The sequence below is a fragment of the Saccharopolyspora rhizosphaerae genome, from assembly GCF_003931915.1.
GTDB lineage: Bacteria > Actinomycetota > Actinomycetes > Mycobacteriales > Pseudonocardiaceae > Saccharopolyspora > Saccharopolyspora rhizosphaerae.
The window spans coordinates 461,374-517,982 of record NZ_RSAA01000007.1 but is presented as its reverse complement, the minus strand read 5'-3'; the positions used below and the strand labels follow the sequence as shown (position 1 = coordinate 517,982).

Below are 56,609 nucleotides of genomic sequence, written 5' to 3'. Positions count from 1 at the left end.
GTACTCGGCTGCGGACCGGGAGAACATCCTCACCCAGCAGGAGACGCTGAACAAGGCGCTGGTGATGTCGAAGCTCCGGGCCGACCGCGAGCTCAAGGCCAGCGAAGCGCGGTTCAGGGAGGTGTTCACCTCCACCCCGATCGGCGTCGCGATCAGCGACCTCGAAGGCAAGTTCCTGCAAGTCAACCCGGCGTTCGGGCAGGTGCTCGGGTACCGCGCCGACGATCTGGCACCGATGACCATCGACCGGCTCTTCCACCCCGAGGACGCCGAGTACCTCAGCGCCTCCTACCGCGAGCTGATCGAGGGCGGCAGCGCGCGGCGGATCAACGACCGGAAGCGCCTGGTGCGCGCCGACGGCGAGGCCGCGTGGTGCTACCTGGGCGTGTCCGTGCTGCGCGGCGCCGACGGCGCGCCGAGCGGCGTGGTCACGATGGTCGAGGACATCACCGAGCTGCACCTGCTGCAGGACCGCTTCCAGCACCAGGCGCTGCACGACGCGCTGACCGGGCTGCCCAACCGCGGTTTCTTCCACACCCGGTTGGAGGCCGCGCTGGTCAACCTGCCCCGCGACGCCAGGCTGGCGCTCTACCAGCTGGGCCTGGACGGGTTCGAGCTGATCAACGACGGGCTCGGCTACCCCGTCGGCGACCAGCTGATCCGCACCGTCGCTCGTCGCCTGGAACACCTCGTCGAAGACGAGGAGGCGCTGGTCGCGCGCTTCGGCGGCACCGAGTTCGCGCTGCTGGTCTGGGAGCAGGACGGCACGCCGGGCGTCCCGGAGATGACGCAGCGGATCAACGAGCTGCTCGCCGAACCCGTCTACGTCGGCGACCGCGGCATCGCGGCCTCGGCCAGCATCGGGGTGGTGCAGCGGGGGGTGGCGGAGGCCGATGCGCCGAACATGCTGTGGGCCGCCGACGTCGCGCTGCGCCGGGCGGAGGCCGCGGGCAAGCGGCAGTGGGAGCTGTTCGACCCGGACCTGGCCCCGGAGGAGCGCGAGGAGAGCCAGCTCGCCGCGATCATGCCGGGCGGGTTGGAGCTGGGCGAGTTCGACGTCGTCTACCGCCCGCAGCGACGCCTCCCCGGCCGCGAGCTGTGCACCCTCGAAGCCGAGTTCCGCTGGGACACCGCGGAGTTCGGCGTGATCGAGCACGCCGACTGCGTGCGGCTGGCGGAGCGGTCCGGGGTCACGCTGCTGCTGCGCGACTGGCTGCTGCAGACCGCGTGGCAGCAGCTGGCGGAGTGGCACGCCGACGGGCACCGGGTGCGGTTGTCGGTGTCGCTGAGCCCGAACCAGGGACGCGACCCGGACCTGGCGGCCGTGGTGCACAAGGTCCTCGACAGCTCCGAGCTCGATCCGCGTTGGTTGCGGCTGTGCATGCCGATCGCCGCGATCAGCGAGGACGACGAAGCGCGGGAGAACCTCCGGCACTTGGCCTCGCGCGGGATCCAGGCCTCGCTGCACGACTTCACCGGCTCCCCGGGCGAGCTCCGGTTGCTCCGCGAGATGCCGGTGGACTCGGTGCGGCTCTCGCACGACATCGTCCGGATGGTGCACGAGGCCGAGACCCCGGACGTGCCCGAGATCCAGGCTCTCCGCGGGTTGATCCCGCTGATGAACGGCGTCGTCCTCGGCGTCGACCACGTCGGGTCCGAAGAACAGCTGGCGCTCTGGCGGGACATCGGGTGCGCTGTCGCCGCAGGCCCGCACCTGGGGAACCCGCTGCTGTCCTTCGACGTCCCGGACCACCTCGCCGCCGCGTGAGCTCCCGGGAACGCGAAGAAGGCTCCCGCTGCGGGAGTGCAGCGGGAGCCTTCGCGGAGTGGAGCGTCAGTTCTCGTAGACGGGTTGGGTCTGCGGGTTGAACTCCTGGTAGCGGACCTCCTTGGCGGAGTCCGTCCGTTCGTCGCGGAGGTCGAGGACGTCCAGGCCCTCCTGGATGCCGCTGGAGTAGATGTGGCCGTTGTAGTAGTACGCCGACCACGAGCCCGCCGTCTGCAGCTCGTTCGGGTTGAACGCCGATCGGTCGAAGTAGGCGATCTCCTGCGGCTTGGTGGAGTCGGTGAAGTCGAACACCGAGATCCCGCCCTGGTACCAGGCCTGGACCATGAAGTCACCACCGGCCACGGGGATCAGAGAACCGTTGTGCGCCACGCAGTTCTCGGTGTCGGCCTGGTGCCGCGGGATCTTGTAGTAGCTCTTGAACGCCAGCTTCGAGTCGGTGCCCGAACCGGTGAGGTCGTAGATGCCGTTGGCGCCCCGCGTGGGGCCGGTGGCCTCGTTGCAGGTCGCGGCACCGCCACCGCCGAGCTCGTCGGTGAAGACGACCTTGGTCCCCTCGTTGTTGAACGTGGCGCTGTGCCAGAACGCGAAGTTCGTGTCGTCCCGGACCTGGTCGATCACCCGCGGGTGCTCCCGGTCGGAGATGTCGAACAGCACGCCGTCACCCATGCACGCACCGGCCGCGAGGTCCTTCGACGGGAACACCGTGATGTCGTGGCAGCCCGAGGTCTCCCGGACACCGTCCGGCTGACCGGGGTTACCACCGTCCGGGAACAGCACCGGGGCGTTGACCACCTCGGGAGCCGCCGGGTTGGCCCGCGGGACCTTGATGATGGAGATCTTGTCGTGCGGCGGCTGGCAGTTCGGGAACTCCGCCTTCGGGCCGTACGAGGAGACGTAGAGGTAGACGTTCTCGTCGGTCTTGTCCGGCACGAGGGTGTGGGTGTGCGAGCCGCAGTCGGTCGCGATCGACGAGACGTAGCGAGGCTTGGTGGGATTGCTGATGTCGAAGACCTTCATGCCTTCCCAGGCGTTCGGGTCCGCGGAGTCGGTCGCCTCGCTGGTGCAGGTGTTGTTGGTGCGCGGGTAGTCGGTGGAGACGAACAGCAGGTTCCCCGACACCGACATGTCACCCTGACCGCCCGGGCACTGCACCTGGGTGACGATGCGGGGCTTCTTCGGGTTGGCGATGTTGTAGACGACGAAACCGTCGTAGTTGCCGACGTAGGCGATGTTCTTCTGGAACGCGATGTCCGTGCCGAAGGCCTCCACCGTGTTGAAGGGGGCCTGCTTGGGCAGGTTCGCCAGGTGCTCGATGTTGTCGCTCTTGTCGATCTCGGACCTCGGGCCCGCGACCGTCTGGGTGGAGTACTGCTCGGGGCCGTCGCTCGGTGGTGTCGCGGAGGTCGCCGGCGCGAGCGACAAGCCCAGCACCAGCGCTCCGATCGCCGCGCCCACGGCGCGCTTCCGAACGGTTGGCTTCGGGAACAAGACCGATCAACCCCCTGGTTCGACGTGGTCGCCGCCGCCTGATCGGCAGCCGTCGACAGCGGTTTCCAGCAACCGCACCATGCCAGTATCGTGTTGCCAGATTGAGCCCGGAACAGGCGTTTTTTCACGGTTTTCCCAGAAAGGGCGAAGATGGCGCGCATGTGGAGGCTGGGAACCCTGGTTCTGGTCACGGCCGTCGCGGCCGGGTGCGCAGGAGAACAGCCCGCACCCCCGGGTCCTCCGGTGGTGCTGCCGGGAGCGCCCGGGGACCAGCCGCAGGTGGTCGCCAGCGCCGAACCGGACCGGGGCGGCGCGAGCCAGGTGGAGGTCGACTACCTGCGCGGCATGATCGCCCACCACCAGCAGGCCGTGGAGATGACCGCGCTGACGGCCGAGCGCGCGCAGAACGCGAAGCTGCGCGCCCTTTCCGACCGCATCAGCGGCGCGCAGGCGCCGGAGATCGGGATGATGCAGGGCTGGCTGGACACCCGGGGCGTTGGGCACGGCGGGCAGGGCGGGCATCACCACGGTGTGATGCCGGGCATGGCCACGCCGGAGCAGCTCGCGCAGCTCGCAGCCGCACGCGGTGCCGACTACGACCGGCTGTTCCTGCAGTTGATGATCGCGCACCACGAGGGTGCGGTGACGATGGCGACGCAGCTGCTGACCACCGGGCGCGACGAGCAGGTCCACGAGATGGCTCAGGACGTCCTGGCCACGCAGCAGGACGAGATCGCCACCATGCGAGCGTTGCAGGAGGAGATCGGCTAGGAGCTGTTCACGAATCGCTGTGCTCGGCGGTGCGGGGTGGCGGAACCTGAACGCCTCCGTGGACTCCGTGCGCCGCTCCTGATGCAAGTCCGGTGCACGGCGTCCCGGCCCGCTCGCCACGAAGGCGCTCAGAACCCGCAGCGGGCAAGCGCCTCAGGTGGTGGAAGTGAACGCGGCCCCGCCGCACTTCTGGATCCGTTCCTACTTCTGCTCAGAACCTGCGTCGCGGGGCGGTGCGGGCCGCAAGCCCAGAGCGCACGCCTCCGTCTCCACGAAGCCGCTCGACACGTGCGGTGCGAGCCGAGCGCCAGCGGCTCCGCCGCATCGCTGAAGGGGGCTTCAGACCTTCAGGGCGGCTTGCACGATCGCGAGCGCTTCGTTCTTGGGGATCCCGAGTGCGTGAGTGATCTTCGCGTAGGTCTGCGCCGCCTCGGCGGCTCGCGCGGCCGCCTGGTCGCCGGCGTCGCTGACGAAAGTTCCCGCGCGTCCGCGTGTTTCGATCAGTCCCGCCCGTTCGAGTTCGCGGTACGCCTTCGCGGCGGTGTTCGCCGCGATCCCGAGCTCGGCGGCCAGGGCCCGCACGGTGGGCAGCTTCGTCCCCACCGCGAGCTCCCCTGAGGTGATCTGCTCCGCGATGCTGGACCGCACCTGCTCGAAGGGCGGCACATCGGAGTCCGGATCAACCTTGATCCGCATACGTTCACCGTCCCGGGTTCGCGCACGACGCCATGACCCACTCAGTATCGACCCGGGAAATCCCGTACGTCGGCCGGGGTCCCCACCAGGGTGACCGGATCACCCCGGTTTTCAGCCAACGGATTGCCGAGATTTCCGGGCGGAAGATCCCTCGAACCCCGTCCGAGGCAGCGCTCGTCGTCGACATCGGTGCCGAAGCCGGTTCCTCGGGAGGAGCGGACCACGGCGCTGTCAGGAGGCCGGGCAGCGCGGTTTTCGGTGTGGCGCCGGGAATTGTGGTCCTCCTGGTCGGTGAGTGACGGATCCTCCCGAAAACTCCTCACACGAACCGCGCTCATTCCGAGTCGGAGTCTCGACCAGGATGCTCGGTGAGCGGAACGCACGGCGGTGAACGGCCACCGGAATCCCACGGCTCTTCACTTTCACGTCCACGCGAGGAGGTGCTCCTCGAACCTGAAGCGGCTTGCGGGTGGAACGCCTGCAGGTTTGAGGTTCCCCCGGGAGCCAGCTCATCTGGCGATGAGCGCACGCGAAACCGCGGTGATCGGGGGACGGATCACCGAGATGATCCGGTCACGAGGCGCGGCGGTGGCAGAACGGCGGCCGCCTCCGAGGACGTGAACACCACCGTCACGACGCAGCGGAGCGCACTGGTGGGTCAGGAGCGGCGGAAGGTGTCGAGGAGGGTTCGGGCTGCTTGCGCCGGGGGGAGTTTGCCTTCGGCGACCCGGGATTCGACGTCGGGCAGGATCGACTGGACATCGGGGTCGTGGGTGAAGTCCGACATGAGCTGGTCCCGGACCATCGACCAGGTCCATTCGATCTGCTGACGGCTGCGCTTGGCGGCGAGCTCGCCGGTCTCGGTCAACGTTTCGCGGTGCCGGTTGACCTGCTCCCAGAGGGTGTCCAGCCCCAGGGACCGCAAGCCGCTGCAGGTCAGGACCGGCGGCGTCCAGGAGGCGCTGGCCGGGGTGAGCAGGCGCAGCGCGCTGCGGAGTTCGCGAGCCGCCTTCTTGGCCTCCACCTCGTGCTCACCGTCGGCCTTGTTGACGGCGATGATGTCGGCGAGCTCCAGGACGCCCTTCTTGATGCCCTGCAGCTGGTCGCCGGTGCGGGCCAGCGACAGCAGCAGGAAGCAGTCGACCATGCCGGCCACCGTCACCTCGGACTGGCCGACGCCGACGGTCTCGACCAGCACCACGTCGTAGCCCGCGGCTTCCATCAGCAGGATCGTCTCGCGAGTCGCGCGCGCGACGCCGCCGAGCGTGCCCGCTGCGGGCGAGGGCCGCACGAACGCCGACGGGTCGGAGGCCAGGCGGCCCATGCGGGTCTTGTCGCCGAGGATGCTGCCGCCACTGCGGGTCGAGGACGGGTCCACGGCCAGCACCGCGACCCGGTGGCCCTGCTCGGTGAGCATCGTGCCCAGCGATTCGATGAAGGTCGACTTGCCCACGCCGGGCACACCGGTGATGCCGACCCGGTGCGCCCCGCCGGTGTGCGGGAGCAGCTCGGTGAGCAGCTCCTGCGTCGACGAGCGGTGGTCGGCGCGGGTGGACTCCACGAGGGTGATGGCCTGCGCGAGCTTCGTGCGCGAGCCGTTGAGGACGCCCTCGGCGTAGTCGTGGACATCGATCTTGCGTGGCATCAGTGCTCGAGGCGGGTGCGGAGTTCGTCGAGGAGCCCGGTGGCGGCATCGGCGATCACGGTGCCGGGCGGGAAGATCGCCGAGGCGCCGGCCTGGCGCAGCGCGTCGAAGTCGGCGGGCGGGATGACGCCGCCGACGACGATCATGATGTCCTCGCGACCGACGGCCGCCAGCTCCTCGCGCAGGGCGGGCACCAGGGTGAGGTGACCGGCGGCGAGGCTGGAAACGCCCACGATGTGCACGTCGGCTTCGGCGGCCTGACGGGCGACCTCGGCGGGCGTCTGGAACAGCGGGCCCACGTCGACGTCGAAGCCGAGGTCGGCGAAGGCGGTGGCGATGACCTTCTGCCCGCGGTCGTGGCCGTCCTGGCCCATCTTGGCGACCAGGATGCGCGGCCGGCGGCCTTCGGCCTCGGCGAACTCCTCGACCTGCTGGCGCGCGGTCTCCAGCTGGTCGGATTCTCCCGATTCCTCCCGGTACACGCCGGTGATCGTACGGATCTGGCCGGAGTGGCGGCCGAAGACCTTCTCCAGCGCGTCCGAGATCTCCCCGACCGTGGCCTTGGCGCGGGCGGCGTCGACGGCCAGCGCGAGCAGGTTGTGGGCGAGGTCGTTCGGCCGCTCGTCGGACAGCGACGCCTCGGCCGCCGCGGTGAGCCGCCGCAGCGCGTCCTCGCAGGCCTCGGTGTCCCGCTCCTCGCGCAACCGGCGGAGCTTCTCCAGCTGCTGGTTGCGGACGTCGGCGTTGTCGACCTTGAGGACCTCGATCTGCTCGTCGCCGTCGTAGCGGTGCTTGTTGACGCCGATGAGCGGCTGGCGCCCGGAGTCGATGCGCGCCTGGGTGCGGGCGGCGGCTTCCTCGATGCGCAGCTTGGGGATGCTGGCGTCGATGGCCTGGGCCATGCCCCCGGCGTCCTCGACCTCGGTGATGTGGGCCCACGCGCGTTCGGCGAGGTCCTGGGTGAGCCGCTCCAGGTAGTAGCTGCCGCCCCACGGGTCGATGACGCGGGTGGTGCCCGATTCCTGCTGCAGCACCAGCTGGGTGTTGCGGGCGATGCGCGCGGAGAAGTCCGTCGGCAGGGCGAGGGCTTCGTCGAGCGCGTTGGTGTGCAGCGACTGGGTGTGGCCCTGCGTCGCGGCCATCGCCTCGACGCAGGTGCGGGCGACGTTGTTGTAGACGTCTTGCGCGGTCAGCGACCAGCCGGAGGTCTGGGAGTGCGTCCGCAGCGACAGCGACTTCGGGTTCTCCGGGCCGAACTGCTTGACCAACTTCGACCAGAGCAGCCGTGCGGCGCGGAGTTTGGCGACCTCCATCGCGAAGTTCATGCCGATGCCCCAGAAGAACGACAACCGGGGCGCGAAGGAGTCGATGTCCAGACCGGCCTGGCGTCCGGCGCGCAGGTACTCGACGCCGTCGGCGAGGGTGTAGGCCAGCTCGAGGTCGGCGGTGGCTCCGGCTTCCTGGATGTGGTACCCGGAGATCGAGATGGAGTTGAACTTCGGCATCTTCTGGCTGGTGTAGGCGAAGATGTCCGAGATGATCCGCATCGAGGGCTGCGGCGGGTAGATGTAGGTGTTGCGGACCATGAACTCCTTGAGGATGTCGTTCTGGATGGTCCCGGCCAGCTGCTCGGGTGCAACACCTTGTTCTTCGGCGGCGACGATGTAGAGCGCCATGACCGGCAGCACCGCGCCGTTCATGGTCATCGACACGCTCATCTTGTCCAGCGGGATGCCGTCGAAGAGCTGCCGCATGTCGAGGATCGAGTCGATCGCCACGCCCGCCATGCCCACGTCACCGCCGACGCGCGGGTGGTCGGAGTCGTAGCCGCGGTGGGTCGCCAGGTCGAAGGCCACCGACAGGCCCTTCTGCCCGGCGGCGAGGTTGCGCCGGTAGAAGGCGTTGGAGGCCTCCGCGGTGGAGAAGCCCGCGTACTGGCGCACCGTCCAGGGCTGGTTGACGTACATCGTCGGGTACGGGCCGCGCAGGAACGGCGGGAGGCCCGGGTAGGTGGACAGGAAGTCCAGACCGTCCACATCGGACTCGGTGTAGAGCGGCTTGACCTCGATGCCCTCCGGCGCCTCCCACGCCAGCGCGTCGGACTCCTTGCCCGTGGCCGACAGCACCTCCGAGCGCCAGCGGTCCTCGTCCGCCTGCGACGGGGTCTCCAGCGGGATGTCGGCGAAGTTCGGGATCTGGGTCATCAGCGGACTCCCAACTCGGCGTGCACGGCGTCGAGGACGGACAGCGCATCGCACCCGGCGTGGACGTGGCCGTCGACGTCGGCGTGGTCGCTCGGCTTCCCGGCCAGCAGAACGGTCGTGGCCCCCGCCTGCCGCAGGGCCTTCGCGGTTTCGGCGGCGCGCTCGGCGTAGACCGCGTCGCTGGAGCACAAGCACACCACCGGAGCGCCCGTGTAGGCGGCCAGCACCGCGTCGGTGGAGTCCGTCGCTCCGGCTTCGGCGCAGTCCAGCCCACCGGCGGCGAAGAGGTTGCGGGCGAAGGAGGCGCGCGCGTTGTGGGCCGCCAGCGGACCGAGCGTGGCGAGGAACACCGTCGGGCGCTCGCGGGTCTCGGCCAGCCGGGTGTCGGCGGAGTCGCGGAGCGCCTCGAAGTCCTCGGCGTAGCGGTGCACGGGCAGGCCACCGCCGGGCTGCTGCGGAGCGGGGGTGCGCTCCAGCGGAGCTTCGTCGAGGTCGGGGAACTCGCTGACCCCGGTGAGGGCGTCGCTGCGGTGGGCGATCGCGTCCCGGCGCTCCTGCCAGGTGGCGGCGAGCTCCTCGGCCACCAGACCGGACTCCAGCGCCGCGGGCAGTCCGCCCTCGGCTTCGATGCGCTGGAACCACGACCAAGCCGAGCGGGCGAGCTCGTCGGTGAGCGATTCGACGTACCAGGAGCCACCGGCGGGGTCGATGACCTGTGCGAGGTGGGACTCCTCCAGCAGCAGCGACTGGGTGTTGCGGGCGATGCGGCGGGCGAAGTCGTCGGGCAGGCCGATCGCGGCGTCGAAGGGCAGCGTGGTCACCGACTGAGCCCCGCCCACGCCCGCGGCGAAGGTGGCGATCGTGCCGCGCAGCATGTTCACCCACGGGTCGCGGCGGGTCAGCATCGCCTGCGAGGTCACCGCGTGCTGCACCTGCGCCCGGCGGGACTCGCTCACGCCGCAGGAGCGGGTGACCTGCTCCCACAGGCGGCGAGCGGCGCGGAGCTTGGCGATGGTGAGGAACTGGTCGGCGGTGGCGGCGTAGCGGAACTCCAGCTGCCCGGCGGCGGTGTCGAGGTCGATGCCGGCCTCGGTCAGCCACCGCAGGTAGGTCACTCCGGCGGCCAGCGAGCAGCCCAGCTCCTGGGCGTCGGAACCGCCCGCGTCGTGGAACGGCAGCGCGTCCACGGCCAGGGCCTTGAGGTGCGGGAACTCGGTGGTGCAGCGCCGCGCGAGGTGCACAGCGGGGTCGCGTTCACCGGCCTGGCCGGTGCGGGCCAGCACGCCGAGCGGGTCAGCGCCCAGGGTGCCGCGCAGCTCACCGGCGGGGACGCCCTGCTCGGCGGCCAGGTCCAGGTAGGCCTGCGCAGCGGCGGCGAAGTCGGCGCCCGCCTCCAGGCTCACGCCGATCATGTCCAGGTGGACGCCGTTGAGCGCGTCGGCCAGGTCGTCGATGGCGATGCCGGCCGGGCCCAGGCGCAGCCACAGCGAGGAGACGCCGTTGTGGAGGTCGGCCAGGACCTCGCGGTTGGTCTCGGCGGCGTCGGGGTGCTCGTGGCGCTGCCGCACGTCCCAGCCTTCGGTGACCCCGCCCTGCGGTCGGCTGCCGCGCACGAAGGGCGCCAGGCCGGGCAGTCCCGGGTCGACGGGTGCGGAGGAGTAGAGCGGGTGCACCCGGATCCCGTCGTGGGTCGTCGAGGCCAGCACGTCCTCGATCGGCCCTGGAGGTGGCTCCTCGCCCACCAAGCCGGATCGCTTCAGCACCTTGTGGACCTGGGTTTGCCACTGCTCGCGGCTCGGCTCTGGGAACTCCGCAGCGAGCGGGAGCTCCGGTCGGCCGCCGCTCGTCGTCGAGTGCGCCACCATGGGAAGGATGGTATTCCGCTGATGGGAAAGCGGAACAGATCAAGCCTGTGACGCGTGTCTCCGGTCGGTGAACGGCGTTCACCCGGGGCGTCCGACCTGCGGAACCGGAGTGGTCAGAGGTGTGTGCGCGAGCGCAGCTACGGCTGGGTTCCGCAGAGGAAGTACACCCAGCCGTTCTCGGGTGTGTAGTGGAGTTCGTACTGGGTTTCGATCTTGGGCCCGTCGTGCAGGTGGATGTGCTTGAGGAGGCGGCCTGCGACCGCTTCGTGGTCGCGCAGGTCCTGAACCCTGCCGTCCAGCGGTCCGCCGACGAAGCGCACGTTGCGGGTGGTCATGGTGCCCTCCTTCCGCCCGGTACCTGCGCTGACCCCCATGGTCGCTGATCACCACGGTCTTCCACCAGCGAGAACACCGGTGTGGAGGAAACCAGCGCACGGCGGCACCCCGGATGCCCCGCGCCGGGGGTGGCCAGGGACGATGGGGGGACGATGAAGCTCACCGACCAGCTCCCAGCGCTCACCGCCGGCGACCCCGATCCCGACGCCCAGTTCGAGGCGTTCGTCGCATGGACGACCTCGCTGGGCATCGAGCTCTACCCGGCGCAGGAGGAAGCGCTGGTGGAGGTCGTGACCGGCGCGAACGTGATCCTGTCCACGCCAACCGGGTCGGGCAAGAGCATGGTGGCCACCGGAGCGCACTTCGCGGCCCTGGCCACCGGCAAGCGCAGCTTCTACACCGCGCCGATCAAGGCGCTGGTCTCGGAGAAGTTCTTCAGCCTCGTCGACGTCTTCGGCGCCGAGAACGTCGGCATGATGACCGGCGACTCCAGCGTCAACGCCGACGCGCCCATCATCTGCTGCACCGCGGAGATCCTGGCCAACATCGCGCTGCGCGACGGCGCCGACGCCGACGTGGACCAGGTCGTGATGGACGAGTTCCACTTCTACGCCGAACCCGACCGCGGCTGGGCGTGGCAGGTGCCGCTGCTCGAGCTGCCGCGCGCCCAGTTCGTGCTCATGTCGGCCACGCTCGGTGACGTCTCGTTCTTCGAGGAGGACCTGACCCGCCGCACCGGCCGGGAGACCGCGGTGGTCAGCTCCGCCGAGCGGCCCATCCCGCTGAACTTCCGCTACGCCAAGACCCCGCTGCACGAGACCATCGAGGAGCTGCTGTCCGGCCAGCAGGCCCCGGTCTACGTCGTGTACTTCAACCAGGCCTCAGCGCTGGAGCAGGCGCAGGCGCTGATGAGCGTCAAGGTCGCCTCCCGCGAGCAGCGCGACGCCATCGCCGAGGCGATCGGCGACTTCCGCTTCACCGCCGGCTTCGGCAAGACCCTGTCCCGCCTGGTCCGGCACGGCATCGGTGTGCACCACGCGGGGATGCTGCCCAAGTACCGGCGGCTGGTCGAACAGCTCGCCCAGGCCGGGCTGCTCAAGGTCATCTGCGGCACCGACACGCTGGGCGTCGGCATCAACGTGCCGATCCGCACGGTGCTCATCACCGGGCTGACCAAGTACGACGGCGTGCGCACCCGCCACCTCAAGGCGCGGGAGTTCCACCAGATCGCGGGTCGGGCCGGCCGCGCCGGCTACGACACCGCCGGGTTCGTGGTCGTGCAAGCACCCGAGCACGAGATCGAGAACGAGCGGGCGCTGGCCAAGGCCGGTGACGACCCGAAGAAGAAGCGCAAGGTGGTGCGCAAGAAGGCGCCCGAGGGCTTCGTGTCGTGGAGCGAGAAGACCTTCGACAAGCTCGTGGACGCTGAGCCCGAGCCGCTGCGCTCCAGCTTCAAGGTCAGCCACTCGATGCTGCTCAACGTCATCAACCGGCCCCACGCCGACGCGTTCACGGCGATGCGGCACCTGCTCGAGGACAACCACGAGGACCGCGCCAGCCAGCGCAAGCACATCCTGCGGGCGATCGCGATCTACCGGGCGCTGCGGGCCGCCGACGTCATCGAGGAGCTCGACGCGCCGGACGAGCAGGGCCGCAGGGTGCGGGTCACGGTGGACCTGCAGTTCGACTTCGCGCTCAACCAGCCGCTGTCGCCGTTCGCGCTGGCCGCCATCGAACTGCTCGACTCCGAGTCGCCGACCTACGCGCTCGACGTGCTCAGCGTCATCGAGTCCACACTGGACGATCCGCGGCAGGTGCTGTCGCAGCAGCAGTTCAAGGCCCGCGGCGAGGCCGTCGCGCAGATGAAGGCCGACGGCATCGAGTACGACGAGCGCATGGAGCTGCTGGAGGAGATCACCCACCCCAAGCCGCTCGAAGAGCTCCTCGAAGCCGCCTACGAGACCTACCGCAAGGGCCACCCGTGGGTCGGTGAGCACGAGCTGTCGCCGAAGTCGGTGGCGCGCGACATGTACGAGCGGGCGATGAACTTCGTCGAGTTCGTCAACCACTACGGCCTCGCGCGCTCCGAAGGCCTCGTGCTGCGCTACCTCGCCGACGTCTACAAGGCGCTGCGGCACACGGTGCCCGACGACGCCAAGACCGAGGAGCTCACCGACATCATCGAGTGGCTCGGCGAGCTCGTCCGCCAGGTCGACTCCAGCCTCCTCGACGAGTGGGAGAAGCTGCGCCACCCCGGCGAGGAGCCCGCCGAGGCCGCCCCCGCCGAGCCCGAGCGCGTCACCCGCAACGAGCGCGCGTTCCGGGTGCAGGTGCGCAACGCGCTGTTCCGCCGCGTCGAACTCGCCGCGCTGGGGCGCTACGAACAGCTGGGCGAGCTCGACGGCGAGGACGGCTGGGACGCCGACGGGTGGGCCGACGCGCTGGACGACTACTTCGCCGAGCACGACGAGATCGGCATCGGCGCGGACGCGCGGGGCCCGCAGATGCTGATGATCACCGAGGAGTCCGACCGCTGGCTGGTCCGGCAGATCTTCGCCGACCCGGCCGGGGACCACGACTGGGGCATCAGCGCCGAGGTCGACCTGGCGGCCTCCGACGAGGCCGGCAGCGCGGTCGTGCGGGTCACCGACGTCGGCCAGCTCTGAAGCGCTGCGGGGCAGCCCGGTTCGCCATACGATCGGGCAAGATCCTCACGAGCGCTGGAGGGAACCGGTCATGCCGCAAACCGTCGTCGTCGGAGTGGACGGCTCGGAGGAGTCGGTGCACGCCCTCCGCTGGGCCGCCGACCACGTCCGCCAGGTGGGCGGAATCCTGCACGTGATCACCATCTGGCACCAGCCCGTGCAGTTCGGCTACCACCTGACCGACTCGGACGCGCAGTTGCAGAAGCAGGGGCAGCAGGCCTTGGACCGGGCGTTGGACCGGGTCAAGCCCGAATTCCCGAACGTCGACTTCCGGCCGAAGCTGCTGCGCGGCCACCCCGTCGACGAGTTCGTCAAGCTCTCCGAGCAGGCCGACCTGCTGGTCGTCGGCGGCAAGGGCCACGGCGCCTTCGCCGGCATGCTGCTCGGCTCGATCGCGGTGAAGATCGTGCACCACGCCCGCTGCCCGGTCACCGTGGTGCGCTGACGCGCGCCGCGACACCCCCGATCCGCGAGGCCTGCTCACCTCCGATGATCGCGGCCAGTACCCTTCGAGGTCCAACGGTGACTCGGAGGAGCGGGCCGCCAACGCGGTTGTCCGGACCGAACGGAGCGGTGGGTGGTGCAGCAGCAAACCGACGACCTCACGCTGTTCGAGCGCAGCGGGTGGGAGTGGCTGAACGAACCCGCGAACTGGTTGAGCTACGCGGGCGTGACGATCACCAGCGATGAGCGCACGGACTTCTGGCGGACCACCCACTACGGCTTCACCCGCGACACCGGGCACGCCCTGCTGCAACCGGTCGGCGCCCAGTTCCGGATGCGCACCCGCTTCTTCGGCGACTACCGCGAGCAGCACGACCAGGCCGGCCTGATGCTGCGCCTCGACGAGTCGAACTGGATCAAGACGGGCATCGAGTACGTCGACGGCGAGCAGTACCTCTCGGCGGTGGTCACCCGCGACTTCTCCGACTGGAGCGTGCTGCCGGTCTCGGCGGTGTGCGGCGAGGCCGAGTCGGTGACGATCGAGGTCGAGCGCTTCGAGGACGCGGTCCACATCCGCTACGCCGCCGAGGACGGCGAGCCCGTGCACACCCTGCGCACCGCCTACTTCCCGCCGGACGTCGCGGCCCACGCCGGCCCGATGTGCGCCTCCCCGGACGGCGCTGGCTTCCCCGTCCGCTTCGCCACCCTCACCCTCGAGGAGTGACGCCCTCCCACCCACACCCAGCACACCGCACCCACCCTGCTCACACCGGTGCGGGCCTCCCGGGTGCTCCGCCTGGGTAACGACACTTCGCGCGAAATGTGTCTCTTGGTCGAGCTGACCATCACTGCCGACGAGATCTCAGGCCGCACGGCGGCGCAGGCCAAGCAGTGCCCAGTGCGGCGGGGCCTGCACCATCGGGCAGACCCGTACCGCTCCCCGCCGTGCCCTAGTTCGAGGGCTGGTAGCTGTAGGACCCGCCAGGGCCCTCGCAGTAGACCGTGTGGCTATCGGCCCAGGTGCAGTCGGTGTGCGGCAGCAGGTAGTTGTAGGCCCCGGTGTCCTGGTTGCTGGAGTTGCCGTCCTCCCAGTCGGTGCCGCATTGGGCATCGCCGGTGTCGCCCATCTGGGAGCGCCAGGAGGCACCGGAGCACTTCGACTCCAAGTCACCTTCGCCGCTCGACGACTGTTCTTCGACCGTGGGTGGCTGTTGCGGCTGCTCGACACGGCCGCACTCGACCTTGGTCTGGTGGTCCATCTCCGCCGGGGTCAGGCCGCAGTTGTCGCCGGTGGGCCGGGTCTGCTCGACCGGAGCGGCAGGCGGCGCGGACGGCGGGGGCGGCGGAGGTTCGGGCAACTTCCATGGGTTGGGGAAGCCCTCAGTGGGTTGCCCGGATTCGTTCGGGGCCGACGGCGGCGAGGACTCGGCCGTGTCACAGGCCCCTACGGCCGGTGCGGCCCCCAGCATCGCGCATGACAGCACTACAGCAGCTCCACGCATACTCGCTCAACTCCCCCATCGGCCCGGCTCGGCGGCCGGTGCTTGCGACTGTTCCTCGCAACTATGCGGCGATGTGCGGTATGGAGGCACAGGCCAAGGTCCCGGTGTGCCGCTCCCGATGCCCGGGCCCTGGCCTACTCGCGCCTGCGAGGGGCTGATCAACCCGGGTTCGATCCGAGCTGGAGATGTTCCCCGAGCTGGGGTGTCCCCGGCCCCGGAGCTGCCGAAGCTGACAAGTTGGCTCGGCCGCGTATCCGGTGTCGGGCGGCAGGAAGCAAGTGCGTGCCCGGGACCTGGGTTTCCTGTACCTGCGAGGGGCCGTGAGCCTGTCTTGGGTGGGAAGGGGCTCGCTGGCCCGCTGCGGCGACATCGGCGCAGGTATCTCGCTGGCGGCGCCTGTGGTGCGAGATCGAGGCCAGCGACACTGGCGGCATCGCGCCCGAACCCTGCTGCGGCGCTGCTGCTCAGCGCGGCGAACGACTACGTCGCGCCGGGTGCGTTCCCGGTGGTGGGAGGTGGGGCCTCCGGGGCTTGGGCTAGCGTTCGGCGCATGGGTGTGGTGAAGTCCGCGTTGTTGTTCGTGCTGGCCGCGTTGACCGAGATCGGCGGGGCGTGGCTGGTGTGGCAAGGACTTCGCGAGCAGCGCGGCCTGCTGTGGATCGGCGCCGGAGTCATCTCGCTCGGGCTCTACGGCTTCGTCGCGACCTTCCAGCCCGACCCGCACTTCGGCCGCGTGCTCGCCGCCTACGGAGGGGTGTTCGTGGCGGGCTCGCTGCTGTGGGGCGTGGCCGTGGACGGGTTCCGGCCGGACCGCTGGGACGTCATCGGCGGCCTGATCTGCCTGGTCGGCGTAGCCGTCATCATGTACGCCCCCCGCACTGGCTGAGCCCTGGCGAGGTGCCCTCGTCGAACCTCGCGCGAAGTTCGACGAGGAACTTCGGGGGTCGAACCTCGCGCGAAGTTCGACGGGGGACTCCGGCCTGAAGGGCCTCGCGAAGTTCGAACGCGGCTGCGTGACGCTGGGGCAGCGCGGGCTAGCGCGGGGGCTCGGGACGGCGGCTCCGCTACGGGTGCCGATACCGCCGCGGGTCCTGAGCGGCGGTTGTCGGGGACGGCGAACGGGTTGTGGAGCTGCTGAGGCTTCCTCGGAGCTTCCCGCCGCCGGTGCCGCTGGGCAGTGGGCCCGGACCTAGAGCCGGCGTGCTTCGGCGATCAGGTCGTGGGTCTCCTGTTCGTCGAGGAGGGCGTGCGGGCCGAAGTCGACCTGGCCGCCTGGCGACGGCACCTGCGTGCGAGGCGCTGCGTGGACCTCGGCCACGCCGGTGGCCTTGGCGATGTGGTGGAGGTGGTGCGCCCGGATCCCGCCGCAGGCCGTGACGGTGACGTCGGTGCCGGCCATGCGGCGCAGCACCGCAGCGCCGTCCTCGGCACGTGCGGCTCCGCCCGAGCTGAGGACGCGCCGGATGCCGAGGGACGCGGCGCAGTGCGCTGCTTCGACCGGGTCAAGGCAGACGTCGACCGCCCGGTGCAGGGCGACCGGGAGGCCGGCGGCCTCGACGACGAGCTCGGCGAGCACGGCGGTGTCGAGCCGCCCGGACCGGTCGAGCGCGCCGACGACGACCCCGGCCGCCCCGGCGGAAGCGGCGTGCCGGACCTCGGCGCGCATCACCGCCACCTCGGCGGGCGAGTATTTGAACCCGCCCTCCCGGGGCCGGACCAGCACGTGCACCTCGCTGCGGCGGCACCGCTCCAGCACCGCCGACAGCAGGCCCGGCCCGGGCGTCAAACCACCCGACACCCCGGCCGAGCACAGCTCGATCCGGTCAGCACCGAGGCGGTCCGCGGCCACCGCGCCGTCGAGGCCGTCGGTGCTGATCTCGACCTTCACATCAGCCCGGTGATGTTGCCGTCGGCGTCGAGGTCGATCGACTCCGCCTGCGGGTGCGAGCCCAGGCCCGGCATGGTGCGCATGTCCCCGCAGATGGGGTAGACGAACCCGGCGCCGACCGAGGCTCGGACCTCGCGGACCGGCAACGTCCAGCCGGTGGGCGCGCCCAGCAGCGAGGGGTCCGAGCTCAGCGACAGGTGGGTCTTGGCGATGCAGACGGGCAGGTCGCCGTAGCCGTTGGCCTCGTAGCTGTCGAGGGACCGCGCGGCGGCGGGCGCGTAGCTGACCCCGTCGGCGCCGTAGACCTTCGTCGCGATCGTCTCGATCTTGGTGCGCAGGTCCGCCTCGTCCGGGTAGAGGACCTGGAAACCGGCCGGCTCCTCGCACGCCGAGACGACGGCTTCGGCCAGTTCCGCGCCGCCCTTGCCGCCCTCGGTGAAGTGGTTGCTGACCGCCACGTGCGCGCCCTCGGCCTCGGCGACCTGCCGGATCGCCTCGTGCTCGCTGGTGAAGTCGCTCGGGAAGGCGTTGATCGCCACCACCGGGGAGACGCCGTGCAACCGGATGTTGTCGATCTGCTTGCGCAGGTTGTCGGCACCGGCGAGCACGTCGTCCGGGTTCTCCTCCAGCATCTCCGGCGGCAACGGCTTGCCCGCCACCACCTTGTACCGGCCGGAGTGCGCCTTGAGCGCTCGCACCGTCGCCACCAGCACGGCGGCGTCGGGACGCAGACCCGAGTTGCGGCACTTGATGTTGAAGAACCGCTCGGCACCCATGTCCGCGCCGAAACCGGCCTCGGTGATCAGGTAGTCGGTGCAGCGGCTGGCGACCAGGTCGGCGACGATCGAGGAGTTGCCGTGCGCGATGTTGCCGAACGGTCCGGCGTGCACCAGCACCGGCGTGTTCTCGGTGGTCTGCATCAGGTTCGGCTTGAGCGCGTCGCGCATGATCACCGCCATCGCGCCCGCCGCCTTGAGCTGCTCGGCGGTGACCGGCTCACCGTCGGAGGTGTAGCCGACGACGATGCGGCCGAGGCGTTTGCGCAGGTCGGCCAGCGAGGTCGACAGCGCCAGCACGGCCATCACCTCGCTGGCCGCGGTGATGTCGAAACCGGTCTGCCGCGGGTTCCCGTCCTGCTTGCCGCCGAGACCGGAGACGATGTTGCGCAGGTCGCGGTCGTTGACGTCGAGCACCCGCCGCCAGGTGATCCGGTGCGGGTCGATGCCCAGCGCGTTGCCCTTGTGCAGGTGGTTGTCGACCATCGCCGAGAGCAGGTTGTGCGCCGCGGTGACCGCGTGCATGTCGCCGGTGAGGTGCAGGTTCAGCGACTCCATCGGCACCACTTGGCTGTACCCGCCGCCTGCGGCGCCGCCCTTGATGCCGAAGGTCGGACCCATCGAGGGCTGCCGGACGGCGACGGTCGAGCGCTTGCCGATGTGGTTGAGCGCCTGACCCAGTCCGACGGTCGTGGTCGTCTTGCCCTCGCCCAGCGGGGTGGGCGTGATCGCCGAGACCACGACGTAGCGGGCGCGCGGCCGGTCGCTGAGCTCGTCGATGGCGTCGAGCGAGATCTTCGCGACGTTGCGCCCGTAGGGCTCCAGCAGGTGTTCCCCGATGCCCAGCTGCGCCGCGATGTCCTCCAGCGGGCGCAGCCGGGTGGATCGAGAGATGTCCAGATCGGACGGGAAGGTCATGCCAGGTCCTCCTGCGAGGTCGGTCACGCCGGTCGATCCGCGTAGCCGGACAGCCGGACCGCCAGGTCGTCGCGCCACTGCACCGTTCCGCTGATCTCGTTGAACGTGAACAGGTGCCAGCCCGCGATCGGCGATTCCGGGTCGGCCAACTGCGGCGACAATTCGTCGAACAGATCCTCCGGCGTGTAGCGTGCCAACATCTTCGAGACCGCGCCGTACTGCTTCCGCAGGAACCGCGTCGACTCACCCAACCCGATCTTCAGCGCGATGCGCAACAGCCGATGTGCGTCGACCACCCCCGGGACGCCGACGTACACGGGTGCCTGTACCCCGCGAAGGCGCACGTCACGGGCCCACTCGGTGATCGTTCGCGCGTCGAACGTGATTTGTGAAACCACGTAGTCGGCGTAGCGGGCCTTGGCCTCCATCGCCCGGACGGTGCAGTCGTCTGGGAGGAACGCGTGACCTTCGGGGTAGCCGGCGATGCCGATGCGGGCGGGCAGCCGCCCCAGCTGCTCCATCGCGCGCAGCAGCGCGAGCGAATCGGCGAACTCGCCCAGCGGGTGCGCGCCGTCCCCGGCGATCACGAACACCTCGCTCACCCCGGCCGCGTCGAGCCGGTCCAGCGCGGTGGCGAGGTGCGCGTGGTCGCGGAACGAGCGCGCCGCCAGGTGCGGCACCGCGTGCAGGCCGTTCGCGGACAGCCGTTCGGCGGCCGCGAGGGTCGGCTCGATGCCCCTGACCGGGGAAGCGGTCACGGTGACCGTGCTGCCCGGGTCGAGCAGGTCGAGGCGCGCCTTGCCCACCGGGAGCACTTCGTAGCGCATCCGGTCGAGGGAGCGCCGCAGCTCAGAAGCCATCTCGCCCCCTTCACGCGCTGCGCGTCAGGCGCTTGGGGATGTCCTTCGTCGGGTCCAGGAACGGCTTCTCGGACACGACCGCCTGCTGCGGGCCGTGCTGGGTGTGCACGACGAGCTCGGTGCCGGGTTCCTGGTAGGCGATCGGCACCATCGCGTAGCCGATGTTGCCCTCGATCCGCGGCGAGTAGGCCGCCGAGGTGACCTCGCCGATGCGCAGGCCGCGCGGGTCGTGCACCGCGAAGACGTCGATCATCTCGCCGTCGTTGAACGAGCCGACGCTGGCCCCGTCGATGCGCACGCCGACGAGCTTGCGGCTGACGCCTTCCTGCTTGATGCGGCGCAGCGCGTCCTTGCCGAGGAAGTCGGCCTCCTGGTCGAGGTCGACCATCCAGGTCTTCTCGAAGCCGTAGCCGACCTCGAAGGGGTTGGTGTCGGCGGTGATGTCGCAACCCCAGGAGAGGATCCCGGCCTCGATGCGGCGGATGTGGCACGGGCCGATCACGGTGAGCCCGTGCGGTTTGCCGGCTTCCCAGATCGTCTCCCACAGCCGGACGCCGTCGCGGGTGGCGTTGTGCAGGTAGATCTCGTAACCCAGCTCGGCGGTGTAGCCGGTGCGGGAGACGACCACCTGCATGCCGTCGAGCTCGCGTTGCACCGCGTAGTAGTAGGGGATGTCCAAGATGGACTCGCCGAACAGGTCCGCCATCACCGCGCCCGACTTCGGGCCCTGGACCTGCACCGGGCCGACGTCGGGTTCGCGGATCCGCACGTCCATGCCGAGCCCGTGGGCCAGCGCCGTGGCCCACATGAGCACGTCGCTGTCGGCCAGCGAGAGCCAGAAGTGGTTCTCACCGAGGCGCAGCAGCACCGGGTCGTTGAGGATGCCGCCGTCGGGGGCGGTGACGAACACGTACTTGCACTGGCCGACCTTGCACTTGTTCAAGTCGCGGGGCACGAGCATGTTGGTGAACTCGAACGCGTCCGGTCCGGTGATCTCCACCTGCCGTTCGACGCCGACGTCCCACAACGTCACGCCTTCCAGCAGGGACCAGTACTCGTCGACCGGATCCCCGTAGTGCCGCGCGTGGTAGGTGTGGTTGTAGACGCTGTACATCGCCACGCCGTGCTGCCGGGAGGCGTAGAAGAACGGCGACTTGCGGATCCTCGGGTACAGCAGCACTTCGGGGTTCGGGTTGACGGTCATGGTTCGCTCCTGAGGTCTCGTGGTGAAGTCGGTGGTCCACCGCCCGAGCCGCAGGCACGACGACGGCGGGGGCGGGATGTCTCGTGGGGTTTTCCGGGGTGACCGAACACCGCCGTGCCCAGGTCTGCGATCGCGGCGGTGGTCCGGGTTCGTGGGTGGACGAGGGGTCTAGCAGCGCATTCGGGTCATCCGGGGGTCGAAGGCCGGGTCCGGGATGACCGTGGCCGGGCGGGGCTGGTCGAAGTAGGCGACCGTGAGCCGGGTGTCCGGCTGGGCGAGGTCGGCGGGCAGCCAGGCGTAGGCGAGGCTGGCCCCCAGGGTGTGGCCGTAGGCGGCGCTGGTCGTGAAGCCGACCGCGTCACCACCGGCGAGCACCGGTTCGGAGCCCATCAGGGCCGTGCCGTCGTCGATGCGCAGGCACCGCAGGCGGCGGGTGGGTTCTCCCTGCTGCAGCAGGGCTTCCCGGCCGACGAACGGTCCCTTGCCGGGCTTCACGGCGAAGTCGACGCCCGCTTCGGCCGGGGTGTGCTCGGTCCACATGTCGGTGCCCCAGGCTCGGTAGCCCTTCTCGACCCGCATGCCGTTGAAGGCGCCCCTCCCGGCGGGGAAGATCCCGTGCTCGGCACCGGCGTCGGCCAGCAGGGCCCAGAGCCTGCGGCCGAAGTCGGCGGAGGTGTAGAGCTCCCAGCCGAGCTCGCCCACGTAGGACAGCCGCAGCGCCACCACCGGCACCTCGCCGACGTGCAGCCGCCGGGCGCGGAAGAACCCGAACGCCTCGTGCGAGACGTCGATGTCGGCCAGCGGTCGCAGCACGTCGCGGGCGCGCGGGCCCCAGAGCCCGATGCAGCACGTGCCGCCGGTGATGTCGCGGACCTGCGTGGTCTCGTCGGCGTGGTCGCGCAGCCACGTGATGTCACGCGAGCCGTTGCAGCCGACCTGGAAGTGGTCGCGCTCCAGCCTCGCCACGGTGATGTCCGACCGGATGCCGCCTTCGGGCGTGAGCATCAGGGTGTAGGTGACGTACCCGGGCGGACGGTCGACCTTGCTGGTGGTGAGCCGGTCCAACAGGGACAGCGCCCCCGGCCCGGTGACCTCGGCGCGGGCCAGCGAGGTCATGTCGAACATCGCGACCCGCTCGCGGGTGGCCTGGTGCTCGGCGCCCACGACCGGCGACCAGAACCGCCCCGCCCACGGACCGGGCTCGGCGATCCGCCTGCCCGGCACGAGGTGCTCGTTGCTCGCGTACCAGTGCGGCCGTTCCCAGCCCGAGGCTTCCAGGAACACGGCGCCGAGGTCGCGCTGGCGATCGTGGAACGGGCTGGTGCGCAGCGGCCGCGGCTGCTCCGGCGGCTGCTGCGGGTGGATGATGTCGTAGACCTCGCGGAAGCACTGCGCACTGCGCTGGGACAGGTAGGCGGGACTGCGGGCGAAGTCGTCGAAGCGGCGCAGGTCCGCCTGCCGCAGGTCGATGTCGGGCGTGCGTCCCGCCAGCCACTGCGCCACGGCCCGGCCGACACCGCCGGCGTGGGTGATCCACACGGCCTCGGCGACCCAGAAGTTCTCCACTTCGGACCGTCCCAGCACCGGCATCCCGTCCGAGGTGAACAGGAAGAGCCCGTTCATGCCCTCGCTGATCTCGGCGTCGCGCAGCGTCGGCAGCAGCCGTCGCGCCTCCGCCCAGGGACCGGCGAAGTCCTCGGGCGTGAACGGGTGCACCGAGGCCATGCCCTTCCAGCCGCCGCCTTCGGAGGGCGCTTCGGTACCGGGCGTGGCCGTGGGGGTGAGCTCGTCGGTGTGCACCGGCATCACCCGGTGCCGGTAGGAGCCGATGCCGTAGCGGTCGTGGATCTGCCGGAAGTACATCGACCGGTCTTGGTGCCGCAGGACCGGTTGCGCCACTTCGTCTTCCCCGCCCGGCAGGACCGGAGTGGTCACCGCGTACTGGTGGGCGAGCGGTTGCACTGGGATGGTCACCCCGGCCATGCGGCCGATCTTCGGTCCCCAGATGCCCGCGCAGCACAGCACCAGTTCGGGCTGCACGTCCCCGGCGGTGGTGTGCACGGTGGTGATCCGGCCGTCGGCGATCTCGAACCCGGTGACCTCGGTGCGGCCTTCGAAGCGGACGCCGAGCCGGCGGGCCTCGCGCATCATCGCCTCGGCGGCGCGCACGGGTTTGGCGATGCCGTCGGTGGCCACGTGCAGCCCACCGTGGATCACCTCCGCGTCGACGTCCGGGATGCGCTCGCGCACCTGGTCGGGGTCGAGGAGTTCGCCGCCGATGCCCCAGGCGGTGGCCAGGCCGAGCTTGCGCTTGAGCTCGTCCCAGCGCTCCGGGGTGGTGGCGACCTCGATGCCGCCGACCGGGTGGAAGCAGGGCTTGCCGTCGACCTCCAGCGAGGAGTACAGGCGGACGGTGTCGGCGGCGAGCCTGCTCAGCGTCTCCGAGGCGTTGGTCTGGAAGACCAGGCCGGGCGCGTGCGAGCTCGACCCGCCGGTGGCGGGGAGCGGCCCCTGGTCCACCACGAGCACGTCGGTAATCCCCTGACGCGCCAAGTGGTAGGCGGTGCTGCACCCGACGATGCCCGCCCCGACCAGCAGCATGTGGACGCTCGAAACCATGGCTGCCGCCTTGTTGCGTCTACGACAACTACCTGCGCACACCGCAACAGTGCTCTCGGTCACCGGGGTGCGTCAAGAGGTGGTCGGCAGAAATCCACAGGCGTGGATCTTGTTGTGGGGCAACGGGAAGCGGCGTCCCCCTTTCGTGAATTGACCGGCTCGTCCGCGCGCTCCTAGCCTGGCCCTACCTCCGGAAGCCAGGGAGGTCTCCGTGGTCGCAACACCGCTCCCCGAACCGCCCGAGAGGCTGTGGCGCAACGCCGAGCCCGCCCGGCACTACGACGTGGTGATCGTCGGATCCGGCGGGCACGGGTTGGCCACGGCGTACTACCTCGCGCGCGAGCACGGCATCCGCGACGTCGCCGTGCTCGAACGCGGTTGGCTGGCAGGCGGGAACATGGCCCGCAACACCACGATCATCCGCTCGAACTACCTGTGGGACGCCAGCGCTGCGATCTACGAGCACGCCCTGCGCTTGTGGGAGACGTTGCCGGACGAGCTCGACTGCGAGCTGCTGCTCAGCCAGCGCGGCGTGCTCAACCTCGCGCACACCGAGCAGGAGGTCCGGGACTCGCGCCGGCGGGTCTTCGCCAACCAGGCCAACGGGATCGACGCCGAATGGGTGTCACCGGACGAGGTGGCGCGGATCTGCCCGATCATCAACACCGACTGCCGCTACCCGGTCCTCGGGGCGACCTGGCAGCCGCGCGGTGGCATCGCCAAGCACGACCTGGTCGCCTGGGCCTTCGCCCGCCGCGCCGACGAGATGGGCGTGGACCTCGTCGAGGGTTGCGAGGTCACCGGTTTCCTCACCGACGGCGATCGGGTGCGTGGGGTGCGAACTTCGCGCGGTGACATCGGTGCCGGCCGGGTCGCCCTGGCCGCGGCCGGGCGCACCAGCACGCTCACCGACACCCTCGGGCTGCGGCTGCCGCTGCAGAGCCACCCGCTGCAGGCGCTGGTGTCGGAGCTGCTGGAACCGGTGCACCCGTGCGTGGTGATGTCCAACCACGTGCACGTCTACTGCAGCCAAGCGCACCGCGGTGAGCTGGTCATCGGCGCGGGCATCGACGCGCGCAACGGCTATGCGCAGCGCGGCTCGGTGCACGTGGTCGAGCGTCAGCTGGCGGCGGCGCTGGAGCTGTTCCCGATCTTCGCCCGCGCGCACGTGATCCGGACGTGGGCGGGCACGGTCGACGTCACCCCGGACGCCTCCCCGATCATCGGCCCCTCCCCGTGGGAGGGCCTGTTCCTCAACTGCGGTTGGGGGACAGGGGGTTTCAAGGCGACCCCGGGCGTCGGCCAGGTCTACGCCGACACGATCGCCCACGGCCGGCCGCACCCGCTGGCCGAGCCCTACGGGCTGGAGCGGTTCGTCACGGGCGCCCTCATCGACGAGCACGGCGCGGCGGCCGTCGCGCACTGATCCGGGAGGTTCGAGGTGCTGCGGATCCGGTGTCCCTGGTGCGGGGAACGCGACGAGGTCGAGTTCCGCTACGGCGGTCAGCCCGTGCCGTACCCGCGGGAGCCCGCGGCGCTGACCGACCGGGAGTGGGCGGAAGTCCTGTTCCTGCGGGACAACCCGTGCGGCTGGTGGCGTGAGCGGTGGGTGCACGCGGCGGGCTGCCGCCGCTGGTTCGAGCTGTGGCGCAACACCGAGACCGACGAGGTGACGTCATGCGGCTGACCACCGGCGGGCAGGTCGACCGCACCCGCACCCTGCGCTTCACCTTCGACGGCACCGAGTTCGTCGGCCACCCCGGCGACACGCTCGCCTCCGCGCTGCTCGCCGCCGGACGCGTCGATGTCGCCCGCTCGACCTACCTCGGCCGCCCGCGCGGCGTGCTCACCGCCGACCTCACCGAACCCAACGCATTGGTGACCGTGAACGGGGACCCGTTCGTCCAAGCCACTGAAGTGCCGCTGCGGGACGGGTTGCAGGTCGAGAGCGTCCCCGGGGTCGCCCGGCTGACCAGCGCCGACGCGCCCGAGTGCCACCGACGCTACGTCCACGCCGAGGTGGTCGTGGTCGGCGGAGGACCAGCGGGGGTGGCCGCTGCCCTGGCGGCGGGGCGGTCCGGGAAGCGGGTCGTCCTCGTCGAGCACGGCCAGGTCCTCGGCGGTGGGAACCCCGTCGACTGGATCAGCCAAGCCGTGGAGGAACTGGCGGACCCGTCCGCCGGGCGGGTGCGGGTCCTGCTGGGGGCCACGGTGATCGGCCGGTACGACCACGAGTACCTGCTGATCGCCCAGGGCACCTGCATGTGGCACGTCAGGGCCGGGCACGTCGTGCTGGCCACCGGGGCCCACGAGCGGCCGCTGGTGTTCGCCGGCAACGACCGGCCCGGGATCATGCTCGCCTCGGCCGTGTCGACCTACCTGCGCAGGTTCGCCGTGCTGCCCGGCCGCGAAGCGGTCGTGGCCACCACCGGCGACAGCGCCTACGCCACCGCCGCCGAACTCGCCGCCGCGGGGTGCCGCGTGCGGGCGATCGTCGACAGCCGGCCCGACCCGCCCCCTGCCGACGTCCCGGTGATCGCCGGGACCTCGGTCGTCGCCACCTCCGGCCGCTGCCTGGAATCGGTGCGGCTGTCGGACGGGACGGAGGTCGAGTGCGACCTGCTGGCGGTCAGCGGCGGGTGGAGCCCGGTGCTGCACCTGCACCGCGGCGACCGGCGCTGGGACGACGGCATCGCGGCGTTCCGGCCCGTCGGCGGCCTGGTCGCCGGGGCCGCTCACGGCACCTTCGACCTGGCCGGCTGCATCGCCGAAGGCCTCGAGGCGGGCGCCCGAGCCGCGGGGATCCCCGCACCCCCGGCACCCGGCCTCCCGGCGGAACCGGTCCGCCCACCCCGGCCGGTGTGGCTCGCGCCGGGTGACGGCAGCGAGCAGTTCGTCGACTTCCAGCGCGACGCCACCGTCGCCGACATCCGCCGGGCGATCGACGCCGGGCTGCGCTCGGTCGAGCACATCAAGCGCTACACCACCATCGGCGTCGGCAGCGACCAGGGGAAGACCTCCTGGGTCAACGCGATGGCCATCATCGCCGGTGAACTCGGCACCACGCCCGGCGACGTCGGCACCCCGACCTTCCGCCCGCCCTACGTGCCCGTGCCGTTCGCGCTCATGGCCGCCCGCGAACGCGGCGACCTCCACGACCCGATCCGCACCACCCCGATGCACTCCTGGCACGTGGCGCACGGCGCGGTCTTCGAGGACGTCGGCCAGTGGCGCCGGCCGCGCTACTACCCGAGGGACGGCGAGGACATGGCCGCGGCCGTGCGCCGCGAGTGCCTCGCCGCGCGCACCGGTGTCGCCGTGCAGGACGTGAGCACGCTCGGGCGCGTCGAGGTCGTCGGCCCGGACGCCCCGGAGTTCCTCAACCGGGTCTACACGGGCGGTTTCGCGAAGCTGCCGGTCGGCAAGGGCCGGTACGGGATCATGTGCACCGCCGACGGCGTGGTCCTCGACGACGGCGTGGCGCTGCGCCTGGCCCCCGACCGCTACCTGCTCAGCACCACCACCGGCGGCGCCGAGAACGTCCTCGACTGGTTGGAGCAGTGGCTGCAGGCAGAGTGGCCCGAGCTCGACGTCTGCTGCACCTCGGTCACCGAGCAGTGGGCGGCGGCGGCCGTGACCGGCCCGGACTCGCGCGAGGTGGTCGCGCGGGTCGCACCCGACCTCGGTGAGCTGGATTTCCTGGAGTTCCGGGACACCGCGCTGCACAACGGGATTCCCGCCCGCATCGCCCGGATCTCGTTCTCCGGCGAGCTCGCCTACGAGGTCAACGTCCCGTCCTGGTACGGCCTGGCGTTGTGGGAGGACATCGGCGTCACGCCCTACGGGACCGAGACGATGCACGTGCTGCGCGCGGAGAAGGGCTTCGTCATCGTCGGCCAGGACACCGACGGCACCACCACCCCGATCGACCTCGGCATGCCCGTCTCGCAGCGCAAGGACTTCCTCGGCAAGCGGTCGCTGAGCCGCCCCGACACCGCCCGCGCCGACCGCGAGCAGCTCGTCGGACTGCTCACCGACGACCCCGCCGAAGTGCTGCCCGAGGGCGCTCGAATCGCAGGAGGGCTCGGGCACGTCACCTCCAGCTACCTCAGCCCGGTCCTGGACCGCAGCATCGCGCTGGGCCTGGTCGCCGCGGGCCGCGAGCGCATCGGCGAACGGCTCACCGTGCCGCTGGGCGACCGCGAGGTGCCCGTGCGGGTGCACGAGCCGGTCTTCTACGACCCGGAGGGAGCACGCCGTGACGGTCGACCTTGACCTGCGCCGGAGCCCGCTGCACGACCGCGCCGCCGAGCTCGCCGACGTGCTGGAGGAGGAACCGTTCCTGCCCCAGCTCGACGTGCGCACCCGCGCCGGGGTCGCGATGGGGCTGCAGCTGCCGCCCACGAACCACGTCACCGGCGACGAGCACCGCGCCGCCCTGGGCCTCGGCCCCGACGAGTACCTGCTGATCGGGGTCACCGGCACCGAGCCGGGGCACCGCAGCGTCGTCGACGTCTCGGCCGCCCGCACCACGCTGCGCCTGCACGACCGCGCACTGCTGGAAACCCTCTGCCCGCTGGACCTGGACGCGCTCACCGCGGGCCGCTGCGCCCAGACGCTGCTCGCCCGGGTCCCGGTCGTCCTCTGGGGTCTCGGCGCCGACCACCGGGTCCTCGTCCGCGGTTCCTTCGCCGGGCACGTCGCTTCCGCACTGCTGGACGCTCGCCAAGTGACCTCGACTGTTGCACAATGAGGAACAGAATCCCCGCCCATCCCGGATGATCGCGGAAGAGGTCCGGCGAGCCGATAGGGTCTGGCCCGTGGCTAGTGCGTCTGAATCACGCGGAAGTACTTCGGGTGCCCTCGTGCAGTCGGTGGACCGGGCGGTGACCGTGCTGGAACTGCTGGCCCGCAACGGCGAGGTCGGCATCACCGAGATCGCCGGCGAGCTCGGCGTGCACAAGTCCACCGCCTCCCGGCTGGTCAGCGTGCTCGAATCACGAGGCCTGGTCGAGCAGTTGGGCGAGCGCGGCAAGTACGCGATCGGTTTCGGCATCGTGCGGCTCGCCGGTGCCGCCACCGAGCGGATGGACCTCTCCCGCATCGGCCAGTCCTACTGCGACTCGCTGGCCACCGAACTCGGCGAAACCGTCAACATCGCCGTCCGCGACTACGACGTGGCCATCAACATCAGCCAGGCCCGGGGCACCGCCTCGGTCACCGCCCACAACTGGGTCGGCCAGCGCACCCCGCTGCACGCCACCTCGAGCGGCAAGGTGCTGCTCGCCCACGCTCCGCGCGAGGACCAGGACCGGATCCTGGCGCGCAAGCTGGAGCAGTACACCGAGCAGACCGTCACCGCGGCGCGCCAGCAGCGCAAGGACTTCGAGCTCATCGTCCGCGACGGCTACGCCACCAGCTACGAGGAGTTCGAGATCGGCCTGAACGCGGCCGCCGTCGCCGTCTACGACCACGAGGGCAACGTCATCGCCGCGCTCAGCGCCTCCGGCCCCACCTACCGCTTCACCCGCAAGCGCGTCCGCGAAGCCGTCGGCTACCTGCGCGAGGCCGCCGCCGACCTGTCCGCGCAGCTGGGCTTCCTGCCCTCAGTCCCGGGTGAGTGACAGCTCCTCCAGGTCCAGCTGGTGCATCACGCGGCGCAGCACCTCGTCGTCGATCCGGCGGGCGTCGCGGAACTGCACGAACACCTGCCGCTCGGCCTCCAGCATCTCGCTCCGGAGCCGCTGGTAAGCCGCCGTCGGGCTCTCACCCAGCTCCTCGTCGGAGCGGCCGAGCCGCTCCCACGCGCGGTTCGCGCGCAGCTGGGCGGCCTGCCGGAGCTGGTCGGCCACGTCACCTGGCGGAGGCGCCTCAGCGGTGAGCTCGTCGAGCCGCTGCTGGGAAGCACGCGCGGCGTTGTGCCGGGCCTCCGCCTCGGCGAGCGCGTCGGTGTAGTCCTCGCCGCCGACCACTCCGAGGCCTTCGATCAACCTGCGCAGCGTGGTGCCGTTCAGGAGCAGCGTCGCGAGCGTGACGAACAACGTCAGGAACAGCACCTCGTCGCGGTGCGGGAACGGCTCGCCGGACAACGTCACCGCCGGGATCGCCGCTGCCGCCGCCAGCGACACCACGCCGCGCATCCCCGCCCACGACACGACCAGCTTGTAGCGCCAGTCCGGGTTCGCGCCGCGCAGCCACTCCGGCAGGTACATCACGCCGAAGACCCACACGAACCGCGCCAGCAGCACCGCTGCGGTCAGCGCGCACCCGGCCAGCAGCATCGGCACGAGCCCGGTGGTCAAGCCGGCGACGACGCTGCTGAGCTGCAAGCCGATCAGCGCGAACACCACCGCCTCCAGCAGCGTGTCCACCGCGCCCCACACCGCCCTGTCCTGCACCCGGGCGGCGGCGCTGCGGGCGGGGGAGCGGTGCCCGAGGTAGAGACCCGCCACCACCACGGCCAGCACACCGGAGGTGTGCGCTTCCTCGGCGACGAGGTAGGCGAAGAACGGCACGATCAGCCCGACCGCGGACTCCAGCATGTCGTCGCGCAGCAGCGGTTTGACCCGGTTGACCACCCAGCCGATCACGAACCCGATCAGCGTGCCGCCCACCGCCGCGAGCAGGAACATGCCCAGCCCCTCCAGCAGCGAGGTGCCGGTGCCGATCGCGGCGGCCACCGCCACCCGGTAGGCGGTCAGCGCCGTCGCGTCGTTGATCAAGCTCTCGCCGCTGAGCACGGTCATCAGCGTGCGCGGCAAGCCCACCCGGCGGCCGATCGCGGTCGCCGCCACCGCGTCGGGCGGGGCGATCACCGCGCCCAGCACCAGCGCGGCGGTCAGCGGCAAGCCCGGCACCAGCCACCACGCCGCCAGCCCCGCCACGGCCGTGGTGAACAGCACCAGGCCGACCGCCAGCAGTCCGATCGGCCGCAGGTTCGCCTTGATCCCGATCGACGAGCTGTTCAGCGCCGCCGAGTACAGCAGCGGCGGCAGGATCAGCAGCAGGACGACCTCGGGGTTGATCCCGTAGTCCGGGACGCCCGGGATCTCGGAGACCGCCAGCCCCACGACGACGAGCACCAGCGGTGCGGACACGCCGATCCGCCGGGACGCGGCCGTGACGGCGAGCGCTCCCGCGAGCAGGGCCATCAGCGCGGGCAGCTCGTGCATGGTCACCCCCGACGGGACATGCTGTGCAGTGGAGAGGAGGCATCAGACGATGACGGATCGTTGCGCACACCTCGCCGAGGCCGCCACTCAGGAACCGTCCCCGAGCACCGAAGACGGGTGCGAGGACTGCCTGGCCGCTGGCGAGGACCTGTGGGCGCACCTGCGGATCTGCACCACCTGCGGGCACGTCGGCTGTTGTGATTCCAGCCCCAAGAGGCACGCCACGGCCCACCACGAGCAGACCCGGCACCCGGTGGTGCGCTCGTTCGAACCGGGCGAGACCTGGATGTGGTGCTACGCCGACGAGCAGCTCAGCCTCACCTGATCAACCTCGCGCGAAAGCAGTTGACGACTCGCAGGCGGAGCTCCCCACGACTCGCAGGTGCGGAGCTTCCCACGACCCGCGGGCGGGCCGTTGACGACTCCTGGCACGGAGTTGTTGAAGAACGCGGAGGGCCCACCGTGCAGCCTCCGGCCCGCGGGGGCGCGTTCGCACTTCGCGCGAAGTTCGAGTCTCCCCCGGGGCTCAGCCGTGAGGTGGAAGGCCTCTGGGGTGGCGGTGTGCTGGTCGTCGGGGGTGAGGTTCTCCGCTCGCCGCCGTGTGAGGTCCTGCTGCCCGCGTCGAATCTCGCGCGGAGTTCGACAGGGGGCCTCGATCATCGAATTTCGAGTCACCCACTCGGGGCTCAGCCATGAGGCGGAGGGCCTCTGGGGTGGTGGTGTGCTGGTCGTCGGGGGTGAGGTTCTCCCCTCGCCGCCGTGTGAGGTCCTGCTGCCCGCGTCGAACTTCGCGCGAAGTTCGACGGGGTTCTTCGGGCGTCGAACTTCGCGCGAACTTCGAGTGGCACCGCGCTGGCCAGGGGCAGGGAATGCTCCAGGTCCCGGAGCAGCCTGGCGTGTCGGGAGCGGGCAGAGCGGCGCCGATCCGGACTAGTCCGTCTCCTCGGCTGCCTCCTCGATGGTTTCGCCCCTGCCGAGGCGGCTGCGGTGCTTGCTGTAGACGAAGTAGAGGACCAGTCCGAGGACCATCCAGATGCCGAACCGCAGCCACGTCCAGCCTTCGAGGTTGAGCATCAGGTAGAGGCAGGCCAGCGCTGCCAGGACCGGGATCACCGGCACCAGCGGCACGCGGAACGCCCGCGGCAGGTCCGGGCGGGTGCGGCGCAGCACCAGCACGCCCACCGAGACCAGCAGGAACGCGAACAGGGTGCCGATGTTGGTCATCTCGGCGAGGACGTCGATCGGCGTCAGCGAGGCGATGGCCGCCACCACGATCCCGGTGATCACGGTGATCCGGTACGGGGTGCGGTACTTGGAGTGCACCTTCGCGAAGTAGACCGGCAGCAGCCCGTCGCGGGCCATCGCGAAGCCGACGCGGGCCTGCCCGAGCATGAGGATCAGGATCACGGTGGTCAGACCGGCGATCGCGCCCAGCGACACCAGCCCGACCGCCCACGGAGCACCGATCGCCTGGAACGCCGTGGCCATCGGCGCCGCCGTGTCCAGCTGGTCGTACTTGACGATGCCGGTCATCACCAGTGACACCAGCACGTACAAGATCGAGCAGATGGCGAGCGAGCCGAGGATGCCGATCGGCATGTCCCGCTGCGGCCTGCGGGTCTCCTCGGCACCGCTGGCGACGATGTCGAAGCCGATGTAGGCGAAGAACACCAGCGCGGCGCCGGCCACCAGGCCGCTGACGCCGTAGGAGCCGGTGCTGCCGAAGATCGCGTTGATCAGCGGCTCCTCCAGCGCGGAGCCACCCTCTGTGGGGTCCGGCGGCTGGTGCGGCGGGATGAACGGGTCCCAGTTGGCGGCCTTGATGAAGAACGCGCCGAAGATGATGAAGAACAGCACCACGGCGAGCTTGATCGCCACGACGACGTTGGTCACCGCCGCGCTGAGCCGGATGCCGACCACCAGCACCACGGTCAGCAGCAGCGCGATGATCGCGGCGGGCAGGTTCATCACCCCACCGGCGCCCGGTGCCGCGCTCAGCGCTGCGGGCAGGCCCAAGCCCATCGCGTCGAGCGCTTCGACGAAGTACTGCGACCACCCCACCGAGACGGTGGAGGCGCCGATGACGAACTCCAGCATCAGGTCCCACCCGATGACCCAGGCGAAGAACTCGCCCAGCGAGGCGTAGGAGAACGTGTAGGCGGACCCGGCGACCGGCACGACCGAGGCGAACTCGGCGTAGCACAGCGCAGCGAGGCCGCAGGCGATGCCGGAGATGACGAAGGAGATCGAGATTCCGGGCCCGGCATCGGTGGCCGCGGCGACACCGGTGAGCACGAAGATGCCGGTACCGATGATCGCGCCGATACCGATGCCGAGGAGGTCGATCGCCCGGAGAACGCGGCGCAGCCGGAATTCCGGTGCCTCGGCGTCGTGGATCGACTGCTCGACCGACTTGACCCGCATGATGGACATGGCTGGCCTCCCGGGGGTGGTCCGGAACCCTCAACCAAGCATGGTGACGCCCCTCACGCGGCGCAACGGCTCGGCTGTCCCCGGTTAGGGCCAGAAAACCCAGGTCGCGCCCGCTCAGCCCTGCTTGGTGTGCTCGTTGAGGGCGTCGAAGGCCGCGCTCTTGGTGTCCTGGTCGACCGTCGCGGAATCCACCTCCGGTGGCGCGACCGGCTCCAGGTCGGGCCGCGTCGGGTTCCGCCGCTCGGCGACCGGCTGGAACCGGGGGTGCGAAGGCGGCGCGGGTGGCAGCGGCCTGCGGCGCACCGGCCTGGGCTGGTTGGCGCTGATGTAGAAGCCCTGCAGCAGCAGCACGATCACCCCGACGGCCAGGGCAGCCGAGGCCAGGTGGAGGGCGTTGCGGTCACCGTCGAGCCACCACAGCGCGCCCGCGACGCCGCAGGCGGCTCCGGCGATGATCGCCAGCAGGTGGAAGAGCAGGTGGACGGGATATTGCCGCACGGCCGACACCTCCCCGGGTGCATCGCGGAGTGGGAGCAAGACCTCTACGTCAACACGCGCGCCGGACGTGGTGCGTTGCCTCTGGAACCGGCCAGGAACGCGGTGGACTGCCGGTCGATGGTAGCCCGGTCGGGCGCTCCAGTGCCCGATCAACGGTCGGCCCGCGGAATCCGGATCGATCCGAGGCGAAATCGTTTTCACTCGTTGGGGCGATCGGCGCTGGGCGTGCGCGGCGGCCTCCGCGTCCTACCCCTACCGTGGAGTACCAGCAGGCCACAGTGGATCCGCAATTCGGGGAACGGATCGGGGCTTCGATCGGCCGACCCGGCCGGGGTACCGGGTCGCGTCGTGCGGTCTTCTCCGGTGGGCGGACCGGCTACGTTCGGGGGTGTTGCCGGTGCTGAATTCTCTGACCGGGTTCGCGGTGGCGGCGAGCGTCGGCCTCGGGACCGTCCTGTTCTTCTCGATCTTCATGTCGTGGGTCGAACGCGGCATGATCGGTTCCGGCACGAGCCGTCGGGGCAGGCACCGCCGACGCGCCGGCCTCGCCGTCGCCTACCGCAGGCACCGCGCCGCGCTGCTGGCCCGCGGTGCGTCGCTGCCCGCCGTGACCGCCGTCGTCGAGACGGCGCGCCGCCCGCGCGGTCGCGTCGTCGCGGGTGGTCCGGGAGCGATGCGCCGCCCCGGGCCGCGGCACCACTCGTTCGACCCGCCTACAGCACCTCGAAGTCGGCGAAGTCGAACCCCGGTGACACCACGCACGTGACCAGCGTCTCCACCGTCGCGGCGGCCGAGGCGCGCTGCCAGGTCCCGGCCGGTACCACGGCTTGCGGCGTCTGACCCGCTCCCGCGCCCAGCACCACCGGATCGGGGTCGTCCGTCGGGCTCGCGCTGGTGCCGCCCAGGTGCAGCGACAGCGGACCGCCCCGGTGCCACAGCCACAGCTCGTCGGAGGCCACCACGTGCCACCGGGAGCGCTGGCCGGGCGGCAGCAGGTAGTAGATGGCCGTCGCGGTCGGCCGGGTACCGCCTGAGGCCTCCGCCTCAAGCCGGCTGGCCCACGTGCGCCGGAACCAACCGCCCTCGGGGTGCGGCAGCAGGTCGAACTCCTCAGCGGTGCGGCTGCGCGACTCCAGCGACAGGAAGTTCCCCTTCACGTCGCGGCGCGCGTAGCGGATGCCGATCACCGCTTCGCGGTCCAGCGGTCCGTAGACGTGCGGGAACTTCACGTCCTCGGCTACCCCGGGTGGCGGGGCCGGGTCAGCTGCCTCCCAGCGCACCGGCGCCGTCAGCCTCACCGGGTCCAGCTCGACGGCGATCATCGGCTCGTCGACGTCGCTGTAGAGGTTGTTGGCCACGGCGAGCGTGGTGGGCACGTCGGGGGAGCAGTGCACGAAGCCCTGCGCGTGCAGGCTCGCGGCGGTGATGGGTTGGTCCTGGTCGCTGTGGAAGGTGCTCAGGGGCAGCAGGTGCAGCAGGCTCGGTCCGGTCACGCGCCACAGTCTCCCGCGTCGGCAGGTCGAACGCGATCTCCTGCGTAGGATTCGCGTTGTCCCGTCGCGCTCGGAAACGGAGGCTTCACATGCGGATCGCGGTGCTCGACGACTACCAGGACGTCGCACGCAGCTACGCCGACTGGGGTTCGCTCGACGTCGAGGTGTTCACCGAGCACATCGCCGACGTCGACGAGCTGGTGGCGCGGCTGGAGCCGTTCGAGGTGATCGCGGCGATGCGCGAGCGCACCCCGTTCCCGCGCGAGGTGCTCACCCGGCTGCCGAACCTCCGACTGCTGGTCACCACCGGGATGCGCAACGCCTCGATCGACCTGGACGCGGCGCGCGAGCAGGGCGTGGTGGTCTCCGGGACCGGCAGCGGCAAGGTCTGGGCCGCCACCGCCGAACTGGCGTGGGGGCTGATCATCGCTCTGCTGCGCGACATCCCCGGTCAGGACCGGCAGATCCGCACCGGTGGCTGGCAGACCGGGATCGGCGTGGAGCTCGGCGGCAAGACCCTCGGCGTGCTCGGGCTCGGCCGGCTCGGCTCGCAGGTCGCGGCGGTCGGCCGGGCCTTCGGCATGGACGTGATCGCCTGGAGCGCCAACCTGACCGACGAGCGCGCGGCGGAGGTGGGAGCTCGGCTGGTCGCCCAGGAGGAGCTGTTCGCCCAGTCCGACGTGGTGAGCATCCACCTGGTGCTCAGCAAGCGGACGCGGGGTCTGGTGGGCGCCTCCGAACTGGCGCTGATGAAGCCCACCGCGTACCTGGTCAACACCTCCCGCGGGTCGATCGTCGACGAGGCCGCGTTGCGCTCGGCGCTGCACGAGGGCCGGATCGCCGGCGCGGGCATCGACGTCTACGGCACCGAGCCGCTGCCCGCCGACGACCCGTGGCGGACCACCCCGCGCACCGTGCTCACCCCGCACATCGGCTACGTCACCGACGACACCTACGAGGCGTTCTTCCCCGAGATCGTCGAGAACATCAAGACCTTCGCGGAGGGGAGCCCGATCCGGGTGCTCAACGCCGACTGAGCGGAGCACCGCCCTCCGCAAACCGTTGCGAAATCACCCTTGACTCGGGGCGAGACGGACATCACAGTCATACCAACCGGTCGGTCTGACTAGACAAGGGAGTCTGTCGATGACTGCTCACGAACCCCCCAGAACGCCGAAGAAGTTGCTCGGCGCAGCCCTGATCGCGAGCTCGATCGAGTGGTACGACTTCTTCATCTACGCCACCGCGGCGGCGCTGGTGTTCGGCACGCTGTTCTTCCCCGACGCTTCGCCCCTGGTCGGCGTGCTGCTCTCGTTCGCCACGTTCTGGGCCGGGTTCGTCGCCCGTCCCATCGGCGGCCTCGTGTTCGGACACCTCGGCGACAAGATCGGGCGCAAACCCGCTGTCGTGACCTGCCTGGTCCTGATGGGCACGGCGACCTTCCTGATCGGTGTGCTGCCCAGCGCGGCCACCATCGGCGTCGCGGCCCCGATCCTGCTGGTGACGTTGCGGTTCCTGCAAGGCATCGCGGTCGGTGGGCAGTGGGGCGGCATCGTGCTGCTGCTGACCGAGAACAGCGCCAGCGGGAAGCGCGGCATGGCAGGCACGTTCGGTCAGATGGGCGTGCCCTTCGGCGTCATCTCCGGCAACCTCGCGTTCCTGGGCGTCGGCGCGTTGATGAGCCAGGAAGCGTTCCTCTCGTGGGGATGGCGGCTGCCGTTCCTGTTCAGCGCCGTGCTCGCGCCCGTCGTGCTCTACATCCAGCTCAAGATCGAGGACACCCCGGTGTTCCAGGAGCTGCAGGAGCGCCAGGAGAAGAAGGTCGTCAAGGCGCCGCTGATGGAGGTCCTGCGCGACCACAAGCGCAGCGTCCTGCTGGGAGCGGGACTGCTGTTCGCCACGAACTCGTTCTTCTACATCGGCATCTCGGGCCTGCTCGACTACGGCACCCGGGAGCTCGGCCTGCCGCGCCAGCAGCTGCTCGGCGTCACGTTGGCGACCTCGGTGGTCGGCATCTTCGTGATCTTCTTCTCCGGCACGTGGTCCGACAAGCTGGGCCGTCGTCCGATGATCCTGCTCGGCGCCGGACTGCTCGCGGTGTGGTCGTTCCCGTTCTTCTGGCTCATCGACACCGCGTCGATCTGGCTCATCGCGCTGGCCGGCTGCGTCGGCAGCATCGGGCAGAGCATGACCTACGGTCCGCTGGCGGCCTACCTCAGCGAGCTGTTCCACCCCCGGGTGCGCTACTCCGGCGCGTCGCTGGCCTACCAGCTGGCGGCGATCCTGGTCAGCGGTGGCACCCCGTTCATCATGACCGCCCTGCTCGCGGCCACCGGCACTTCGGCGTCGGTGTCGCTGTTCCTGCTGGCGATGTCGGTGTGCACCTTCGCCGCCGCGTTCTACCTGCGCGAAACCCACGTCAAGCAACCGGTTTCGGCGCCGGCTGCCGCCGAAGCCTGACCGACCTCAGCGTTCGACCCGGGGTGGCCGTGACCGGCGCCCCGGGTCGAAGCACGTGGATCAGACGTCCTGCGCGAGGGTCTTGACCTGCTCGATCAGCTTGGCACGGCCCGGCGCGTCCTGGGCGAAGGGCGTCACGTTGAGGGTGGTGACGCCGGCTTCCTTCATGGCCGCCAGCCGCTCCTTGACGTGGGACTCGGTGCCGATGAGGGAGATCTTCTCCAGCAGCTCGCGCGGCACCGCGGCCGCGGCCTCGTCCTTCTTGCCCTCGAGGTAGAGGTCCTGGATCTCCTCCGCCTCGGCTTCGTAGCCGTAGCGGCGGGCGAGGTTGTTGTAGAAGTTCTTGCCCTTGGCGCCCATGCCGCCGACGTAGAGGGCCACCATCGGGCGCACGAAGTCGACGAGGTCCTCCAGCCCTTCACCGATGGCCAGCGGCGCCTGCGCGACCACGTCCAGCGGCGGCAGCGAGGCGTCCCGCTTGGCCTTGCCCTTGGCCAGCGGCTCGCCCCAGACGTCACCGGCGCGCTCGGGCAGGAAGAAGATCGGCTCCCAGCCCTCGGCGATCTCGGCGACCATCTCGACGTTCTTCGGGCCGATCGCGGCGATCAGGATCGGGATCCGCTCGCGCACCGGGTGGTTGATCAGCTTCAGCGGCTTGCCGAGGCCGGTGCCCTGGTCGGCGGGCAGCGGGATGTTGTAGTGCTTGCCGCTGTGCTCCACCTTCTCGCGGCGCCACACCTGGCGGCAGATCTCCACGATCTCCCGCGTGCGACCCAGCGGAGCGTGGTACGGCACGCCGTGGAAGCCCTCGATGACCTGCGGTCCCGAGGCGCCGATGCCGAGGGTGAAGCGGCCGTCGGAGACGAAGTCCAGCCCGGCCGCGGTCATCGCGGTCAGCGTGGGCGTCCGGGTGTAGATCTGCAGGATGCCGGAGGCGATCTCCAGTCGTTCGGTCTTCGCGGCGATGAAGCCCATCTGGCTGACCGCGTCGAAGGAGTAGGCCTCGGGGACGTAAACGACGTCCAGCCCGGCTTTCTCGTAGGTGGCCAGGTCGTCGACGGTCTCCTTGAAGCCTCCGCTGTAGTTCAGCGGCATCCCGATGCGCATCGGCCGTTCCTTCCCGGGGTCCGGCGGCGGCGGGTCGCGGCGACACCGCCGAGGTCTCGCAGCGACGTTACCGCCGAGTACTCCTCGGTGGGGAGTCCATCCGCTGCGGTCACCCGTGTGATGCACCTCGCACTGGGGCCGCACCGAGTGGCCGCGCGACCTCTGCCGTGCCCATGCTGGTGAGCATGTCGTCCGCAGAGGCTGTGACCCGGTCATGAGACTCGCCATGCTCGACATCGGCTCGGCAGCGGCCCGCCTGGACATCGTCGACCTCGCCAGTCCGCGGATGCCCCGCGCCACCTGGAGCGTCAAGTCCCGCAGCCACCTCGCCGAGCACACGCTGCCCGACGGGCGCGTGACCGAGGAGGGCATCGCCGACGCCGTGCGCGCGGTCCGACGGTGCGTGCGCGCCGCCGCCGACAAGCCGACCGAGGCGTTGATCGCCTACGGGACCTCGGCGGTGCGCGACGCCAGCAACGGTGCCCGGCTGCGCAAACGCCTCGGAGAGGCCGCCGGGGTGCGCATCGGCGTGCTCACCCCGCGCGACGAGGCGGCCGTGACCTACCACGCGGCCCGCCGCTGGCACGGCCGAAGTGGACGCTTGATGACCACAGTGGACATCGGCGGCGGCACCGTCGACGTCGCCACCGGCACCAGCACCGATCCGCACCGGGTCGTCTCGCTGCCGCACGGCGCCGCTCGGTTGACCAGGCAGTTCCTGCCGGACGACCCGCCGACGCGGGCGCAGCTGGCGGAACTTCGGCGCGAGCTGCACGAGACCATCCCCCCGTCGCTGCGGGGCGTCGAGGCCGGGCACCCGCTGGCGCTGTCGAAGGTGTTGCGGCAGCTGGCGGTGCTCACCGAGAGCGTGCCGCACGCCACCGTCCGCCGCCCGCACCGGTTGCGGCTGCAGGAGCTGTCCCGGTGGATCCCCCGGTTGGCCGAGCTCGACCACCAGCAGCGCGCGAAGCTGCCCGGCGTGTCGCGGAGCCGCGGGCGGCGCATCCTCGCCGGGGCGATCGTCGCCGAGGTGATCATGGAGTCGCTGGAGCTCCCCGAGCTGGAGATCTGCCCGTGGGGGTTGCGCCAGGGCTTGGTCTACCGGTTCCTGGAAGCCCGGACCCGCACCCGCGCCGAAGCGCTCGACCTGGTGGGATCGTTGTTCGACTGACCTCCGCGCGGCGTCGGCGGTAGCGTTCTTCCCAGATCGACCAGGGGAGGCGCTGTGGCACTGCTGTTGCACATCTTGATCACCATGGCGGCGGTGTGGGTCACCACCGCGCTGCCGGGCATCGAGCTCTCCGGTCAGGACACCACCTCGAAGGTCCTGACGCTGCTGGCGGTCTCGGTGCTGTTCGGGCTGGTGAACCTGGTGCTCAAGCCGGTCGCCAAGACCCTCGGCTGCCTGCTCTACGTGCTGACGCTGGGATTGTTCGGCCTGGTCGTCAACGGGTTGCTGTTCTGGCTGACCAGCTACCTGGCCGGCGAGCTCGACCTGCCCTTCCACGTCGACGGTTTCTGGGCGGCCTTCTGGGGCGCGTTGATCGTCTCCCTCGTCAGCACTGCGCTGGCCGGCATCGTCCGCCGCGTCGCCCACCCGCAGGAGGACTGACGGTGCGGTGTGAACTGGGCGAATTAGCGGTGGTGCTGCAAAGCGGCCCGACTGAGGTCGCTGAACACCTCGGCGTCGCACCTGAACCCGGCGACGTGCCCGAACCCGTCCGGGACGCGGCGAGGACGCTTTCCCGCGCCTCGGTCTTCGGCTTGGCCGAGGTGCGGGTTCCCGACGAGCCCGACCTGCGCGCGGTGGTCGCCGTCGGCGAGGGCGGGGGCGTGCGGGTGCGGGTGCGCGGTGCGGAGGTCGAGGTCGAGGTCGTCCGACCGGACGCGCCGTGGCCCGCGCTGGTCGGGTGCCTGCCCAAGCTCGACCCCGCCGCGGGGTGCGAAGTCACCGTCCCGACCCGCGAGCTCGCCGAGGCCCGGGCCGAGTCCGCAGAGCGGGACCAGGCCGCGGACTGGCTCGCCTACGAGCTCAAGCAGCGCGAGGTCCCCACCGACGACGCCCGCGCGGTCGCCGACCTGCTGGCCTGCGCCGACGGCACCGCCGCCCGCCTCGCGGTCGCCTACCGCAACGGGACCGGCGAGTTCCTGCGCTGGCGCCACGAGGTCGAGGTCCACCACTCGCCGACGGGCCGCTCGGCGGTCATCCCGGAATCCCCGGACGACACCTTCACCCTCGTCGCCCCGGCCGACACCTACCTCCTCGGCAAGACCCTCCAGGAGTACCTCGAGGACCTCACCCGCCCGAGCGAGTGAGCAGTGATGTCGCGCGCAGTGTCGTTCCGCTGCTGAGCGGCCCCTCGCGCGACATGCCCGTCGCCGTGGGCTGGAGCCGGTTGCGCGCGTCAGGTATGTCCTTCGAGGCGCCGCACGCCCGGGCGGCCGGGATTCGCGTGCGTGTTCTCACTGGTCAAGAGCGCGCTGGTGTGGGGGAGTTCGAACTTCGCGCGCGAATGGGAAGCTCACCCGCTGCGCGCGGTGCTCCCGGGTGGGGGTGGAGGCGGGCGGTGATGTCGCGGGCGGTGTGGTTCCGCTGCTGAGCGGCCCCTCGCGCGACATGCCCGTCGCCGTGGGCTGGAGCCGGTTGCGCGCGTCAGGTATGTCCTTCGAGGCGCCGCACGCCCGGGCGGCCGGGATTCGCGTGCGTGTTCTCACTGGTCAAGAGCGCGCTGGTGTGGGGGAGTTCGAACTTCGCGCGCGAATGGGAAGCTCACCCGCTGCGCGCGGTGCTCCCGGGTGGGGGTGGAGGCGGGCGGTGATGTCGCGGGCGGTGTGGTTCCGCTGCTGAGCGGCCCCTCGCGCGACATGGCTCTCCGTGGATTGGAGCCGGTTGTGCGCGAGGTGCGTCCTTCCAGCCCGCACACGCCCGGGTGGCCTGTCCGGTGGGTGTTCTCGCTGGTCAAGAGCGCGCTTGGGTGGGGTGTTCGAACTTCGCGCGAGGGTCGAACACCCCACTGGGCGCGGGGTGTCAGCGGTGGGCGTCGAGGCGGGCGGCGATGTCCTTGCCGATGAGCAGGGAGGCCGTGGCGGCGGGGGAGGGCGCGTTGAGGACGTGGACCCAGTGCTCGTCCTCGACCACCAGGAAGTCGTCGACGAGGGTGCCGTCCGGGGTGACGGCCTGGGCGCGCACGCCGGCCTCCGAACGCAGCAGGTGGTGGCTGCGCAGGTCGGGCAGCAGGGTGCGGGCCGCCTGCAGGAACAGCGGTTTCAGCGCGGAGCGGGCGATCTCGGCCGCTCCGGTGCGCCAGTACTTCTTCGCCAGCACCCGCAGGCCGGGGTCGGTGACCAGGCGTCGCAGGTGGGCGGGTGAGATCGCACCCCACCGGTAGCCCTCGCGGGACAGCGCCGGGACGGCGTTGGGACCCACGTGCAGGCTGCCGTCGACCATCCGGGTCAGGTGCACGCCCAGGAACGGGAAGGCCGGGTCCGGCACCGGGTAGACCAGCGAGTTGACCAGGTCGCGCGCGAAGGACGTCGTCTCGTAGTACTCGCCGCGGAAGGGCAGGATCCGCGCGGGCGGGGTCGTCCCGGCCATCTCGGCGACGGCGTCGCTGTGCAGCCCGGCGCAGTTGACCGCCTGCTTGGTGCGGATCTCGCCGCGGTTGGTCAGCAGCACCAGTTCGGAGCCGTCCCGGCGGACGCCGAGCAGCTCGGTGGCGGGCCGCAGCTCCACGCCGCGCTCGGTGAGCAGTTCGGCGAGCTTCTCGCTGACCGCCGCGAAGTCGGTGATGCCCGCGTCCGGCACCAGCAGCGCCCGCACGCCGCGCACGTGGGGTTCGCGCTCGCGCAGGCCGATCAGGTCCAGCTCGCTGACCTGCACGCCGTTCGCGGTGCCGCGCCGGTGCAGCTCGGCCAGCCGGGGCAGTTGCTCGGTCGAGGTGGCGACGACCACCTTCCCGGTGCGGCGCACCGGGATCCCGTGATCGGTGCAGAACCGGTACATGGCCTCCCCGCCGGCGCGGGCGAACCGCGCCTTGGCGCCGCCCGGCGCGTAGTAGAGTCCACTGTGGATGACACCGGAGTTGTGCCCGGTCTGGTGCGCTCCCCAGTGGTGCTCCTTGTCCAGCACCGTGATCCGGCGGTCGGGCCGCTGCTCGCTGAGCGCGAGCGCTGTGGCCAAGCCCACGATCCCGCCACCGATGATCGTCACGTCGTTGGTCATGCGCGCCATCGTGCGCGTCCGGATGCGCTGTTTCCAGAACCGCCGGGCCGGAGCCGGATTCGTCCTGATCGCGATGGTGAACCGGTTCTTCCGGATAGCGCGCTGGAAAAACGTTCATCCTGCTTCAAGATCACCCTGTGCTAGGGTGCATTCATCCTGTCGGGCGAACGAAGTTCGTCGCTGACAGTGGTATCGGCTTGGTCACGAGCAGTGAGCTCGAGGCTCACCTGCCGCAGGCCGATGCCGCCATCCGCGCCGCACCCCCAGGCGCGGAGCCCTGCTGAGTTGAGTCGCGATCCCTCCGCGCGACACGGAGGGGGCGACCGGTTCGACGGTTACGAGGCGCTGTGACGCGGAGCAGTTCGGGTAGTGAGCACAAGACGATCCGGGCCCGCCTGACCCGCGTCGGCGTGGTCCCCGTGATCATCCTGCTGGCCATCTGGCTGGCGTTCTCAGCGGTTCCGATCTACCAGGGGTACCGGTCCCTGGTGGACGCCACCGAGGTCCGCGACGCCGCGATGCCGACGGCGGAGGCCTTCGCAGCGCTGCAGCAGGAACGCCGGCTCGCCGTGGACCGGCTCAGCGGTGGCGACCCGGCGGCGCTGACCGCGCACAAGCCCCGCACCGACCGGACCGTCGCCGAGGCGCGCCGCACTCTGCGGGTCGCCGGCGAGTCCGCGGACCCCGCGATCGCGGGCAAGATCCGCGCCTTCGACGGCCTGCTGGCCCAGCTGTCCCGGCAGCGGCAGCGCGTCGAATCCGGCCAGACGAGCAGCGCCGACGCCTTGGACTTCTACAACGAGGTCCTCGACGCCGGGCTCGAGGTGTTCGAGTCCTACACCGACACCGTCGCCGACACCGAGACCGGGCACGCCGGTCACGTCGGCACCGAGCTGTTCCGCGCGGCCGACCAGATGTCGCGGGCCGCCTCGCTGGGCACGGTCGCACTGGCCGCGGGCGAGTTCAGCACCGCCGAGCACCTCGAGTTCGTCCAGCTCGTCGGCTCCTACCGGAACACCGTCGACGCCGAGGTCCTCGCGGCCGAGCCGCGCGCGAGCGAGCTCGCCCGGCAGGCGCAGGCCGGTCCGGAGTGGGCACGGGTGGACGAGCTGGAGAACGAGCTCATCGAGCACCCGCCGCAGCGCCCCGGCCGCTTCACCGTCGACGCCGCCACCTGGCGGCAGACGACCGCGCAGGTCTCCGGCGACCTCTCGGCGGTGGCCGCCGAGCAGGTTCGCTCCGGCGCGCTGATGGCGGTCAGCAACGCCAGCGGCCACCTCATCGGCCTCGCCGTCGGTAGCCTCATCGCGCTGGCAGCGATGCTGCTGGGCATCCTGCTGGCCGCGCGCAACGCGCGGGTGCTGGTGAACCGGGTCCTGATCAGCCGCCTGGAGCGGCTGCGCGACGACACCCTGCTGCTGGCCACCGAGCGGTTGCCCAACGTCATGGACCGGCTGGAGCACGGGGAGGACCTCGACATCGAGGCCGAGCTGACCCCGCTGGACTACGGCGCCGACGAGATCGGCCAGGTCGCCGACGCGTTCAACACCGCCCACCACACCGCGGTCGTCGCCGCGGTGAAGGAGAACCAGGCCAAGGAGGGCGCCAACAAGGTCTTCCTCGGAATCGCGCACCGCAACCAGGGCCTGGTGCACCGCCAGCTCAAGACCCTCGACAAGATGGAGCGCAGCGAGGAGCACCCGGAACGGCTGGAGGGCCTCTTCCAGCTCGACCACCTCGCGACCCGCTCCCGGCGCAACGCCGAGAACCTGATCATCCTGGCGGGGGAGAAGCCGGGCAGGCAGTGGCGCAAACCGGTGCGCCTGGTCGACGTCATCCGCTCCGCGGTCGCCGAAACCGAGCACTACTACCGGATCCGGGTGCACCCGGCCCCGGAGGTCTCGCTGGTCGGCGCGGCGGTCGGCGACGTCATCCACCTGCTCGCCGAGCTGATGGACAACGCCACCTCCTACTCGCCGCCCCGCTCGCAGGTCCAGGTCCGCAGCAGCGACACCCCGCGCGGGTTGCTGATCCAGGTCGAGGACGAGGGGCTGGGCATGCGCCCCGCCGACCGCGACGAGGCCAACGTGCTGATGGCCACCACACCGCGGTTCGAGGACATCACGCGTCGCGGTGACTCCCGCTTGGGGCTGTTCGTGGTCGCGCGCCTGGCCGCCCGCAGGGGCATCGAGGTCGAGCTGCGCGAGGCCGAGGAGCAGGGCACGGTCGCGTTCGTGCTGCTTCCCCCGCACATCGTCGCCGAGGAAGCGGCGCAGGGCGACAAGCAGAGCATGTCGCAGTTGGCCGAGAAGGCCCGGGAGCGCGCCAGCGAGCAGTCCGTGGTCCGCGAGGCCCGGACCGCTCCGGTGAGCCCGGTCGAGGAGCCGGTGGCCGACGACCAACCCCGCTTCCCGTCGGACGACCCCGATGAGGACCAGCCGGAGTTGCCGCGCCGCGAACGCCGGCAGAACCTGGCGCCGCAGTTGCGCGGCGACCTCGACGGCGGAGTCGCGGAGGACACTGCGAGTCTCCAGCCGGAGCGCACTCGTGGCACCATGTCGGCGTTCCAACGCGGAACCCTGGATGCGCGCCGGGCCGGCGGCCGCGACTGAGCTTGACCCGACGATTCGAGGAGCAGCGCAGGAATGAGCGAACAGATCGGTTCCGCCGACGACCTGAACTGGTTGTTGGACGACCTGGTCAACCGGGTCGTGGGTGCCCGTGACGGCGTGGTGCTCTCCGGGGACGGGCTGCTGCTGGCCAGGTCCGAGGGACTGACGCCGAACGACGCCGACCACTTGGCCGCGATGGCTTCGGCCTTCCAGAGCCTGGCGAAGCAGACCGGCAAGCACTTCGGCGGCGGCGGTGTGCGCCAGACCGTGGTGGAGCTCGACAGCATGTTCCTGTTCGTCACCGCGGCCGGCGCGGGAGCGTGCATGGCGCTGCTCGGTGACGAGAACGCCGACGTGGGCATGATCGCCTACGAGATGAACCTGATGGTGATCCGGGTCGGCGAGTACCTGAGCTCGGCCCCGAGGGTGGATGCCGTGGCGCAGATGCGCCACGACTGAAGGCACAGCCATGGCTGAAGACGGCCAGCTCTGGCTGGACGAGGAGTCCGGGCCGCTGGTGCGACCGTACGCGATGGTGCACGGTCGCACCCGCCCGGCACGACCGGACCTCGACGTCGCCACGCAGCTGCTGACGTCGTGGAGCGGTGCTGATCGCAGCGGGGTCTCCGTCGAGCACGAGGAGATCCTGCGGCTGTGCGTGCGCCCCATGTCCCTCGCCGAGGTCGCCGCGCACCTGGACACCCCCATCGTGGTGGCGAAAGTCCTGGTGTCGGACCTCATCGACCGCGGCGACCTCGTCACCGACAAGGCCTCGCGCCGCGCCCAGCGGCCCAACCGCCAGCTCCTGGAAGCGGTGCTGGACGGCGTGCGGCGGCTCTGACACGCCGCCGCGGCCGTCCGCCCGCTGCGGGAAAGTGCTCCCGCGCCTCGCGCCGCTGCGGCACGATGGCCTGCATGCGCGATCTCCACCCGCAGCGGGAACCCCACGCCTCCGGGCAGCTCGACGTCGGCGACGGCAACCTCGTGCACTGGGAGGAGAGCGGCAACCCGCGTGGGAAACCCGCGGTGTTCCTGCACGGCGGACCGGGCGCGGGCTGCTCTCCCGCGCACCGCGGCCTCTTCGACCCGGACCGCTACCGCATCGTGCTGTTCGACCAGCGCGGGTGCGGCCGCAGCACGCCCGACGCCGGCGAGCTCGGTGCCGACCTCAGCAGCAACACCACCTGGCACCTGGTCGCCGACGTGGAGCGCCTGCGTGCACACCTGGGCATCGAGTCCTGGCTGGTCCTCGGGGGTTCGTGGGGGAGCACGCTCGCGCTGGCCTACGCCGAGACGCACCCGGAGCGCGTCACCGAACTCGTGCTGCGCGGCGTGTTCACCTGTCGCCAGAGCGAGATCGACTGGTTGTACGCAGGTGGGGCGGCGCAGCTCTTCCCGGACCGCTGGGCCGAACTCCTCGAGGTGGTCCCGGGATCCGAGCGCGACGACGTGCTGCGCTGCTACCACCGCATGCTGCACGAAACCGACGCCCACGTCCGGGAGCGCGCGGCCATCGCCTGGAGCCGCTGGGAGGCCAGTCTGATCGGGCTGCTGCCGCGTCCGGCGCTCGTCGAGGACTTCGGGGATCCCGCCTTCGCCGCCGCGTTCGCCCGCATCGAAACCCACTTCTTCGTGCACGGCGCCTGGCTCGCCGAGGGACAGCTCCTCGCCAACGCCCACCGCCTGCACGGCATCCCGGGGACGATCGTGCAGGGCCGTTACGACGTGATCACTCCGCCCACCACGGCTTTCGAGCTCGCGCAGGCCTGGCCGGAGGCGGACCTGCGGATGATCCCCGACGGGGGCCACGCCTACGACGAACCGGGCGTCCTGGACGCGCTGCTCGAGGCCACGGACCGCTACGCGAGCTGATCAGCGCTCCGGGCAGCCCCAGAGCGAGAGGAGCATGGTGTCGGCGATCTCGCGGCGGTCGACGACCTCGAACCCCTCCGACGCGTAGAGCCGCGCGGCCGGGTTCGCGCGCTCCACGCTGAGGCAGACCTGGTCGATCCCCCGCTGCCGCGCGGCGTCGTGCAGCGCTCGCAGCAGGTCTCGCCCGATCCCGTTGCCCCGGTTCGCAGCGTCGACACCGATCGCCAGCTCCGGGACGTCGGAGCGGACGTAACCGTACCCGGGAGCGGTCTCGTCGAAGTACCGCAGCCACGCCGCGCCGACCGGGCGGCCGGGACGCTCCGCCACGACACCGAGATCGGTGGCCCGCGGCCAGCCCTCCACGTAGCGCGCGACGGCCGGGTCGGCGAGCGCCTCGGCACGGCTGCGCCCCGGATGGCTCGGCGTGTTCGCCGCCTCGACCAGCATGTCCGCGAGGAAGTCCGCATCGCCGGCGCGGGCCGGGCGGATCAGGATCTCGTCCACGACCCCATCCTTCGACCACCCAGGCGTCGGGCGCAACGGAATTCGGGTGCGGCGGAGGCGAACAACGGGGATGCTCGGGTCATGACCAGCCGCATCTCCGCCGTCGTCATCGACGCCCACGACATCGAGAAGATCGCGTCCTTCTGGTGCGAGGTGCTGGGCTGGAGCGTCGTCGACCGCGAGGAGGGCGGGCTGACCATCGGTGCGTCCGACGGGTCCTGGCCGCGCATCGACGTCTTCGAGGTGCCTGAGTCCAAGACCGTCAAGAACCGCCTGCACTTCGACGTCCGAGCGACCGACCGGTCCGCCGAGGACGAGCTGCGACGCCTGGAAGCCCTCGGCGCCCGGCCCGCCGACGTCGGCCAACCCCCGGACGTCACCTGGAAGGTCCTCGCCGACCCGGAAGGCAACGAGTTCTGCCTTCTCGGCACGGCTGTCGACGACCTCCCGGAATCCGAACGACCCACCAACGCCTGACGATCCGGGGATTCTTCCGGAAGATCCGGTGCGATCAGTCGTTGGCGGAAATCAGCGAGGCGACCGGCTTTCGGCCAGATCAGTCCGCCGGAGAGCCGGGCGTGAGCGCGACCTTCTCGAACCTCGGGTCGGGCTGTGGTCGGACCAGCGAGATCCTCGGCGCTCCGGCGGCCAAGAACGCTTCGCCGTGATCAGGCATCGGCGGGAGTGTTGCTCGACCGGGCCGATGGGCCCTCCTCAGCACCGCAGGCTGCGCTCAACACTCCTCCCATGAGCGATCCCAGTGCCTCCACGCCCAGCAGATGGCACATCGGCCATGGCGAACTCCTGCTCCGCCACCGCTACGAGGCGGCCAGCATCGTCAACGACATCCTCATCGCCATCTGGTTCGTCGCCGGCAGCATCATGTTCTTCGACCCCGCGATGTTCACCGCGGGCACGTGGATGTTCTTGCTGGGCAGCATCGAACTGGCGATCCGCCCCACCATCCGCATGATCCGCTACCTGCACCTCAGCCACCGCCACCACGCTGCCGGACACGAGTCGGACCAGGACTTCTGACGCCCGGTTCGCCGGTTCCGGTGGAGCGCACGCTCGAACCTGTGGTCTAGGGTCGCCCGGAGCCGGATGGCGAAGGTGGTTCGGCGGAGGAGGTGTGGACGATGTCCGTCCTGGTCGGCGGGATGGGAGGGGCGAGCCTGCTCCTCGTGGCCCTGGTGTTCCACCGGATCGCCGGACGGATCCGCAGCGGCGCGTTGACCCGCAACCCCCTCGCGGGCGTGCGCACGGCAGCGACGATGCGGTCGGACGCGGCCTGGTCCGCCGGGCATCGCGCCGCCGAGCCGTTGATGCGGGTGACCGCCCGGGTCGCTGCGATCGCGGGGATCGCGACCCTCGTCCCGGCGCTCGCTCTGCGCGTCGCGGGCGTGGCGGACTCCGTCGCCTTGGTGCCCACGCTGGTCGTCTTCGCGGTGGGGTGCGCCGCCTTCCTCGGCCTCACGACCTGGTCGGCCGTCCTGGCCGATCGCGCGGCACGAGCGACCCCTCCGCCGAGCGAACACGGCGGCTGACGCGCAGTCGTGGCGCTGTGACGACCTCGGTCATTCGCGTGCCTGGCGCCTTGTGGCCTGCCCTCCTGCCTGACTGGTGTGGGGAAGTGTTCCGCCTTGAACACCGACCGCCGACGCCCCAGCCGTTCCTGGGTCAAACGCGACTCGGGTTCGCCAGGAGAATTCCAGGTGTTCCCGACGCGAGGTCCAGTCAGTCGAGGAGTTCGGACACCGAATGGGATATGAGCGATCGTCCACGACGCTCGACCACTGCACCCGCCGAACCGACGACGGTGACGGGATGGTCCCTCCCCGCCCGTTGACCAGGCTGACACTGTGCTGACCCCCGGTCCACCGGGCAATGAGAAAGACCCCGACCGTTCTCCGAGTGGAGTTCTGATCGGGGTCTCGATCTGTGGGCGATACTGGGATCGAACCAGTGACCTCTTCGGTGTGAACGAAGCGCTCTCCCCCTGAGCTAATCGCCCTTGTTCTGTTGTTCGCCGCCGTTCCTGGCGACGAGAAGAACAATACACGATCGTTTCTAGGAGCCGAACAGGGGGGAGGCCAACCACGTCCAGCGCAGGCCGAGCCAGCCCCCGATCGTCCCGAACATGCCCAGAAGCCACAGCGTCACCAGGACCACCAGGCCGGTCGCGGCCATGATCGTGAGCTTGGTGGCCAGGTGCTGGCGGCCCATCCAGCGGACCCACCGCTGGTAGTGGTGCTTGGCGAACATGTTGACCCGGTGCGCCCAGTGGAACTCGGTGGCGAGGATGCCGAGCCCGGCGAAGACCACCAGCCACCCCGGCCCGGGGTACGGGATCATCAGCAGTCCCGTGATGAGGACCGCGGTGCCGAACACGCCGAGCACGACCCGGTAGGTGATGTTCAGGGACGGGCGGCGGCGGACGTGCTCGCGGTAGCCGTGCAAGCGCTCGCGCAGCGCGTGCAGGCGCGGGTGCTTGTGCTGGCGGTGCTCGTGCTCGCCTGGATCCGCACCGGCGTGTCGGGTCCCCGGCTCGGCTTGATCGTTCAGGGCTGTCCACCTCGGCAGTTCGTCGGGGCTCGCAGGCCCAGGATACGGTCGCGGTCGGCGACGCGCGGTGCGCTGGGCCACATCACGTCGGCGAGTCGGAAGCCCTCCACCGTGCCGGTCTCCGGTAAACAGGAGATGGCTGTCAAGCGGACGGACGGGTGCTCGCCGCGTGTCGCCGTGACTGGATTGTGACGGGGATCATCGTCCGTTTGGTCTGAAGCCGGGACCAAGGACTCTGTGGCGTCACTTCGATCCTGGTCACAGTGTGAGCCGCCTCTCGACCGCCCGTTCGGAGCCGTGCGTGCGCTGTAACCGGGGCGGTGAAGACCATTAGCCCGAAATGGTGACAACTCGTGGTCGACATCTCATCCGGGGCGGTTTCGGGAAAATGCGAAGGCCTTCCGTGACCTATTCTTGAACCACGTCGGGCGAACCGGACGAAGCATGAACCCCGTGGTCAGCGGGTACGCAGAGGAAGGGTTCTCCGGGCGTGGGCGACCGATCTGCCGGCCGGGCTCGGCGTGGTCGACCTAGTTACAGAAGGTAACCAGGGTCGGTCACTGAGCGAGTCGGGTCTTCGGGCCGGCCGCTCCCAAGATCGGGGGAGTTCGCGACGGATCGAGATCTCCGGAGTGGACGACGGCCCGACCGGTCGGAAGGGGGATCGGTTGGGACCGGCGACCACAGCAAGTCCGGGATTTCGAACACGGAGTGCACTCGCTTGGTCGCCCAGCGAATTCGGGCATGGCCCGACCGGGTGATCTATGCGGGAGTCGCGAGTAAATCTGCCCGGTGAAGCGTCACAACTGTGTTGCTCGGTCGATAAACGGACCGGGAGGGAGCAGGAAGGGGAGGAACAATGCGTAACGATCACGTGACACTCCGTTCTACGGCTGTGTTCGACCTGCTCGCGCCGCAGGCGCCTGCGGTGCCGGTCCAGGTCGAACTGCGCTACGACACCCAGGACCCGTACGCGGTGGTGGCCGCGTTCCGCACCGGCCGTGCCGGTTGGGTCGAGTGGGTGTTCGCCCGCGATCTGTTGGCCGACGGCCTGATCGCGCACGCCGGCGAGGGCGACGTGACCATCCGCCCGGCGGTCGACGACCCGGAGGTCGTGGCCATCGAGCTGAGCTCGCCGTCCGGGCACGCCGTGTTCGAGGCTTCGGCGCAAGAGCTCGCCGACTTCTTGGACCGGACCTACGACGTCGTGGTCCCCGGCAACGAGAACCTGTGGGTCGACGTCGACGACGCGCTCACCCGCCTGCTGCCCTTCGACATGGGCTGATCAGGCTTGAACCGCTCTGCCCGGTTGCCGCCAGGCGGAGTGGGGACCCCCCTTCGAGTCCGATCTTGGGCGTGGTCTAGAGTTCACTGTGCAACGCGGCGGACGGGCCCGGGACAACCGGGCCACGAGGTCGCAGCAGGCGGATGTAGCGCAGCTGGTAGCGCATCACCTTGCCAAGGTGAGGGTCGCGGGTTCGAGTCCCGTCATCCGCTCTGGTTCTCTGGCGTTCCAGCCGGCTTCGGTGTGGATGCGGAGTCCGGCGGAGTGGCCGAGTGGCTTAGGCAAGGGCCTGCAAAGCCCTGTACGCGGGTTCGATTCCCGCCTCCGCCTCGCGCGATTAGCTCAGTGGGAGAGCGCTACCTTGACACGGTAGAGGTCACTGGTTCAATCCCAGTATCGCGCACCAGCGCATTGCGAAGTGCGGACCTCGTCGATGAATCGTCGGCGAGGTTTTTTCATGCGCGGAACTGTTCCGTCCGAATGCGCGTTCACGCCACCTTTTCCTGAGGTTGTGCACCGGCGAGCGCCGGGAAGTAGGGACGGCCACGTTCGTCCGCAGTTCTCCGCGTCGGTGCCGCGCTTCGCGCGTTGATCACCAGCGGCGGCACGAGAACGCCCCCGAGCGGATCGAGCGTTGTGCGCACGGCTTCGTCGGAGGTCGCTGGATCGGGGGCGTAGGCGCTCGTGCGATCTCCCGTGGGGCCCTTGTGGTGCCATGATGGTCGCTCGTGGAGCTGGACGAGGTGCTCGGGCGGATCGTCGACGAGGTCGCGCCGCTGCGCGGTGCGGGGGAGGTCGCCGATTACATCCCGGCGCTCGCGCGGATCGACCCGGGCCAGTTCGGCATCGCGGTCGCCGACCTCGGCGGTCGTGTCGTCGGGGCCGGCGACTGGCAAGTGCCGTTCTCGGCTCAGAGCATCTCGAAGGTCTTCACCCTCGCGCTCGTGCTGGCGGGCAGCGACGAGTCGTTGTGGCGCCGGGTCGGCCGGGAACCGTCGGGCAACGCCTTCAACTCGCTGGTCCAGCTGGAGCACGAACGGGGGATTCCGCGGAACCCGTTCATCAACGCGGGCGCGCTGGCGGTCACCGATGAGCTGATCTCCCAGGTCGGCGACGCGACCGGGGAGCTGCTCGACTTCCTGCGCGCCGAGAGCGGTAACCCGGACCTGCGGGTGGACGAGGAGGTGGCGGCCTCCGAGGCCACCCACGCCCACCGGAACCTGGCCGTCACGCACTTCATGGCGTCGTACGGCAACATGCACAACCCGGTGGCGACCGTGCTCGACCAGTACGTCCGGCAGTGCTCGATCGAGGTGAGCTGCCGCGACCTGGCGCTCGCCGGGCTCTTCCTCGCCGCGCACGGTGTTCGCCGCGACGGTTCCGAACTGCTCACCAGCAGGCAGGCCAAGCGGGTCAACGCGATCATGCTGACCTGCGGGACTTACGACGCCGCAGGGGATTTCGCCTACCGCGTCGGCATCCCCGGCAAGAGCGGTGTCGGCGGAGGTGTCCTCGCCATCGTGCCGGGCCGCTGCTCCATCGCCGTCTGGAGCCCGGGGCTCGACGCGCGCGGCAACTCCGTGACCGGTGTCGCAGCCCTCGACCACTTCACCAACATGACCGGCTGGTCGATCTTCTAGCCCTCCCCGGGAGCCGGGAGACGACCTCGAGCGACCACGCCACGAAGGACGGCCCACGGACCGACCGCCCGAGCGACAGCGGAGCTCGACGAGTGGCGAGATCTCGGTTGCCCCGGTCGGGCGACGGACCCGGTGTTCGGTCCCTTGATGTCCGGGCTCGGTCCGTTCCCGTGCGGTGGTGTGGGGTGGGAGGTTCTCGGATCCGGGGTCGGGGGCTGTGACTCGAGCGTGGTGCGGGTGACGGCTCGTCGGTCAGGACTGGCTCGAACGGCAGCGAAGATCCTGCGTGCGGGCCGGTTCTGGACCACCGCGGTTTTCCGGGGGCCGGATGCTCCGGTACAGGTTCGCCTGATCACCGGAGGTTCTGGTTCCCGCGCGGCCGCGAGGCGGGAAGGGGTCAGGGGGTGGCGACTGTGGGGTCGATGTGGGCCTCCACGTCCTCGCCGCCGTGGAGGACTCCTGCTCGGGTCCAGGTGGTGAAGGTGCGTTGGAGCTGGTCGGTGAAGGCGTCGTCGAGCGGGATCCTGCGGTAGGCGGTCTGCTCCTGGCGGATCTGCGCGGCGACGTCGAGTGGTTGGCGGGCGAAGCCGGAGTACCACTGGTCGAAGGCCGCGGGGTTCAGCTGGGCCCACTGGTAGCTCCGGTCGACGCGGTCGGCGAAGTCCGCGATGGCCCTGCGCTTGCGGGGGTTGGTGAGCGAGGTGTTGGTGGCGCTGAGGACGCTGAGCCCGCTGTTGATGCCCGCACCGTCGGTGAGGACCCGGGCGCCCAGCTGCCCTCGCGTGCGGGCGGCGTAGACGCCCCAGGTGGCCCAGGCGTCGATGCTCCCGGTGGAGAACGCCGAGCTGGCGTCGGTGGGGGCGAGGTAGTTCAGCGTGGCGTCGGATTCGTCCAGGCCGGCCTTCTCGAGGGCGCCGAGGACCAGGTAGTGCGCGACGCTGCCCCGGGTGCTCGGTGAGATGCGCTTGCCCTTCAAGTCGGCGAGGGTGCGGATCGGGCTGTCCGCCGGCACCAGGACGTAGGTGCCCTTGCCGCCGTTGTTCCAGGCGGCGACGGCCTTGATCGGTGAGCCGCCGGCGATCGCGGCGACCGTCGGGGAATCCGCCGCGGAGCCGATGTCGACCGCGTCGGCGCGCAGGGCCTCGTGCAGGTGGGCGGCCGCGGGGAACTGGGCCCACTCGATCTCGTACGGCAGGTCGTCGAGCAGACCGGCCGCGCGCAGCCGGGACTGCGTCTCGCCGGTCTGGTCGCCGACGCGCAGCACGACTTCGTCCTCGGACGAGCCGCACGCGGTCAGCGTCGCGACGAAGACCAGCAGGGTCGTGACGACCGTGAGGAGCCGGCGTACCGGCGGGAGAGCGAACACCGCAGTCCTTCCGGGTCAGCCGACGGGGGTTCGGTTCGCGAGCTCCTCGCGGACCCGCGGGAGCAGGTGGCGGCCCCAGTCCTCGACGTCCTCCAGCGGCTCGTAGCCGCGGATAAGCAACGTCGTGACGCCGAGGTCGACGTAGTCCAGCAGCGCCTTCGCGACGGTCTCCGGACTGCCGACCAGGGCGGTGGAGTTGCCCGCCGCTCCGGTGGCCTTCGCCGGTGCCGTCCACAGCGCTCGGTCGTGGCGCTCGCCCTTCTCGGCCGCGTCGAGCAGGCGTTGCGAACCGACGCCGCGCTCGGCGGACGGGAACGCCAGCATCGCGCCCGAGGAACCGGAGCCGCGCGATTCGATGGTGCGCAGGATGCCGTGGGCGCGTTCCCACGCTTCGTCGTCGGTGCGGCCGATGATGGGCCGGAACGACACCGAGATGCCGACGTCGTCGGGGTCGCGGCCGTGCTCGGCGGCGGAGGCGCGGACCGCCGCGATCTGCTCAGCGGTCTCGGCGAGCGGCTCGCCCCAGAGCGCGAACACGTCCGCGTGCTTGCCGCCGACGCGGTAGGCGTCGGCTGAGGAACCGCCGAAGTAGACGGGCAGGCGTCCGTTGACCGGCACGACCTCGGAGCGGGCGCCGGCGAACCGGTAGAACTCGCCCTCGTGGTCGAGGGGCTCGTCCGACTCCCACACCCGGCGCACGACGTCCAGGTACTCGTCGGTGCGGCGGTAGCGGGCCGCCTTGTCCGAGTAGTCGCCGTCGCGCCGCTGCTCGGTGTCGCTGGCACCGCTGATGACGTGCACCGCGAGCCGTCCGCCGATCAGCTGGTCCAGCGTCGCGAGCTTGCGGGCGGCCAGCGTCGGCGCGACGAAACCAGGCCGGTGCGCGAGCAGGAAGCCCAAGCGTTCGGTGTGGGCCGCCGCGTAACCGGCGACGCCGAAACCGTCGGCGTCCCAGGAGTGGTAGCCGATGAGGACCCGGTCGAAGCCGGCTTCTTCGTGCGCCTGGGCGAACCGGCGCAGGTAGTCGCGGTCGACGGGTGGACCGCTCGGCGGGCGGACCTCCGAGGTGTCGGCGGTGCGGATCATGCCCACGAGTTCGACGGCCATCTGAGCCCTCCGATCTGCCGTCCCACATTGCGGCATCGATGTCCCACACGGTATGAACGAGACGGCGTCGGCATCAAGACCGACCACGATGTAGGAACAGCGAGGAGAAGTCCTTGTCAGGCAACGAGAACCGGCCCGGCGGCACGGCCGACTGGCACCAGGAGCTGGAGCACGTGCGCGGCGCTGCCCTCACCTCCGACACCAACCAGACCTCCGGGATGCGCCGGTTCGAGGCCATCTCCGGCAAGACCGTGGGTTCGGAGAAGCTGTGGATGGGCCGCACCCACGTCGGGCCGGCGACCAATTCCGGCGACCACCACCACGGCGAGGCCGAAACCGCCATCTACGTCGTCTCCGGCCACCCGGTGTTCGTCTTCGCCGAAGGCGAGGAGGAAGTGCGCGTCGAAACCGAGCCCGGCGACTACATCTTCGTGCCGCCCTACGTCCCGCACCGCGAGGAGAACCCCTCCGCCGAGGAGGAAGCGGTGGTGGTGATCGCCCGCAGCACGCAGGAGGGCATCGTGGTGAACCTGCCGAGCCTGTGGGCCGAGGTCGGCCCCGAC

Annotated in this window: 50 protein-coding genes and 4 tRNA genes (2 of these 54 only partly in view); 31 read left to right on the top strand and 23 right to left on the bottom strand. The window is 70.6% G+C overall.

From position 1 onward, the window contains the following. Positions 1–1,768: the 3' portion of a putative bifunctional diguanylate cyclase/phosphodiesterase gene (locus EIL87_RS09015; protein ID WP_125089704.1), read on the top strand. The gene continues 341 nt to the left of window position 1, outside the view; 1,768 of the gene's 2,109 nt are visible here — the last part of the coding sequence; the start codon falls outside the window, past its left edge; its stop codon occupies positions 1,766–1,768. A gap of 66 nt (positions 1,769–1,834) precedes the next feature. On the opposite strand, the gene EIL87_RS09010 is transcribed toward EIL87_RS09015, so the two are convergent. Next, positions 1,835–3,244 (bottom strand): LVIVD repeat-containing protein, encoded by a 1,410-nt coding sequence (locus EIL87_RS09010; RefSeq protein ID WP_125089703.1) that lies wholly within the window; start codon positions 3,242–3,244, stop codon positions 1,835–1,837. Between the two features lie 183 nt (positions 3,245–3,427). Here EIL87_RS09010 and EIL87_RS09005 point away from each other — a divergent pair, with 183 nt between their 5' ends. Beyond that, the gene (locus tag EIL87_RS09005; RefSeq protein WP_125089702.1) at positions 3,428–4,048 is read left to right on the top strand and encodes a DUF305 domain-containing protein; all 621 of its coding nucleotides are present in this window, start codon (positions 3,428–3,430) and stop codon (positions 4,046–4,048) included. Between the two features lie 339 nt (positions 4,049–4,387). Here the strand turns inward: EIL87_RS09005 and EIL87_RS09000 are convergent, their stop codons facing one another. From EIL87_RS09000 to EIL87_RS08980, 5 genes are all read right to left on the bottom strand, one after another. Then, complete coding sequence (locus EIL87_RS09000) at positions 4,388–4,744, bottom strand: GntR family transcriptional regulator (protein ID WP_125089701.1); 357 nt, start codon at positions 4,742–4,744, stop codon at positions 4,388–4,390. 658 nt (positions 4,745–5,402) lie between these two features. Continuing rightward, positions 5,403–6,389 carry a methylmalonyl Co-A mutase-associated GTPase MeaB gene (gene meaB, locus EIL87_RS08995; RefSeq protein WP_125089700.1) on the bottom strand — a complete coding sequence of 329 codons (987 nt, stop codon included), beginning with the start codon at positions 6,387–6,389 and terminating at the stop codon, positions 5,403–5,405. Beyond that, positions 6,389–8,593: a methylmalonyl-CoA mutase gene (scpA, locus tag EIL87_RS08990; protein ID WP_125089699.1), complete on the bottom strand. Its 2,205-nt coding sequence runs from the start codon at positions 8,591–8,593 to the stop codon at positions 6,389–6,391. The genes meaB and scpA overlap by 1 nt, the downstream gene beginning before the upstream one ends. After that, on the bottom strand, positions 8,593–10,458 hold the full coding sequence (locus EIL87_RS08985; RefSeq protein WP_125089698.1) for a methylmalonyl-CoA mutase family protein: 1,866 nt from the start codon (positions 10,456–10,458) through the stop codon (positions 8,593–8,595). Before EIL87_RS08985 ends, scpA begins: the two co-directional genes overlap by 1 nt. A 137-nt stretch (positions 10,459–10,595) precedes the next feature. Continuing rightward, a complete protein-coding gene (locus EIL87_RS08980) occupies positions 10,596–10,793 on the bottom strand; it encodes a hypothetical protein (protein WP_125089697.1) in 198 nt (65 codons plus the stop codon). Between the two features lie 153 nt (positions 10,794–10,946). Between EIL87_RS08980 and EIL87_RS08975 the strand changes: the two genes are divergently transcribed. The 3 genes from EIL87_RS08975 (at position 10,947) to EIL87_RS08965 (ending at position 14,667) form a co-directional block, all read left to right on the top strand. Next, positions 10,947–13,460, top strand: a complete 2,514-nt coding sequence (locus EIL87_RS08975) for a DEAD/DEAH box helicase (protein WP_125089696.1) — start codon at positions 10,947–10,949, stop codon at positions 13,458–13,460. A 70-nt stretch (positions 13,461–13,530) separates the two neighbouring features. Next, the gene (locus tag EIL87_RS08970) at positions 13,531–13,944 is read left to right on the top strand and encodes a universal stress protein (RefSeq protein WP_125089695.1); all 414 of its coding nucleotides are present in this window, start codon (positions 13,531–13,533) and stop codon (positions 13,942–13,944) included. A 132-nt stretch (positions 13,945–14,076) separates the two neighbouring features. Continuing rightward, positions 14,077–14,667 carry a DUF1349 domain-containing protein gene (locus EIL87_RS08965; protein WP_125089694.1) on the top strand — a complete coding sequence of 197 codons (591 nt, stop codon included), beginning with the start codon at positions 14,077–14,079 and terminating at the stop codon, positions 14,665–14,667. Positions 14,668–14,893: 226 nt separating this feature from the next. Here the strand turns inward: EIL87_RS08965 and EIL87_RS08960 are convergent, their stop codons facing one another. Continuing rightward, on the bottom strand, positions 14,894–15,301 hold the full coding sequence (locus EIL87_RS08960) for a hypothetical protein (protein ID WP_125089693.1): 408 nt from the start codon (positions 15,299–15,301) through the stop codon (positions 14,894–14,896). 694 nt (positions 15,302–15,995) lie between these two features. Here EIL87_RS08960 and EIL87_RS08955 point away from each other — a divergent pair. Further along, positions 15,996–16,331: a YnfA family protein gene (locus EIL87_RS08955; protein WP_125089692.1), complete on the top strand. Its 336-nt coding sequence runs from the start codon at positions 15,996–15,998 to the stop codon at positions 16,329–16,331. Positions 16,332–16,634: 303 nt separating this feature from the next. Here EIL87_RS08955 and EIL87_RS08950 read toward each other — a convergent pair whose 3' ends face one another. From EIL87_RS08950 to EIL87_RS08930, 5 genes are all read right to left on the bottom strand, one after another. Continuing rightward, the gene (locus tag EIL87_RS08950; RefSeq protein WP_125089691.1) at positions 16,635–17,333 is read right to left on the bottom strand and encodes a copper homeostasis protein CutC; all 699 of its coding nucleotides are present in this window, start codon (positions 17,331–17,333) and stop codon (positions 16,635–16,637) included. Continuing rightward, complete coding sequence (locus EIL87_RS08945) at positions 17,330–19,027, bottom strand: formate--tetrahydrofolate ligase (RefSeq protein ID WP_125089690.1); 1,698 nt, start codon at positions 19,025–19,027, stop codon at positions 17,330–17,332. The genes EIL87_RS08950 and EIL87_RS08945 overlap by 4 nt, the downstream gene beginning before the upstream one ends. 23 nt (positions 19,028–19,050) lie before the next feature. Then, positions 19,051–19,887 carry a methylenetetrahydrofolate reductase gene (locus tag EIL87_RS08940; RefSeq protein WP_125089689.1) on the bottom strand — a complete coding sequence of 279 codons (837 nt, stop codon included), beginning with the start codon at positions 19,885–19,887 and terminating at the stop codon, positions 19,051–19,053. A 10-nt stretch (positions 19,888–19,897) separates the two neighbouring features. Beyond that, positions 19,898–21,091: a glycine cleavage T C-terminal barrel domain-containing protein gene (locus EIL87_RS08935; protein WP_125089688.1), complete on the bottom strand. Its 1,194-nt coding sequence runs from the start codon at positions 21,089–21,091 to the stop codon at positions 19,898–19,900. 168 nt (positions 21,092–21,259) lie between these two features. Continuing rightward, positions 21,260–23,710 carry an FAD-dependent oxidoreductase gene (locus tag EIL87_RS08930; protein WP_125089687.1) on the bottom strand — a complete coding sequence of 817 codons (2,451 nt, stop codon included), beginning with the start codon at positions 23,708–23,710 and terminating at the stop codon, positions 21,260–21,262. A 211-nt stretch (positions 23,711–23,921) separates the two neighbouring features. On the opposite strand from EIL87_RS08930, the gene EIL87_RS08925 reads away from it, so the two are divergent. The 5 genes from EIL87_RS08925 to EIL87_RS08905 all read left to right on the top strand — a co-directional run bounded on the left by EIL87_RS08925 (position 23,922) and on the right by EIL87_RS08905 (position 29,334). Then, positions 23,922–25,136, top strand: coding sequence for a sarcosine oxidase subunit beta family protein (locus tag EIL87_RS08925; protein ID WP_125089686.1), 1,215 nt, complete (start codon positions 23,922–23,924; stop codon positions 25,134–25,136). A gap of 15 nt (positions 25,137–25,151) precedes the next feature. Beyond that, complete coding sequence (locus EIL87_RS08920) at positions 25,152–25,397, top strand: sarcosine oxidase subunit delta (protein WP_125089685.1); 246 nt, start codon at positions 25,152–25,154, stop codon at positions 25,395–25,397. After that, entirely contained in the window at positions 25,388–27,985 is a 2,598-nt protein-coding gene (locus EIL87_RS08915; protein WP_125089684.1) for a 2Fe-2S iron-sulfur cluster-binding protein, read from the top strand. The genes EIL87_RS08920 and EIL87_RS08915 overlap by 10 nt, the downstream gene beginning before the upstream one ends. Next, the gene (locus EIL87_RS08910; RefSeq protein ID WP_125089683.1) at positions 27,969–28,463 is read left to right on the top strand and encodes a sarcosine oxidase subunit gamma; all 495 of its coding nucleotides are present in this window, start codon (positions 27,969–27,971) and stop codon (positions 28,461–28,463) included. The genes EIL87_RS08915 and EIL87_RS08910 overlap by 17 nt, the downstream gene beginning before the upstream one ends. Positions 28,464–28,575: 112 nt before the next feature. Continuing rightward, entirely contained in the window at positions 28,576–29,334 is a 759-nt protein-coding gene (locus EIL87_RS08905; protein WP_125089682.1) for an IclR family transcriptional regulator, read from the top strand. Here EIL87_RS08905 and EIL87_RS08900 read toward each other — a convergent pair. Beyond that, positions 29,317–30,882: a Na+/H+ antiporter gene (locus EIL87_RS08900; protein ID WP_125089791.1), complete on the bottom strand. Its 1,566-nt coding sequence runs from the start codon at positions 30,880–30,882 to the stop codon at positions 29,317–29,319. The genes EIL87_RS08905 and EIL87_RS08900 overlap by 18 nt on opposite strands. Before the next feature lie 49 nt (positions 30,883–30,931). On the opposite strand from EIL87_RS08900, the gene EIL87_RS08895 reads away from it, so the two are divergent. Then, positions 30,932–31,207 (top strand): UBP-type zinc finger domain-containing protein, encoded by a 276-nt coding sequence (locus tag EIL87_RS08895; protein WP_125089681.1) that lies wholly within the window; start codon positions 30,932–30,934, stop codon positions 31,205–31,207. A gap of 605 nt (positions 31,208–31,812) precedes the next feature. On the opposite strand, the gene EIL87_RS08890 is transcribed toward EIL87_RS08895, so the two are convergent. Both EIL87_RS08890 and EIL87_RS08885 read right to left on the bottom strand, forming a co-directional pair. After that, positions 31,813–33,315 (bottom strand): amino acid permease, encoded by a 1,503-nt coding sequence (locus tag EIL87_RS08890; protein ID WP_125089680.1) that lies wholly within the window; start codon positions 33,313–33,315, stop codon positions 31,813–31,815. Positions 33,316–33,429: 114 nt separating this feature from the next. After that, positions 33,430–33,813, bottom strand: coding sequence for a hypothetical protein (locus EIL87_RS08885; protein WP_125089679.1), 384 nt, complete (start codon positions 33,811–33,813; stop codon positions 33,430–33,432). A 397-nt stretch (positions 33,814–34,210) separates the two neighbouring features. On the opposite strand from EIL87_RS08885, the gene EIL87_RS08880 reads away from it, so the two are divergent. After that, positions 34,211–34,579: a hypothetical protein gene (locus EIL87_RS08880; RefSeq protein ID WP_125089678.1), complete on the top strand. Its 369-nt coding sequence runs from the start codon at positions 34,211–34,213 to the stop codon at positions 34,577–34,579. On the opposite strand, the gene EIL87_RS08875 is transcribed toward EIL87_RS08880, so the two are convergent. Beyond that, positions 34,527–35,306 carry a cupin domain-containing protein gene (locus EIL87_RS08875; protein ID WP_125089677.1) on the bottom strand — a complete coding sequence of 260 codons (780 nt, stop codon included), beginning with the start codon at positions 35,304–35,306 and terminating at the stop codon, positions 34,527–34,529. The genes EIL87_RS08880 and EIL87_RS08875 overlap by 53 nt on opposite strands. 89 nt (positions 35,307–35,395) lie before the next feature. Between EIL87_RS08875 and EIL87_RS08870 the strand changes: the two genes are divergently transcribed. After that, entirely contained in the window at positions 35,396–36,343 is a 948-nt protein-coding gene (locus EIL87_RS08870) for a D-2-hydroxyacid dehydrogenase family protein (RefSeq protein ID WP_125089676.1), read from the top strand. 109 nt (positions 36,344–36,452) lie between these two features. Beyond that, positions 36,453–37,766, top strand: coding sequence for an MFS transporter (locus EIL87_RS08865; RefSeq protein WP_125089675.1), 1,314 nt, complete (start codon positions 36,453–36,455; stop codon positions 37,764–37,766). Between the two features lie 60 nt (positions 37,767–37,826). Here EIL87_RS08865 and EIL87_RS08860 read toward each other — a convergent pair whose 3' ends face one another. Continuing rightward, positions 37,827–38,873, bottom strand: coding sequence for an LLM class F420-dependent oxidoreductase (locus EIL87_RS08860; RefSeq protein ID WP_125089674.1), 1,047 nt, complete (start codon positions 38,871–38,873; stop codon positions 37,827–37,829). Between the two features lie 214 nt (positions 38,874–39,087). Here EIL87_RS08860 and EIL87_RS08855 point away from each other — a divergent pair, with 214 nt between their 5' ends. Genes EIL87_RS08855 through EIL87_RS08845 form a run of 3 tightly spaced genes read left to right on the top strand, consistent with a single transcriptional unit; the run spans position 39,088 to position 41,189 of the window. After that, the gene (locus tag EIL87_RS08855) at positions 39,088–40,044 is read left to right on the top strand and encodes a Ppx/GppA phosphatase family protein (RefSeq protein WP_125089673.1); all 957 of its coding nucleotides are present in this window, start codon (positions 39,088–39,090) and stop codon (positions 40,042–40,044) included. A gap of 54 nt (positions 40,045–40,098) precedes the next feature. Then, a complete protein-coding gene (locus EIL87_RS08850) occupies positions 40,099–40,485 on the top strand; it encodes a phage holin family protein (protein WP_125089672.1) in 387 nt (128 codons plus the stop codon). A gap of 2 nt (positions 40,486–40,487) precedes the next feature. Continuing rightward, on the top strand, positions 40,488–41,189 hold the full coding sequence (locus EIL87_RS08845; RefSeq protein ID WP_158628611.1) for an ESX secretion-associated protein EspG: 702 nt from the start codon (positions 40,488–40,490) through the stop codon (positions 41,187–41,189). Positions 41,190–41,901: 712 nt separating this feature from the next. Here the strand turns inward: EIL87_RS08845 and lhgO are convergent. Beyond that, positions 41,902–43,095 carry an L-2-hydroxyglutarate oxidase gene (lhgO, locus tag EIL87_RS08840; RefSeq protein ID WP_125089671.1) on the bottom strand — a complete coding sequence of 398 codons (1,194 nt, stop codon included), beginning with the start codon at positions 43,093–43,095 and terminating at the stop codon, positions 41,902–41,904. 347 nt (positions 43,096–43,442) lie between these two features. Between lhgO and EIL87_RS08835 the strand changes: the two genes are divergently transcribed. The 4 genes from EIL87_RS08835 (at position 43,443) to pip (ending at position 47,579) form a co-directional block, all read left to right on the top strand. Continuing rightward, positions 43,443–45,707, top strand: coding sequence for a sensor histidine kinase (locus tag EIL87_RS08835; RefSeq protein ID WP_233576110.1), 2,265 nt, complete (start codon positions 43,443–43,445; stop codon positions 45,705–45,707). Between the two features lie 33 nt (positions 45,708–45,740). Further along, positions 45,741–46,166 (top strand): roadblock/LC7 domain-containing protein, encoded by a 426-nt coding sequence (locus EIL87_RS08830; protein ID WP_125089670.1) that lies wholly within the window; start codon positions 45,741–45,743, stop codon positions 46,164–46,166. Between the two features lie 10 nt (positions 46,167–46,176). Then, positions 46,177–46,548 carry a DUF742 domain-containing protein gene (locus tag EIL87_RS08825; RefSeq protein WP_125089669.1) on the top strand — a complete coding sequence of 124 codons (372 nt, stop codon included), beginning with the start codon at positions 46,177–46,179 and terminating at the stop codon, positions 46,546–46,548. Positions 46,549–46,622: 74 nt separating this feature from the next. Next, positions 46,623–47,579 carry a prolyl aminopeptidase gene (pip, locus tag EIL87_RS08820; protein WP_125089668.1) on the top strand — a complete coding sequence of 319 codons (957 nt, stop codon included), beginning with the start codon at positions 46,623–46,625 and terminating at the stop codon, positions 47,577–47,579. On the opposite strand, the gene EIL87_RS08815 is transcribed toward pip, so the two are convergent. Beyond that, entirely contained in the window at positions 47,580–48,083 is a 504-nt protein-coding gene (locus tag EIL87_RS08815; protein ID WP_125089667.1) for a GNAT family N-acetyltransferase, read from the bottom strand. Positions 48,084–48,164: 81 nt separating this feature from the next. On the opposite strand from EIL87_RS08815, the gene EIL87_RS08810 reads away from it, so the two are divergent. From EIL87_RS08810 to EIL87_RS08800, 3 genes are all read left to right on the top strand, one after another. Beyond that, positions 48,165–48,560 (top strand): VOC family protein, encoded by a 396-nt coding sequence (locus EIL87_RS08810; protein ID WP_125089666.1) that lies wholly within the window; start codon positions 48,165–48,167, stop codon positions 48,558–48,560. A gap of 270 nt (positions 48,561–48,830) precedes the next feature. Next, positions 48,831–49,121: a YrhK family protein gene (locus tag EIL87_RS08805; protein ID WP_125089665.1), complete on the top strand. Its 291-nt coding sequence runs from the start codon at positions 48,831–48,833 to the stop codon at positions 49,119–49,121. A 101-nt stretch (positions 49,122–49,222) separates the two neighbouring features. After that, complete coding sequence (locus EIL87_RS08800; RefSeq protein WP_125089664.1) at positions 49,223–49,630, top strand: SdpI family protein; 408 nt, start codon at positions 49,223–49,225, stop codon at positions 49,628–49,630. A gap of 395 nt (positions 49,631–50,025) precedes the next feature. On the opposite strand, the gene EIL87_RS08795 is transcribed toward EIL87_RS08800, so the two are convergent. Together EIL87_RS08795 and EIL87_RS08790 are read right to left on the bottom strand one after the other, a co-directional pair. Beyond that, positions 50,026–50,097: transfer RNA gene (locus EIL87_RS08795), tRNA-Val, on the bottom strand. A 56-nt stretch (positions 50,098–50,153) separates the two neighbouring features. Further along, the gene (locus tag EIL87_RS08790; protein ID WP_233576109.1) at positions 50,154–50,543 is read right to left on the bottom strand and encodes a TIGR02611 family protein; all 390 of its coding nucleotides are present in this window, start codon (positions 50,541–50,543) and stop codon (positions 50,154–50,156) included. 964 nt (positions 50,544–51,507) lie between these two features. On the opposite strand from EIL87_RS08790, the gene EIL87_RS08785 reads away from it, so the two are divergent. From EIL87_RS08785 to EIL87_RS08765, 5 genes are all read left to right on the top strand, one after another. Continuing rightward, entirely contained in the window at positions 51,508–51,933 is a 426-nt protein-coding gene (locus EIL87_RS08785; protein ID WP_093412952.1) for an SsgA family sporulation/cell division regulator, read from the top strand. Between the two features lie 139 nt (positions 51,934–52,072). Next, positions 52,073–52,145, top strand: a tRNA-Gly gene (locus EIL87_RS08780). 46 nt (positions 52,146–52,191) lie between these two features. Then, a tRNA-Cys gene (locus tag EIL87_RS08775) sits at positions 52,192–52,263 on the top strand. Position 52,264: 1 nt separating this feature from the next. Then, a tRNA-Val gene (locus EIL87_RS08770) sits at positions 52,265–52,339 on the top strand. 322 nt (positions 52,340–52,661) lie between these two features. After that, positions 52,662–53,573, top strand: a complete 912-nt coding sequence (locus tag EIL87_RS08765) for a glutaminase (protein WP_125089663.1) — start codon at positions 52,662–52,664, stop codon at positions 53,571–53,573. A gap of 397 nt (positions 53,574–53,970) precedes the next feature. Here the strand turns inward: EIL87_RS08765 and EIL87_RS08760 are convergent, their stop codons facing one another. Together EIL87_RS08760 and EIL87_RS08755 are read right to left on the bottom strand one after the other, a co-directional pair. Beyond that, positions 53,971–54,939, bottom strand: coding sequence for an ABC transporter substrate-binding protein (locus EIL87_RS08760; RefSeq protein WP_125089662.1), 969 nt, complete (start codon positions 54,937–54,939; stop codon positions 53,971–53,973). A gap of 15 nt (positions 54,940–54,954) precedes the next feature. Continuing rightward, positions 54,955–56,046 carry an LLM class flavin-dependent oxidoreductase gene (locus EIL87_RS08755; RefSeq protein WP_125089661.1) on the bottom strand — a complete coding sequence of 364 codons (1,092 nt, stop codon included), beginning with the start codon at positions 56,044–56,046 and terminating at the stop codon, positions 54,955–54,957. A 113-nt stretch (positions 56,047–56,159) separates the two neighbouring features. Between EIL87_RS08755 and EIL87_RS08750 the strand changes: the two genes are divergently transcribed. Continuing rightward, positions 56,160–56,609 carry the 5' portion of a cupin domain-containing protein gene (locus EIL87_RS08750; RefSeq protein WP_125089660.1) on the top strand. The gene runs 30 nt beyond the window's last position, so the window shows 450 of its 480 coding nt (coding positions 1–450); the start codon lies at positions 56,160–56,162; the stop codon falls past the right edge of the window.

Excerpts from the sequence above, each read along its gene's own strand:
- EIL87_RS09005 (WP_125089702.1), top strand. The coding sequence starts at position 3,428 with ATGGCGCGCATGTGGAGGCTGGGAACCCTGGTTCTGGTCACGGCCGTC.
- EIL87_RS09000 (WP_125089701.1), bottom strand. The coding sequence starts at position 4,744 with ATGCGGATCAAGGTTGATCCGGACTCCGATGTGCCGCCCTTCGAGCAG.
- meaB (WP_125089700.1), bottom strand. The coding sequence starts at position 6,389 with ATGCCACGCAAGATCGATGTCCACGACTACGCCGAGGGCGTCCTCAAC.
- scpA (WP_125089699.1), bottom strand. The coding sequence starts at position 8,593 with ATGACCCAGATCCCGAACTTCGCCGACATCCCGCTGGAGACCCCGTCG.
- EIL87_RS08985 (WP_125089698.1), bottom strand. The coding sequence starts at position 10,458 with ATGGTGGCGCACTCGACGACGAGCGGCGGCCGACCGGAGCTCCCGCTC.
- EIL87_RS08980 (WP_125089697.1), bottom strand. The coding sequence starts at position 10,793 with ATGACCACCCGCAACGTGCGCTTCGTCGGCGGACCGCTGGACGGCAGG.
- EIL87_RS08975 (WP_125089696.1), top strand. The coding sequence starts at position 10,947 with ATGAAGCTCACCGACCAGCTCCCAGCGCTCACCGCCGGCGACCCCGAT.
- EIL87_RS08970 (WP_125089695.1), top strand. The coding sequence starts at position 13,531 with ATGCCGCAAACCGTCGTCGTCGGAGTGGACGGCTCGGAGGAGTCGGTG.
- EIL87_RS08955 (WP_125089692.1), top strand. The coding sequence starts at position 15,996 with ATGGGTGTGGTGAAGTCCGCGTTGTTGTTCGTGCTGGCCGCGTTGACC.
- EIL87_RS08945 (WP_125089690.1), bottom strand. The coding sequence starts at position 19,027 with ATGACCTTCCCGTCCGATCTGGACATCTCTCGATCCACCCGGCTGCGC.
- EIL87_RS08940 (WP_125089689.1), bottom strand. The coding sequence starts at position 19,887 with ATGGCTTCTGAGCTGCGGCGCTCCCTCGACCGGATGCGCTACGAAGTG.
- EIL87_RS08935 (WP_125089688.1), bottom strand. The coding sequence starts at position 21,091 with ATGACCGTCAACCCGAACCCCGAAGTGCTGCTGTACCCGAGGATCCGC.
- EIL87_RS08930 (WP_125089687.1), bottom strand. The coding sequence starts at position 23,710 with ATGGTTTCGAGCGTCCACATGCTGCTGGTCGGGGCGGGCATCGTCGGG.
- EIL87_RS08915 (WP_125089684.1), top strand. The coding sequence starts at position 25,388 with ATGCGGCTGACCACCGGCGGGCAGGTCGACCGCACCCGCACCCTGCGC.
- EIL87_RS08900 (WP_125089791.1), bottom strand. The coding sequence starts at position 30,882 with ATGCACGAGCTGCCCGCGCTGATGGCCCTGCTCGCGGGAGCGCTCGCC.
- EIL87_RS08895 (WP_125089681.1), top strand. The coding sequence starts at position 30,932 with ATGACGGATCGTTGCGCACACCTCGCCGAGGCCGCCACTCAGGAACCG.
- EIL87_RS08890 (WP_125089680.1), bottom strand. The coding sequence starts at position 33,315 with ATGTCCATCATGCGGGTCAAGTCGGTCGAGCAGTCGATCCACGACGCC.
- EIL87_RS08870 (WP_125089676.1), top strand. The coding sequence starts at position 35,396 with ATGCGGATCGCGGTGCTCGACGACTACCAGGACGTCGCACGCAGCTAC.
- EIL87_RS08865 (WP_125089675.1), top strand. The coding sequence starts at position 36,453 with ATGACTGCTCACGAACCCCCCAGAACGCCGAAGAAGTTGCTCGGCGCA.
- EIL87_RS08860 (WP_125089674.1), bottom strand. The coding sequence starts at position 38,873 with ATGCGCATCGGGATGCCGCTGAACTACAGCGGAGGCTTCAAGGAGACC.
- EIL87_RS08855 (WP_125089673.1), top strand. The coding sequence starts at position 39,088 with ATGAGACTCGCCATGCTCGACATCGGCTCGGCAGCGGCCCGCCTGGAC.
- lhgO (WP_125089671.1), bottom strand. The coding sequence starts at position 43,095 with ATGACCAACGACGTGACGATCATCGGTGGCGGGATCGTGGGCTTGGCC.
- EIL87_RS08830 (WP_125089670.1), top strand. The coding sequence starts at position 45,741 with ATGAGCGAACAGATCGGTTCCGCCGACGACCTGAACTGGTTGTTGGAC.
- EIL87_RS08825 (WP_125089669.1), top strand. The coding sequence starts at position 46,177 with ATGGCTGAAGACGGCCAGCTCTGGCTGGACGAGGAGTCCGGGCCGCTG.
- pip (WP_125089668.1), top strand. The coding sequence starts at position 46,623 with ATGCGCGATCTCCACCCGCAGCGGGAACCCCACGCCTCCGGGCAGCTC.
- EIL87_RS08810 (WP_125089666.1), top strand. The coding sequence starts at position 48,165 with ATGACCAGCCGCATCTCCGCCGTCGTCATCGACGCCCACGACATCGAG.
- EIL87_RS08805 (WP_125089665.1), top strand. The coding sequence starts at position 48,831 with ATGAGCGATCCCAGTGCCTCCACGCCCAGCAGATGGCACATCGGCCAT.
- EIL87_RS08800 (WP_125089664.1), top strand. The coding sequence starts at position 49,223 with ATGTCCGTCCTGGTCGGCGGGATGGGAGGGGCGAGCCTGCTCCTCGTG.
- EIL87_RS08785 (WP_093412952.1), top strand. The coding sequence starts at position 51,508 with ATGCGTAACGATCACGTGACACTCCGTTCTACGGCTGTGTTCGACCTG.
- EIL87_RS08755 (WP_125089661.1), bottom strand. The coding sequence starts at position 56,046 with ATGGCCGTCGAACTCGTGGGCATGATCCGCACCGCCGACACCTCGGAG.